Origin of the sequence: Burkholderia sp. BCC0044, assembly GCF_902832955.1 — a bacterium.
Lineage (GTDB): Bacteria > Pseudomonadota > Gammaproteobacteria > Burkholderiales > Burkholderiaceae > Burkholderia.
Map to the genome: position 1 here is coordinate 1,835,235 of NZ_CADFDO010000002.1, position 51,516 is coordinate 1,886,750.

Consider the following 51,516-nt stretch of genomic DNA (forward strand, 5'->3'; position numbering starts at 1 on the left):
GCCGAAGCTGAATTTCAGCAACGACCCGAAACTCGCGCACATCCTTACGGAGGCGAAGCAGCACCTCGCCGCGCACAACGGCGCCGAGCTCAAGGAGTCCAGCGTCCTGCGTTCGCAGGTGGCCACCAAGGCGACCGAAATCGAGGGACTGATGGCGGCTTTCATGGGCGGAGCGCCGTCGGTGCCGCTGACCGACCAGGTCTCGGCTCTGTCCCCGACTGGTCTGTCGTTCCTCGCCGCTGCATGAGGTCGCCATGGACGCACGCATCGCGAAGCAGCGCACCGCGCTGGTACTCGACCACCCGTTCATCGGCGCCCTGGCGCTTCGGCTCAAAGTCCGCGAGGATCCGAGCTGCAGGACGTTTTGGACGGACGGCGAATCGCTGGGCTATAACCCGGCGTATGCGGCGGACCTGACCGACCTGGAGATCCGTGGCGTGCTCGCCCATGAGGTGTGGCACGTCGCGAACGGGCATTGTTGGCGGCAGGGATATCGCGATCCGGCAGGTTGGAACGAGGCGGCCGACTACGCGATCAACCCGATCGTATTGGATGCCGGCATGCAGCTTCCACGTGGTGCGCTCGTCGACCCGTGCTTCAAGGGGATGTCCGCGGAGGAAATCTACGGCAAGCGCCTGAACGATTCTCGGCAAACGGCGAAGCGACAGGGCGGCAGCCAGCCGTCCCCTCCGCAGTCGGGAGGCAAGCCGGGAAAATCCGCTGGCTCGCCGGGCGCTGAACCGTTGGATCCGGCGGATGATCGGTCGGCCTGGCCTGCCAATTCTTGCGGGGAAGTTCGGCAGTACGCCGGGCCCGATAAGGCGGCCAAGGAAGCCGAGTGGAAGCTGGCTGTGCTGCAGGCGGCCAAGGCGGCGCAGGTCTGCGGGAAGCTCGGAGGCGCGTTACAGGCCGCGGTCGAGCAATCCGTGGCACCGGTGGTCGACTGGCGGTCGCTCCTGCATCGATTCGCGCAGGATGCGGTGCCGACGGACTACACGTGGGCGCAGCCGAATCGGCGCTACCTGCACCTCGGCATGTATTTGCCGTCGCTGAACGAGCCGCAGGTGGGTGATGCGGTGTTCGTCCGCGACGCCAGCGGCTCGGTCTGGGACGAAACGCAGGCGCAGTTCGCGGCCGAGATTCTGGCGGTTGCCGGTGCGATCCGCCCGCGTCGCTTGATCGTGATCGATTGCGACGAGCGTGTGACGCAGGTTCAGGTCTTCGAGTTGGGAGATCCGGTCGACCTCGCGCCGCTGAAAGGCGGCGGTGGCACCTCGTTTGTCGATCCGTTCCGCCGGATAAAGGGTGAGGACATCCGCCCCGCGTTCCTGGTGTACCTGACCGACATGGAGGGGATGTTTCCCACCGAAGAGCCGGCATACCCGGTCCTTTGGGCGTCGACGACACCGCTGAAGCGCGCCCGGCGCGCGCCGTTCGGCGAGACGATCGAAGTCGTCTGTTGAGCGGCTGCAATGGCTCGCTATTTCCTGAAACACACCCGGTCCACGTGACCGGGTTTTTTTTGGTCCCTCGCAAACGCCTGCCACCAGTCCAGAGGTAAGAGCGGGGAGAAAGCTATACGTTTTTCTGGAGCATTTCGGTTTTACCCCCTCAACCAGTTGCGCGCGATGCCGTGCTTTGTGCGTACCGCGGCGCACTTCGCCAGCCGCGGAAAAGCTGCTCAATTTAGCCATTCTTTCAGGCGATTGGCGGATGTGCCAGCTTGAACAATAGCTGCATGTCTGAAATTGCCGAAAGTCCCTTCCTGAAGGTCGCACGACTCGAAGAGAACGCTGTGAAGCTGTTCTTCGAGTCGTTGAAGTTGATCGAAGAACCGCTACACAACCCGAACGTCGCCGAAGTGTTGATCAACAACGCGGGCAACATCTGGGTCGAAGAGCGGGGCGTGATGCATCGCCTGGACGCCCAGTTCAATCCGATGACATTGACCGGTGCTATCCATTCGCTCGCAGCCTCCGTCGAGAAGTCGGCGCTGCGGGGAACCGCGCAAGGGATCATCAACGCGGGGCACGACAACCTCCGGATCGCCGCGGTCATGAAACCGACCGCCATCGACGGTGATGCGCTCGCGATACGTCGACATCGTGAAACGAATCTGGCATTGGGGGACTACACCCGGCTGGGGGCGTTCTCTCGTGTGCACGCGAAGCGCGACGCCGAGCGGGCAATTTTCCCCCGGGGCGCCGAGAACGAGGTGCTGGAAGAAGCTTTCGCCGAAATGGTGAGGAGCCGGGCCAACGTCCTGGTAGCGGGCGGAACCTCTACCGGCAAAACGACCTTCCTCAACGCGCTCAATGGCGCGATCCCGGACGACGAGCGTGTCATCACGATCGAAGACACGAAGGAACTGAAGCTGACGGTTCCGAATCTCGTCCGCTTGCTCTCGAATCTGGATAAGGGGGTGACTGCGCAAGTGCTCGTTGCACTTTGCCTGCGGTTCCGACCTGACCGAATCATCGTCGGCGAAGTGCGCGGCGGGGAAGCGTACGACTTCATCCAGGCGCTCAGCACCGGCCACGACGGCGGAATGGGTTCAATTCACTCGAACGATGCGCGCGGCGGCTTGAGCCGCCTCGAGAGCCTTGCAATGTTAGGCATCCCGCCGGGCAGCCGTTGGGAGCTGGCCGACATGCGCAAGGCAATCGCCGACTGCTTCCACTACGTCATCCACCTTCGTCGCACGGGCGAGCTGCGCCACGTGTCCGAAGTGCTGGCCATCAAGGGTTTCAAAGACGGGGACTACGTCCTCGAACGCGTTTTCTAACCACACGGGGTTTTCGATGAAGAAGCACATCCAAACGTTGTTTTCGCTGATCAAGAAAAAGGCGCTGGACACCGCCCGCTATTTGTTCGGGCGGGGACAACGGCTCTCGACACTGATCGCACTGATCCTCTCGTTTGCCGCGCTACCCGCAAAAGCGGTTGACCTGGGCGATCTGGGCAATGCCGCCAACTTCATCTGCCTGATTCAAGCGTACGTCAGTGGGCCGTGGCTGTTCGGGATCGGCATCGTGCTGATCATCGTCGGTGGCGTACTGATCGCCAACTCTGAGAGCAACTTCGGGAAGCTGCTTTCGACGGTGATCGTGGGTCTCGGCTTTGCGTCCTGCGCGACCGCGCTCGTGAAGAACCAGCTGAAGATCAACTACACCTGTGCGTGAACCGAAAAAAGTCAGCCGGTCGCTTTCGCTGCCGCGCCAGATGGGTGGCGCCGATCGCGGACTCGCAATCGCCAACGGCACGCTGACGGCGCTGCTCTGCTACAGCAGCATGTCGCCGATCTATCTTGTCATCGGCATCGTCGTGCACTGGGTGCTTCGTTGGCTTTCGTCGAGCGATCCGTGGTGGAAAGAGGTACTGGTCGTCTACAACCGGTACCCCGATGTGCACGAGCCGTTGCCTACCGCCGATGTCGCCGCCCGATTCCGGCGACCGTATGGATTTGATCAGGAGCTGCCGCTGTGAGCGCGAACCCGAAGCGTCGTGCGATTCAGGAAATCGCCCCGTGGGCAACGATGGTGACCCCCGAAGTCGTTCTCGACAAGGACGGGTCACTGTTGACGCTTTACACGTTCGAAGGCGTGGATGCGGACAGCCCGAACACTGACGAGATCTCGGCGGCCCGCGACAACCTCGACCACGCCTGCAAGAACTTCGATCATCGGATCACTGCGTGGTGGCGTATGTCGCATCGTCGCGTCCGGGGCGAGATCAGTGGACGCTTCGCATCGGTGATGGATCAGCACGTCGACGCAATCAACCAGAAGAGTGTAGGGAGCGGAAAATACTTCCGCAATACCCACTCGCTCGCGCTGGCGTATACGCCCGAGACGGGTATCAACAAGCTTTTCGAGAAGATCGCCTATCACATCACGGTGGGCGGCAAGTCGGTACCGATCGCCTTGCTTGAGACTGTGAAGGATATGGTGTTCACGCGTAGTGCATTCGTGTTCGACATGGAAAGGATCACGTCGGATATCAAGCGCTTCGAAGGCATCCTGGACGCGTTCAAGGGGGGCGTAGCCCGCCTCAAGATGAAGCGCCTTCAACTGCAGAACGCGCTCGCCTTTCTGCACCAGACCGCCAATCCGTCGGTTCCGCCGCGGCGGGTACGTTATCCCGTGACGATGCTCGACACGCACCTGACAGAGAGCTTCGTGACGTACGGCGCAGAACACATCATGTTCGAATCCGCCTACGGCACGCGGTACGCGAAGATCATCGCCGTGAAAGAGTGGATGGGGTTCCAGGAGGCCGCGCTCGACGTCCTCGCCGACGTCGACGCCGAGTTCGATGTGTGCGTGATGTTTCGATTCCTGTCGACCAGCAAGGCGCAGGCGTACATCGAGAAGATGCGCAAGTTCTACAAGGTCGCTGCATTCAGCCCGGTCAAGGTACTGAAGAGCTTTTTCTCGAAGGATGAGAAAAAGGAAAGTATGGAGAACGAGAAAGGGCGTGAAATCCTCGCCGAAGAGGCGGAGAACGCACTGGCGCGCCTGATCGCCGACGGCCAGCAGTACGGCTTCGCGAATATCTCGGTAGTCGTCTATGGGGAGACGATCGATGAGTGCGACGACAACGCGCGCGAAATCGTTGGCCGCATCGGTAACGCCGGCTTCGGTGTGCTCGTCGAGAAGCGGAACCTCGCCGCGGCATGGGCATCGACGCTGCCGGGCAGGTGGGACCAGCAGAAGCGGCTGCAGTTTGTCGAAACGCCGGTGGTGTCCGACATTGCACCCGTGCGCGGTGTTGCGGAAGGGAGCGACGTCAACCAGTGGCTCACGCAGCAGCTCGGACAGAAGGTCGGCCCGCTGACGCTTCTTCCGACGCGTCATCGTACCCTGCAGCGCGTCACGTTGCACGATCCGAGCGGGAAGTCTCACACGCTGATTGTGGGCCCGATCGGTGCCGGCAAGACCATTTTCCTCAACTTTCTCGTCTCGCAAACGGGGCGCTTTCAACCGCGCCGCATCAAGTTTGACAAGAACCGGTCGACGCGCATCCCGACCGTGTTTGCCGACGGCAAATTCGTCGATGCAACCGGCAAGTTTGCGGCCGCGACACAGGTCAACCCGCTATCCCTGCTGGCCGATCCGCGGCACTACACGTACGTGTCGGACTGGGTCCAGATGGCAATTGAGGGCGACGGTGAGGACTTCACGTGCAGCCCGCAACAGCAACGGACGATTTACGAGCGGGTCGTCACGCTGGCGCAGGGCTATGGCCGGGAGTACTGGACGCTTTCGTTCCTGACCACGTTGTTGCCCGTCGAGTTGCGCGAGCGCCTGCAGATCTGGACGAAGGGGGAAAAGAACGGTCGTTTCTTCGATCACGTCGAAGACGCGTTCTCTCTTTCGGACGATCTGGCGATCGAGATGGGCGAGCTGTTCGAAAGCTACCCGGTCGCAGCGGCGCTGTTCATGGACTATGCCTTCTACCGCATCTCGCAATGGCTGGATGGCAAGCGCGTCACGATCATCGAGGTCGAGGAGTGCGGCTTCTTCTTCCGGTACCCGCGCTTCTATGCACGGCTGGAAATGTGGGCGGTCACGATCCGCGGCCTGAACGGCACGCTCGTCATGGCGACGCAGTCGCTGAGCCAGCTTGAGCGCGTCCCGAACTTCGAAATCTTGAAGGAGAACATCCAGAACTTCTTCTTCCTGCCGAACCGTGACGCCCGGAACAACAAGCGCCTCTATCGCGACGTGTTTGGGCTGACCGACGACCAGATCGACATGATCAGCGAGGGCATTCCCAACCGCGACTACCTATGGGTCACGCCGGATCACTCCCGGATGTTGCAGGCGAAATTCCCGAAGGAAGCGCTCGCGATCTTGCGCGCAGACGGCGCGGCTCAGCGCACGCTCGACAAGCATTTGGCCACCGGCTCGCCGACGTGGCGTGAAGATTATCTCGAAGAAATGGCCACCGTTGACTGAGAGGGACCCAATGAAGCTCAATCCGACTCCCAACCTGCAGTCTCTGTACCGCGACCTCTTCGCGCTCACCGCAGACGAAATTGACCAGATCGCCATCGGGACGCCCGTTCGCGTCCTTCTGATTGCGCCGCCGGGCGGCCCGCTTCGGTCGCTTCAGGAACAGCCGCACGACGTACCTACGACGCCGTGCGCCGCTCGTACGGCGGCATTTCGATTCCTCGACTGAAAGGCCCCACGATGAAACTCTTGCCGTCACTTCGCGCCGCGGCGTTCGCGGCCTCCCTCTTCGTCGCCCAGCACGCGTCGGCGCTCGAAGTGTTCGACCCGATCAACTACGTGCAGAACGTGATATCGGCGGCCAAGGCCGTCAAGGGCGAGATCTACCAGAACACCAACATACTCTACCAGTACCAGATGATGGTGAACGATCTGCTGCAGGCGCAGAACCTGAACCCCGCGGCGTGGAAAGCCGCGTACGACCAGATCACGGGCGACATCAACAAGGTCAAGGGGCTGGTGGGAACGCTTCAGGGGCTGTACGGGGACCTGCAGAAGGGTGGTGAATGGGTCACGCAGGTGCAGGGGTTGATCAGCCGTTCCGGCAAGTCGAACGCACAGTGGTTCTCCGATATGAACACGTTGTTCCAGCAGAACGACAAGGTCGCGCGGAACCTGTTTCAGATGGGCTCGAACATCATGCAGCACACAACCGAGATGGCGCAACGGCGACAGGAGTTGCAATCCCAGCTGTCGATGTCGCCGACGCAGCAGGCGACGGCCGAGATCACGACGCACTACCTCGACATCGTGACGAGCCAGAACGCGGACATACTCCAGCTCAACGCGGCGAAAGCCCAGAAGGATGCGCAGAAGGACGCGCAGCAGGCGGAAGACGATAAGGAAAAGGCTGCGGACGCGGAGAAGTTCATTTCCAAGCAACAGGCTGAACGGGCCGCCTACGGGATTACCTCGCAATGAAGCGCAGCATGATCCGTCAGTGGCTGCTGAGTGGCGTGCTACTCGTCGCGCTCGTGCTGCCCGCGGTAGCCCGGGCATCGTTGCAGGATACGTTGACCCAGTTGGGAACAACTGGATGGAGTTCGAGCTACGTGGTGGGCGAGGTGGCGAAGGGCGCGACGGCCGCCATCGAAGAGATCACGAAGATCATGAAGGATCTGATCGATCTCGCCGTAACGGTTAGCAAGTCGCTCGACAAAGATTCGGACAAGATGGCGGGAGGCCTTGCGGTCATCACCATTATCGTGGCGTTTATCCGATTCGCAGCAACGAAGGACCCGGTCGCGGCCTGGGGCAGCGTGTTCGAAGACCTTGCCATTCTCGGGATCTTCGCGTCCGTCTATCTCGCCTACGGTACGTGGGCGCCCGGATTCTATAAATGGTTTAACGACATGGCGATTGCGGTGTCAGGGACCGACGCACAATCTCTGCCTTTGGCGATGGTGAAGTCGGCGGGGGCGATATTCGATGCGGTCAACGAAGCACTGAAGGCAGAGCACTGGTGGACGTACATCGCACTGTTGATCAACCTTCTACCGCTGCTGTTCGCATGGGTCTTCCTTGAGGTTGCAGCGTTGGTTTTTCTCTTTTACGTGTCACTCGGAACCATTCAGATGGCCGTCGCGATCGTGGTCGGAAAGATCGCATTTGCTCTTGGCATGTCGGAGTTCACGCGAGGATGGTTCAAGAGTTGGCTCGATTTTACGATCGGCGCGGGCATGTACATGGTCGTTGCCGCGATTCTTCAACGATTGATGACCGCCACGCTTGCGACGTCATTCGGGAACACGATCTCGAAGGGGCTGACGACACCCTACGCGGGCTCGTTGACGCTTGACCTTTCGATCTTTGTGTTGATCCTCGCTTTCGAAATTCCGAAGTTCGCATCGATGTTCGGTGGCGGCGCCAACGCAAGCGGCGGGGCGTTCAAGAGCCTGACGAAGCTTGCGACGAAGGGCATGCTTTGATGATCGACGCACGCCTTTTTGTACCGGCAGACACACCAGAGCTCGTGATCCGTAACGAACGCCGTATCGACCTGATTGCTCAATGTGCGAATGAATCGTCGCGCGAGGAGTTCGACCGGAAATGGATGGTACTGATCCGGCGGTGTGCAGGCTGGTTTTCGTCTGTACCGTTCAGCCCGGAGTTGTACCGGGAGCCGGCCGGCGCTTTCCGATGGACAGTCGAAACGGCGTTCTACGCAATGCGGCTGTCGGGTGGGTTGAAGTTTGGCACGAACCTGTCGTCCGAGCGCCGTCGAAGGATTGAGCCGCAATACAACTACGGCGTGTTTCTCGCGGCGATCTGCTCCGGCCTGGACGAACCGTATCGTCATTTCGACGTAGAGCGCGCAACGGACCGGCAGGTCTGGAACCCGTCCGTCCATGGTGCACTCGGGCCGTGGCTCGCCGACGCGAGCTATCGAGTGACGCGTCGCGCTACGCCGCTTCCGGTCGAACGGATGCGAACCGGCATGCTGGCGCATGCGCTGGTCGGCACCGAACTGCTCGGCGGGCTCGATTCCGAAGTGCAGGCCGAGATATTTGGGGCCATCAACCCGACGCAGAGCCCGATGGGAGTCGAGTCGCTGACCCACAAGGTCGTGCGGCAGGCGGTTGCGACGGCTGCGGACTTCGATCGGAAAGCGCAGCGGGCGGTTTTCGAGCCGGTGACGTTCGCCGTTCCCTCTGCTATCCATGTCGCGGCGGAACTGGAGCCGAAGGTCGAAGTGTCGCCGACGGCGGCCACGCCGACGCCCACGGCTGCACCTGCACCTGCGCCGGCGCAGCCTGCGACAGATGTCCTTGCGCCGGCGTCCGTCGCAGCCGGCGGCGGCGAGCAGTCCGGTCCAGGTTCGCGGCCGGCTGCTGCCCCGGAAGGTACGACGACGGCCGCGACGCCAGCGGCGCCGGCTGAGCACGTGGCGCCGAAAGGCCCGGACACGCGGCAGATGGCGCTTGAGCTTCCGCCACCGGCCGGGGCCGTCAATCCGGTTGAGATTCGGCGCGAGCCAGCCGTCGCCGCGCCAAACGGCAATCAGTTCGATGAGGTGCTGAAGGGTGCACCACGCATGATCGTGGATTTCTTTTCGGCGCTGCAGCAGGACGTCGCGACGGCGAAGGCGAAGGTGCGCTGGACCGACCAGGGGCTCGTCCTGTCGAAGCGGACCATCGGCAGCTACGGCGTCGCGAGCGATACCCTGATCGAGCACATGCGGCGCCGGAGCCTGCTGCTCGCCAACGAGCCAGTGGAAGTCACGTTGGCGCCGCGTATCGGTGAGCTGATTCAGGAGCGTGGAGCGTGAGAGGCTATATCAATCACTTTCGGCCGATCTACGAGGTCAGGGCTGCGTTTGGGTGGCTGGTAGCGCTGCTCTTTCTTCCGTTTTCGGGCATGCCTTACGGCTGGGCGTTTGCGCTCGTGGCGCTGGCATTGTGGACGTTCCGCTCGGGTCAGGTCTGGCGCGCGCTGAAGTTCCGGATGGGGCTGTCGACAAAATGGCTGACGACCCTTGCGGTGCCCGCGTTGCTGGTCATTCAAGAGCGCATGCGGGTCCAGGCCAATGCAATGTATCTCGGCACCGGCTTCGAGTGGACGCAGAAGCATTGCCAGATGGCCCATGACATCCTGCGGATGCCGACCACCGAGATCCCGGGTCTGCCGAAGTGGTTACCGAAGACCAAGGCGGGCCGTGCCTTCGAGGAGATGATCGAGAAGCTTTTTGCGCCGAAGGACAGTATTCGGGATCGAACGCCGCAAGGCGCGTCATGGATTCACGGTCTCGAGGCGAACAAGGGCTACGTACCGTTCCACTATAAGGCGATGGGCGGTCATACGGCTGTGGGTGGCACGACCGGTTCAGGGAAGACGCGCACGTACGAAGTTATTACGACACAGGTCATTCAATGCGGTGACGTATTGATCGACATCGATCCGAAGAACGACGAAGAATGGAAGGAGCGTGCGAAGCGAGAGGCGCACCGCAACGGCCGGAAGTTCCTCTACTTCAACCAGGCCAAGCCGTCCGAGTCGATTCGTCTCGAGCCGCTCGACAGCTGGTCGCAGCCTTCGGAGATTCCGAGCCGCATTGCGCAGCTGATGGAGGAGGGACCGTTCCGCGACTTCGCCTACCTGTTCATCAGCCGCTCGGTGAATGGCGAACTGTACATCGGCGACAAGCCGAACCTGCGATCCATCCTCAAATACGCGCAACTTGGCATCGATCCGCTGCTGGAGAAGGCGCTCAAGCGATTCTTTATCGAAAGCGGGCTGGCCGATTGGGAGGAGCTGGTTACGGCGGACACCGTCAAGATCGCGAACAAGCCAGGTTCCACGCGTGTCGACGCGATGATCTCGCTGTATCAGGCCCGCTTTGGCGCGAACGATCGTGGCCACGAGGCGATCGACGGCCTGATCGCGACGCACGTGCATGACCGCGAGCACTACATGCGGATCATCGCGTCGGCACTCCCGCTGCTGCAGATGCTTGCAACAGGCGAAACGGGCCTGATGCTCGCGCCGAAGGTAGATGACTTCGAGGACGAACGTGAGATCTGGACGATCGAGAAGGTCATTCGTCAGAAGGCGGTGCTCCATATCGGCCTCGACTCGCTGTCCAACAGCATCGTCGCGAAGGCGATCGCGTCGATGATCCTGGCGGACGTGTCAGCCGTGTGCGGCTCAATCTACAACTTCTACGACAAGCCGCCTGAGGTGGTGCTGATCATCGACGAGATCGCCGAGGCGATAAACGAGCAGGTGATCCAGATCCTGAACAAGGGCCGTGGCGCCGGCTTCAAGGCGTTCGTGGCGTTCCAGACGCGCGCCGACCTCGAGGCGAAGTTGGGGAATGCCGCAAAAATGCTGCAGGTTTTGGGGAACCTGAACAATCAGATCATCTTACGCTTGGAAGATACCGACACGGCTGAGTGGTTCTCGAAAAAGGTGGGGGATACCGCGATCCGCAACCTTATCGTCTCCAGCAGCACGAGCAAGGCAAGCGAGGGCCATGTCGGCGAGTTCACCGGGTCGGTGACGCGGTCGCATCAGTTGGAAGCAGTGCCGTTGATCCCGACTCGCCTGATCCAGAGCCTGCCGAACCTGCAGTATTTCATGCGGATCTCAGGCGGCGCGGTGTACCAAGGACGTATTCCAATTCTTACAGGCTAAACAACCAAGCATGTCTGCCGTATTCAAAAAAATCATTCGCGAGCACAAACTTTCGGCCCACCTGACCCCGGTGTTCATCCTTGCGCCCGAGCTCGAGCTTGTGTGCACGCGTGTCGCAGAGTTCGTCGGTGAGCACTTCATCGGGAAGGCGGAGCCGCTCGTCAAGGAGATGTTCGTGGACGGCCTTGCTGCGTTCAAGCGCGTGCGCAAGACCGGCGACCCCCACGTCGCGTTCATGCAAGGCCTGTTCGGGTCCGCCCATATGCTGTACGCGCGGCGCTTTGTCGTGCGCGACGGCGAGCGCTGCCACGTCTGGTCGCCTATGTTCGAGCCGGTGACCGTGTTCGAGTCGCGCCACAAGCATGTACCAGAAATGATCGACGAGCGCTGCCCGGAGAACATCAGCCAACGATCGGCGGCGTTCCAGCTTGCGGCACGCGCGCTGACGGGTGAAACCTTCCGACTGTACTTCGAGGAATACGATGTCGCTCACGCATATTCTGATTCGGACACTGACGCGGGTCGATGACCATACCGTGCATCGCGCGATCACGACTGCAGCGGCGCAGGACGACCCGGCGGCGCGGCCGCCGAAGGAGTTCCAGCAAGGACGGAACGCGATGGCGTATGCGCTGGCGATGTTCATCGATCGCCGGCCGGCGCGATTCTATGTCGGCCTGGCGGGCCTGATCGTCCTGCCGATCTATCTCCTCGGCGGCCTCTTGGGAGAAGTGTATGGCTGGTAGCCGTTTTGTCGGCCACATCAAGATGTGGTTCTTCTTTGTGCCGCTGCTTTCGGTTGCACTCATGCCGGCGCTTCCTGACCCGACGCTTTTCGCGATCCCGGATGCCGAGGCCGAATCGGTTGCGGCCAGCCTCGGAGAGGCGCGAACCGCTGATGCAATCGACGCGACGAATCGCGCGTTCAAGCGCTACTTCGTCGAGACGGGGTTGGTGCAGGCCTCCATGGAGTCGACGAACGATTCGCAGATCGAGGACGGCGGGGTGGCGAACTTCGCCAGTCGGTGGGTCCACAATTTCTGGCGACTGGTGTACCGGATGGTCTATCGGCTCACCGTGATGAAGTACTGGCTGCTCGGCGCGCTCGTGTTCGGCATCGCGATGTTCATCGACGGGACGGTTCGACGCAAGGTGAGGGCCGCTGCGGCCGGCTACGTCAGTCCGCTGTCGTTCCATCTCGCCGGGCACGGAATCTTGCTGGTGTTCGGTGTCACGTTCACGGTGTTGATCGCGCCTGTGCCGCTTCTGGCACCGTACTGGCTGGCGATTGCCGGATGCCTCGGCGCGTTGCTCTGGAAAGCGGCGTCTTCATACCAGTAGCCCAGGAAAGCTCCAGATTTTCGTACAGCTTTGTGCCGAAAGGCCCGCAACCGGTTGCGCGCCAGGTACCGGGGAAAGGCTGTCGAAATACCTGACGATTTGCCCCGAACGGGACCGCCCGGCCGCGCCACAATAAGTCATGGTCTACGGTCCTCAGAAGGCTCGACTCCCCGTAGAGCTTTCAGCCTTGCCCCCTCTCCCCCGGAGGGGGCTTTTTTTCGTCCAGCGTGCCGTGGCGCTCCCGAAAGCCGCGCGAAATCGTTCAGGTTTTGGACGTCTGTCGCAGCATAGGCCCGCAAGAATAGACGCAAGCCGCACGTGCGGTTAGTCAACCATATAGGATCCATATGAGCACGATCAACGAAGAAGCGCACGTCGGTACCGATACTGCGGACGTGGCACCTGACCACGTAGCCGTTCTCCCGCCGGCGGGCGACGGTGCATCAGCAACCGAGGATAGCCTGGTTGTGGGCGACTCCCGGCAGACGACCGACGGCGCGGACGATGGTGAAGTCGAGCGCGAACTCGACGAGATGGAGAATTCGGCCAACGTGTTGCAGCGTGAAGGGCTGATCAGCAGCGATGAGGCGAAGCTCAAGCTCGAGGAGGTGGCGCGCACTCGCACGCTGTTCCGCGACCTGTCGCCCGCAGAGCGCGCGCGAATCATCCAGCGCCGCCGCGAGATCGGTCGCGAACTGATGAACAAGCAATTGTCGGGCGCCGCGGTCGTGACCGCGCGGGTCACGATGAAACACACGCGTCTTCGGCCGTTGTTCGAGCAGTGGTGGCCGTACCTGAATCGGATGACGATCAACATGCAGCGCTTCGGTCGCGCGACTTATGGCGCGAATGAGCAAGGAGTCGTGAGCACGTGGTTCGAGAAGCAACTCGACCAGCTCGAAGCCTACGTGAACGAACAGCTCGAGGTCGCGCAGGGCTTCCGCGAGAAGACCGAAACCGAAATGCGAGGTCGCGGCGAGACGGTATTCGCGCCGACCGTAACGAAGCCGTCGCTCGATATCGAAGTCGAGGCGTACTCGCGGTTCTCGATGCGCCTGCTTTCCGTGATCCTGAAGTTCGACCAGGTGATGGATCACTTCGATTTCCTCGTCTGGAACGGTATTCGTGACCAGTCCGACGTTGACGACGAGACTGTGCGCTTCCTGCGTAAGTTCCACCCGATCGGCCTGCGCGGCTACACGACCCACCTGAAGCTGATGAACACCGTTCGCGGTAATTGATCGGGAAGACCGGTGCCATGCTCGACGAGTTGAATCCCCAACAGCGCGAGGTGGCACTTCTGCGCCGCCACTGCCTCGCTATCGCGTGCCCCGGCGCGGGCAAGACCAAGATGAGCGCGACGAAGGCCGCGTTCTTGCTGCAGGATCCGACAGCGGTCGTGGGCGCCGTTACCTTCAGTAAGGATGCTGCGGTCGAGCTGCGCGAGCGCATTCTCGCGCTGGCGCCGCAGGATGCGAAACGCCGACTGATCGCCGGCACTTTCCACTCGCTCGCGTACAAGCAACTGCAACGGCCCGGCCGCGGCCGGCCGGATATCGCATCGGAAGGGGATCGCCTTGGGATGCTTGGGCGCGTGCTGGCCGAGCTCGGGTACGACTGGAAGGTTGAAGAGGCTGTTCCGGTCATCGAGCGGATCAAGACGAACTTCGGGCGAGCCGATGAGGGTTCGGCCGAGGCCGCGCTCTACGCCGCCTACCAGGACGCGCTCGAACGAAACGGCAAGATCGACTTCCAGGATATGTTGCGCCTCGCCGTCGAGCGGATGCAGAGCGGTGACATAAAACCCTATCGGTTCACCGACCTGCTCGTCGACGAGTTCCAGGATACCGATCCCCTGCAGTTCCGGTGGGTCGAGCTGCACGCGCGCGCCGGCACGCATGTCACGGTGGTCGGTGACGACGATCAGAGCATTTACGGATTCCGCGCCGCTCTGGGTTTCCGGGGGATGGAGAGCTTCGCGAGCACGTTCGAGGCGCAACGCGTAGTGCTCGGGAGCAACTATCGTTGTCGCGCTGAGATCCTTGCGGCTGCCGATCGGGTGATCCAGAACAATGTCGATCGGATGCCGAAGATCCTTCATGCCGCGCGGGGCGCCGGCGGCGCGATTGCGGCACGTCGGTTCGACGACGAGTATGGCGACGCGGTGGCCGCTGTCGAAGCGCTTCAACCGAAACTAGCTGCCGGCGCGAGCTGCGCGATTCTCGCGCGGACCAACCGGATCCTCGATCCGATCGAATCCGTATGTCGATCACACGGCGTGCCGTACTACCGGGCGTCGGGCGGGTCCGTGCTCAACAAGCCGCAGGCCGCGCTGATGTGCAATCTGCTGCAGGTGGTCGAAGGCCACAAGCAGAACGGTATCGACGCCGTCTTGGGGTACATGGGGATGAGTTCCTACGACCTCGGTGCGTTGCACAAACGCATGGGCACGGCCTTCGTCCAGCTGCAAAAGCAGGAGCTGGTCGGCATTGGGCTGCGCGAGGAGACCGCGACCGCATACCGTGCCTTCATGAAGCGGCTGGGCGAGTGGCAAGCGCTTTGTCAGCGATCGTTCCATTCGCTCGCGCTCGAGGGGGTGTACGAGTGGATGATGACGTATGCCAAGGGCGACGTCGCGATCCGGGCGATCCAGTGCATCTACGACGTGGTCGGCCGGCTGAATGGCTCGTTTACTGAGCGCATTGAGTTTCTGAAGCGGGACAACAACAAGCCGGGCGACGGCGTCCTGGTTTTGACGACGATGCACAGCTCAAAAGGGCTCGAGTACGACCACGTCTGGATCAGCCGATCGGAGGAGGGCGTGGTGCCCGATGAAAAAAGCCCGGAATCGGAGGAGCGGCGCCTTTTCTACGTCGCGATGACGCGGGCTCGCGACAGCCTCACCATTTCGTCGATCAAGAAGAACGCGGTGTCGCGGTTTGTGATCGAGTCTGGGATTGAACAAAAATCGGCCGCGTGAAGCGGCCGGAGACTGGGCGGGCGAGGAGCAATCACCCGTCTCTGTTAGCCTCAAGGAAGAAGCACATCAGCGCACCTGCCAACGCGATGCAAGCCCAGGTATAGAACAAGCTGGCGGGCAAGCGTGATGCCAACTGAAACTCCCCTCGGCTGATTGCGAGCCCTGTAATTCCTAGTCCTACGGCACCTGCTAGAAGCAGCAATGCGACGAGATGCAATTGTTTCATTTGAGTTACCTTCTGGTTTGGGAACGCAGGACTCGAACCGCCACAACGAAGGCGCAGTGATTGAGGTAAAGGGTTGTCACTAACCCTAGTTGAAGGACCAGGGACGCCAGCACGAGATCGATAACCACTCCCCAGAAGTAGAGCAACGCCCACTCGGTGAGATCGAATTGATCGAACCTGATCGGGAAAAAGTCCCATTGTCCGACCCATACGCCGGTGAACGCTCGAACGCAAAAGTACGCGGCGGTCCGTATGCCCCAGACGATTTGGGAGCTCGCGTCGTCTTGGAAGAAGGGTACGAGACTCCAGACTATGTATCCCGTGAAGATGATCAAGGGGATCGTCCAAATACATGCAACGGCGAAATCAGTAGCGCAATGAAGTCGGCGGAACGTCGTCATTGAGCGGCACCGTGCGATTCGAGACGCTCTTGTCCAGCCTCGCGATCGGTGGGCGCGTTTTCGATCACGAGTTCTCGAGACACGCGACGGAGTTGCCCATTGAGTGCTGCTTGCTGGCCGAGCCGGATCGTGCCGCAATAGAACACATTGCCGAGCACACGGCCGTTGATTTCGAGCATGTCGCGCGCGTGGACATCGCCCTCCACGAGCCCATCGATCCGGACGATTTCGCCCTGAACCTTGCCCTTGACGATACCGCCGGCCCCGACGTGCAGCAGCCCTTCGGTGGAAATGATGTCGCCGTTTGCGAGCGCGAATACGCTCAGGCCGTGGTCGAGGATCATGTTGCCTTCGACGACCAGGCCGGGCATGAGGACCGTCACGTTGTTCGGTTTCGCTTTCATGGTGTGCCTCTTTCAGAAGAGTGGAACGTCGCCGGTCTTTCCAGGCGTCGAAGGTTTCGGGGAGTGTTCGGTCTTCGTGGCTTCGTTGTGCTGCGTCGATGCTGGTGTCTCGGTATTGACGGACTCCTGTCGCTGACGACTAGGGGCGCGGTGGATTCGGTGGAGCGCACGTTTCGCTTGTTCTGCTGGCTGGACCGTGGGTTGTGCTGTGACGGGCGTTGACAACGTCGTGGGTGGCGGTGGCGACGCAGATTGGAGGGCAGTAGCTTGTTGCTGGCCGGCGACTTGGCTCGGAGCTGCGCGCGCGGCTCGGATCGGTGACGCGGCCGCTTTTTCCAGGTCGGTTGCGGCCGCAGGCTTCGCGGCGTTTGCCGGCGCAGTCGATTCACTGGACTCGCCGATCTGCCGCGCTTGTCCGTTGTCGCGTGACGTGGCCGTCGGCGCGCGATCAGATGAATCGTCGAAGTCAGCGCCGGTGAGCTGCCGTCTGGATCCGGGTGAGGTCGAGGCGGCTGCAGGCGTCGCAGGAGTAGTCGCATAATGCATCGTCGTCCGCTCAGCGTGTGCAATAGCCTGGGGCGGATGGAGTGCGTGCCAAAGCTTAGCCGCGCTGATTCCCGTGAGTCCTGCCCCCGCTACAACAGCAAGGACGATGGCGGCCGGCCGGCCGAATTTCCGACTGGCAGAAGAGAGTCGAGCCGTGACGCGCTTGCGCGCCGATTCCTGTCGGTCAGGAGCGGGGAGCGCCCGCACGTGGCTGTTGATGTCGATGACGACGGGTTGCGACGAGTATTGGGCGTGTAGCGCCTGGATCTCTCGAATGTCCAAGACTTCCTCCGTGGATGATCGGCATACCGCGACGGCGTTTGAAGTCGCGGCAGGCTCAAGGCGAGCTTATTCACCGGATTCCAATGTCAAGCCGGTGGGGGCGTGCTGCTGGCGCGGTCGCGTCAGTCGCGCGCGGTGCCGTCGGCGTCGTATCGGTCGTTGTCCGGGATGCACACGGTTCTCACGTGCAGGATCCGGCCTTCGGCGTTCTTGAGAATGTTGGCCCGGTCCTGCGGCGTGATCTTCTCCGCGAGCTGGGCTTCCATCGACGCGACGAACAGGCGGTCGTACTGGGTCAGGCACCTGACCAGCAAGCCCGCGAGCGGCCGAGTCACCTTCAGTTCGATCTGTTCGTACGGGAACGTTAACGAGCGCGCGTTGTGCCGCTCGACCCATGCAGTGGCCTTGCGCATCCAGTCGGCGGTATCGCGCAGGGCGGTCTGGACCGCCAGTACCTTGCCGCCGCGGGCAACGGCGATCTTGGCCGCGCAAAAGTTGTAGTCGCTCCGGATGAACGTGCGTGCGAAGACAGAGCTGTAGTGGAGGATCGTGACCGCATCGGAATCCGGCACGATCTTGTCGATGCGGCTGTCGCTCGTCAGGCGCTGGATCGGCTTCAACCCTGTCGATGTGGCGGGGCGAACCGCCGGGTCGGCGGCGGGTGTGTCGTTTTGCGTGGGCGTGTCAGGTTGCCCGCGCCCTTCGTGCGGTGGTTCGAGAACGGCAGACATGATTTTTTCGGGTGGTCTCTCTCATTGACAATTCTGAGCGAGCCGCTCCAGGCGCGTACCGGCAAAAGCGTGGCTGTTTTCGTGAGCTTTCCGGGGATCACGCGCCGATATAATCGCGATACTGACTCTACTTCTCGCGTCCCTGACGCATCGACCTTGACTTCGCTGGCCGAAGTCCATCTTTTGTACAAGCCGTGCCAATGGGCATGCTCCGACTGGTTGGCAACCAGTGTGGAATTCCTTTCTGATGAGCGCCTCGCCCGCGCTCCCCATTTCAGTCATAAAACTCGTTGCTGGCCGCATTCATTTGCGCCGCGACGTCGTTCGAGCCCGGACAACGGGTGTCTCTCTCCAGGCCTCTGTCTGGGTAGAACGACTGTAGTCGACTGAGCCGTGAACCTGCGTCGGAATGGCACTTCCGAAAATGGGCTGTAGCGCAGCGTGACCATGCTGTGCGAGGACGACCTAACGTCCTCTATATGAGCCGACCGGCTCCCTGAGCACCACGTCCCCGGAAGGGACGTGGTGCTTGGGTCATTTATCCGAATCCACGAAGCGCGTTCCTCTGCCGAGGAACGCGCTTTTATTTCGTCGTTTTTCTGTCCCGGAGGTCCCTGTGCTTCCCAATCGTCTCAATTCCCGGATTGCCGACGTGATCAGCCAAACGATCGCGGAGGAAAGGTCGGCTACCGACACGACGTCACCCGCCTGGCGGGAGCGTTGCGAGGTAGCGCAAGTCGCGATGTTCACCGACTCCGACCGCCGGATTTTTCTGTCCAGTATCGCCCACCGCCGCGGAGAGGCGGCTGCCAACGCGCTCGAGCGATCGGCGGACGCGTTGCGCACCCAGGCGATCTTCAAACTCGCGAGGAAACTTTCATGAATGCAGTTGTCAGTATGGTCGGCGGCCCCGTGCGGAGCGTCGTCGAAGAGCGGGCGATGCGCCCGCCCGTGATCGGGAAGATCCGGCCCGGCATCAAGGTCCTGACGTCGGCTGCCCGGGGGAATCCGGACGCGGTCGCGCTGTACGACGAGATGGTGGCCGCCGGCGACTCCTTCGAGACGATCGGAAAGGCTATCGAATCTCGCTGCCGGCTCCGGAACGCGCTGGCGCCGCGCAATACCGACTACTTCACCTGCCGCCGCTCGGACTTCAACAATCCGGACGTGGCCGACGAGATTCTCCGGCTCTACGGTGAGGATCGCGGGCAGGGCGTCCGGCTCTATCGCTTCCCGGTGCTGTTCGCCTTCAACGACTGGATGCAAAACATCCCGAACGAGATGGCGGCGTGGGGCGCCAGCGGTCGCAAGTACTTCTCGCAGTACGGGCCGGACGGTCTGCGGTACTGCAAGACGTACGCGAAGGTCGAGCGCGATCCGCGGGCGCAACGGGCGGCTCGCCATTTCGGTGGTCGCGACGTGATTTTCCGTCAGGATGACGCGATCCCCGATGGCATCTGCAACCCCGAGCAATGCCCGCAGTACCAGAGCCGCCAATGCAACCTCGGTGCCCAGTTCATCTTCGCCATTCCCGATATCAAGGGACTGGGTTTGATTGAACTCCCAACGAACTCGATCTACGTCCTGCAGAAGGCATACGCGGCGATGAAGACGGTTCAGCTGGCCCGAGGGAAGCTGACGGGCACCCGGTTCTGGATCTCGAAGCGGGAATTCGACATCACGCGGATCAACGAGGCGGGCGAGGCGGTGCGTCAACCGCAGATGCTGACCGTGCTCGACGCCGATATCGACATCGGCGCCCTGCTCGACGGCGCGGAAGAAGTGCCGTTGGCGATCGAGGTCGCTGGAACGCCGACGCCGGCAGATACGGGCAGCACCGTGATTCAGCTTCACCCGGCAGAGGGCGAAACCCACGCCAGGCGCGCTGATCAGGTTGAACCCGGCGACGGCCCGCCCGAGTCGATCGAAGAGAAGCGTCACCGCATGCAGGACCTGCTGCAGCGGCTCCGTTTCGATGACGACGAGCAGCGCAAGGCGTTTCGTGTCTACGGTCACTTTCGATTCGGCCGAGGCTGGGCCGAACGCCCTGCCGACGTCGACAAGATGGTCGCGCGGCTGACGACGGCATTGGAGGATCCGACTTCGCTTCAACGCGAAATCGGTGCGGCTGTCGAATCGTTTCACAACGGCTAAATGACACCCCTTTTCGCCGGCCCTTCGGGGCCGGTGTCTCCTTCCTCACGTCGCGAATCCGAGAGTCCTTCAGCAAAGTGATTTGCTCAAGTGCTTTCGACAGCGTGGCTCACGCATCGAAATCGTCCGCGCAAGCGGCCATATCTTGACCTTCCAACTTGGAGCAAACCATGCGCCGAATTGGCAATTTCACGGCGTTTTTCGGTGCTGAGGACGTTTTGAGTAATTGGCACCCGAGCCGCTTTACCTATCACGACGTCGAATTCAACTGCGTCGAGCAGTTCATGATGTACGCGAAAGCTATGCTGTTCGATGACCACGAAACCGGGTCGAAGATTCTGGAGAGCCAATCTCCGAAGAGGCAGAAGGAGCTCGGTCGCGACGTGTCTGGCTTCGACGAGGACACGTGGCTGAGAAGCCGCGAATCGATCGTGTTTGTGGGCTGCAGGGAGAAGTTCCGGCAGAACCCAGACCAAGGACGTGTGTTAGGCGGAACGGGCACGACAATTCTTGTCGAGGCCAGCCGGTCCGACAAAATCTGGGGAGCTGGGATTGGTCAATTCGATCCTCGAATCACCGACCCCACGAAGTGGCCTGGGCTCAACCTTCTTGGCTACACCCTAATGCGAGTACGTGAGCTCCTGCTCCGGCAGTAATTTCCATTTTTGCCGCTCGTCGGCGATCGACAATTCTTGGCTGCCCTGGGGCGGCCATTTCTTTTTCTGGAGGCGTTGATGAAGATCGCGCATTTTTCTGACCTGCATTACTCGCCGGGAAACCTCGACGAGGCGGACCGGTGCTTCTCGCATGCGGTGGGTGACGCAATTGCGCGCGACGCCGCTGCAGCGGTGATCAGCGGCGACTCGACTGACCATCGTCTCGACGCGCACTCGCCGGCGCTGAATGCGCTCGCCAGGCAGGTCCACCGACTCGCGCAAGCGATGCCGGTGCTTATGCTGCAGGGCACGTTCTCGCACGAGCCGCCGGGCACGCTGGACAACTTCGCGCTGATGGGAGCACGTTATCCGGTTGCCATAGCGGATCGGGTATGTCAGGTGGCGCTCTACGACGGTAACTTCTGGTTCTCGCGTGGGGCGGTTTTCGATGACGAGGAGATTCGGCATCATCTGGAATGCGAGCCGGAGGTGATCTTCACCTGCCTCCCGACGATGAACAAAGCGGATCTGGCACTGCGCGTCGGTGCGCTGGCGGCGTCGACGGATCTTGCGGATACGCTCGCGGGGTTCTTGACCGCTGCCGGGCGGATTAACGCGGCGTTTCGGGCGGCGGGTGTCCCGACCGTCGGTGTGTCGCATGGCACCGTGAACGGCTGTCAAACGGAGCATGGCGTCACGATGGCGGGGTTCGATCACGAATTCAGCCTCGGAGCGCTGTTTGCGGCGGAATGCTCTGCGTTCATGCTTGGCCATATCCACAAGTATCAGACGTGGGAGCGTGAGGGGCGCTTGGTGGGTTATCCCGGTTCCATCGGTCGTTTCCACTACGGCGAGCTCGGCGACAAGGGCTATCTGTCGTGGGATGTGTCGAACGTTGATGCTCGGGCCCTGCTGATTCCGACGCCGTCTCGTGAAATGGTCTCCGTCGCGTTTGACGGGCCTCCTGACACGGACGCGCTGCAAGCGCTCGCAGCAGCATCGGCCGGCAAGTTCGTGCGCATTCGCTGGCAAATCGACGAAGAGCATAAGCAGTTGGTCGACCGCAAGGCGATCGAAGCGATGTTCTCGACGGCCGCCGGCGTGAAGCTTGAGCCGCGGGTACTTCCCGTGATGCGCAGCCGGGCAGAAGGCATCAGCACTGCGCCGACGGTTGAAGCGAAGCTGAGCCGTTGGTGTGAGCTGGCCGAAGTCAACGCTTCACCGTTGGCTGATCGGTTGCAATTGCTCGAGACCGGAGATCCGAATGCAATCGCCGATTCGATCCTGGCGCGGTTAGCTGGCGACAGCGCGTCAACAACCGATCAGCCGTGCCCGTCGGGTGCTGCGTCGGTCATGTTGCCCACGACGGCCGCCGCGAGCTCCGATGCAGTGGCAGCCGCTGACGAACCGTCTTGGCTCACTGATGACCTGTTCGCGGCGTAGTGCCGCTCATCGACGGCTCTCCGTCCCTTTCGAACACTAGCCGTGTTCCGATAGCCCGTGTGGCTATCGAAACGAGGTTCACCCCGCGCCTGTTCGCGCATCGAAGGCAGCGTCGCTGCATCCATTTCTTTCTACCCTGACGGGGCGTGTCCCCGGCAAGGGCGCACTCCGTCTCAAATCCGGAGTGTGCTCATGTTTGGTCTCTATCCTGCTGGCGTCCGTTGGGCCCAGTCCTTCACTGCGTCTACCGACGCCAAATCGCTGCAGAAGCTTCTCGTCGATCACGGCGGGTGCACGGCAGCACTCTTTCACCAACCGTTCGGCACCCAACGGGGCGCGGTCATTGCTCAACGCGACGGCATGTTGGTGTTGGCCCACGTGGTTGACGCCGACGAGGCCGAGATCGTGGTCACGCCAGGCGTCGAGCTGCAAAACCTCCTGTGGTCCTTCGACGCTGGGTACTCGGGCCAGTGGTCCGGCCGCGAGCTGCAGATTCTCACCGGTTGTTCCAACTGGGATTCGATGCTCAAGCAGACGTCGGACGCGTTCAGCCGTCTCTGTGGAACGGTGCAGGCCGCCGTTGACGGTACGTTGGCGAAGCCGGCATCCCGGCCCGAACCGACGCTTCCGGTCGATGACGACGATGTCCCGTTCTTCCTGCCGGACGAGTATCTGCAGCCCATCTCTCTTTCGGAGATCCAGTCATGCGACCACTGAGACTGTTGCTTGAAGGGTTCTATGGCGTCCGGGACGGGATGAAGCGCGACAGCGTGGAACTCGATCTGGAGTCGTTGCCGACCGGGTTGATCGCGTTGACCGGGCCGAATGGCGCGGGCAAGACGACGATCATGGACAACCTGCACCCATACCGGATCATGCCGTCGCGCGCGTCGAAGCTCTCGGTCGATGCGTTCTCGTACTGGGATCACGTCTGCGGGGTGCAGGCACGCAAGGAGTTCGAATGGGAGCACGATGGCTTGCGCTATCGGTCGACCTTTGTGTTTCGCAAGCCAGGCAAGACCGGCAAGGCGGACTACTTCCTGTTCTATCGCTCGATGGACGGCGAGTGGCGTCCGGTATCGCTGCCGGATGGCACGGTGTCGGACGGCAAGGGTGAGACCTACGACCGCTGCGTTGACGCGATCTGCGGCTCCCTCGAGTCGTTCTTCACGAGCGTGTTCTCGGCGCAGAACCGTCGGCCACTCGCGTCCTACGGTGCGACCGAGATCAAGGGGCTCCTCGCGGAGCTGCTGAAGATCGATCACCTCCGCGCACTGTCGACCAAGGCTGCTGATGTCGCGAAGGAGCTTTCGCGGAAACTCGGTGTCGTGCAACAGGAGCTCGCTGCATTCTCCGGGAAGCGCGAGCGTGTTGACGAGACGCGCAAGGCGCTCGCGACGGCTGCGGCAGATATCGCGGCGGCGCGCGAGAAGCGTACGGCTGCGCAAGCGGAGATTGCCACGCTGACGCAACAGCACGCGGTGCTCGTTGCCAAGCAGGGCGAGAACGCGAGCACTGTGGCGCGCATAGGTGAACTCGGTGTGCGGCGTAGCCAGCTGCAGGCATCGCTCCAGACGTTGGAGCGTGACAAGCAGGCCGACGACAAGCGCTTCGACCAACGCGCTTCGGCGCTAAGGGAGACGATCGCGGGTCATGTAGCGGTTGTCCGGCAGGCAGAGCAGATCCGTGGCGCTGCGGCCGCTCGAGATGAAGCCCAACTTCGTGTCGCGAAGGCCGAGGCATTGATCGAACCGTTGCAGCGTGCAATCGAACAGCTTGATGCGAAGCGATTGCGGGTTGCCTCGGTCGAGTCGACGCTCTCCGGGTTGGAATCGCAGGGTACGGCGAAATCTGACCTGATTCGAACCTTGACCGAACAATCATCAGTGATCGGATCGGTGCCGTGTGCAGGGATGGATATCCATGCGATGTGCCCCTTGCTCGCGCAAGCGAGGAATGCGGCCCAACAAGTCGACGTCCAGACCGCCTCGCTTAAAGACTTGCGCGCGCGCTATCGGCAACACCAGACGGAGTTGAAGGAACTCGCACCGTCGGTAGAAGCGCTGTTGGCCAAGCGGACCGAGCTCCAGCAGGTGAACACGGAACTCACGGGCGCGCGTCAGGCCCTTCAACGTGCGACCGATCTTGCTGCGCGAAAGCGATTGCTCGACGCGGCGGAGGCCGGGCTGACGAAGGCCCAAGGCGAACTCGAATCGCTCGATGTTGAGCGAAGCGAGGCGTCAAAACGTCGGGAGACGGAATCGACGCGGCTCACTGGGTTGTTGCGTGACGTCGACGCGGAGGTCTCGCGCCTGGCTGCTGTCGATGTGACGCAGGCGATTGTGGAGGTCGATCGACAGCTGGTTGCCCGTCGTGACGTCTGTACCGCGATGGACGCTCGGATCGAAGCTTTGATCCGCACACAGGCCACCTGCGAAACGACGTTGGCGGCACTCGAGCGCGAGCTAGAGGGCTTCTCGGCGACGCAAGCATTCGCTGAGCGCATCTCGGACGAGGTCGCGCAGTGGAAGTTGCTCGCGAAGGGCCTCGGCAATGACGGCGTGATCGCGCTGACGATCGACGACGCTGGGCCGGCACTCACGCAGACGGTGAATGACCTGCTGCTCGCGTGCTATGGCACGCGGTTCACGGTCGAGATCCAGACGCAGCGGACGTTGGCCAATGGTGAAACGCGCGAGGGATTTGAAATCCTCGTGCACGACGCCGATAGCGACAGCAGCAAGGCAGTCGGCGTGATGTCCGGCGGTCAGAAGGTCTGGATCAACGAGTGCCTGACCCGCGGCGTTGCCCTGTATATCGCGGGTAACGCGGGCCAGCCGTACGAGTCACTGTTCAGCGACGAGTCGGATGGTCCACTTGACCCTGATCGGAAGGTGCAATTCATGCGCATGAAACGCGAGGTTCTGCGTCAGGGCGGGTATGCACGGGAGTTTTTCATTTCGCAAACGCCGGACTTGATTGCCGAGGCTGATGCGGTCATCGACGTGGCCGCACTCGCGAGGTAGTGCGGCACACATTTTTTAACCCTGGCGGGGAACGTTCCCCGCAGGGGCGTTCCTCGCCCTTTTTCTTTACGAGGAACGCAATGAAACTGAAGTCCAGATCTGCTGAGCTGGTCCGAACCTTGACGGTCTCGATCCGGCCGAAACCCATTCGCATCGGTACGGAGCACGTGTACGAGCTGAACGGCTCGCGACTGCGCGACGTGCTGGTGAACGGGCGCTGGGTGACGGTGGCCACGACTGCCGTCGTCGTGTCCTGATTCGCCGACGGAGGAGCGTTTGATGAACGGGATGACGAACCTGGTGATGCTGTTGATCGCGATGCACGGCGGTGCGCAGCAGTCGGCGCCTATGTACCGCTATGCGGTCTCCACGCAGGCCGCCGTAGCTAAGCGGCCGCACATGAGAACGGATGCGGTCATCTGCAAGGATGGCCAAGTCCATACCTTTCCTGCAGGGCAGCATAAGCCCTGCATCTAAACCCCTGAACGTCGGCCCGCTCTCGGAAGAGACCGGGGCTTTTCCGTATCCACTATTGGAGGCTCCGATGAAGAAGCAAATTTCTTGGGCAGTACTCGTGGCATCGCTGTGCTGTTGTGTTGCGATCGCGTTTGCCGGGCGCGCGCAAGCGGAGACGCTGCCGACGGTCGAAGTAGCGTTCTCGCCGGATGGCGGAGCCGAAAGCCTTGTGCTTCGCACCATCGGGCATGCGCGCCAATCGATTCGCGTGCTGGCGTACTCGTTCACCGCTCCGGCGGTGACGCGCGCGCTCATCACCGCGAAGCACCGCGGCGTTGACGTGGCGGTCACCGTCGACGCGCGCAGCAACTTCGAAGAGGACCGTAGCGGCCGCGCTCGCGCTGCGCTCGGTGCTCTCGCTTACGCCGGCATTCCGGTACGACTTGTGAGCGTCTTTCCAGCACAGCACTCGAAGTACCTCATTGTCGACGGCGAGACCGTCGAGACGGGCAGCTACAACTACTCGCAGCAGGCGGCGCGGTACAACGCAGAGAACGTCATCGTGTTGCGCGGCGATACGCGTGTCGCCGATGCGTATCTGAAAAACTGGGAAGTGGTGTCGGCGCGCGGCGAAGTGTATCGCGCACCCTGATTGTTTCTTTTCTCTCAACCCGCGCGGGAACGGCTCCCGCGTGGGGCTGTTCCTGCGCCATAGGAGCAGTATATGTTCTCGGAAATTTTGGTGAAGATGGAGTCGGCAATCGACGCGCTCGTCGCGCTGATTCAACAGGGATTCACGCTCTCGAACGCGCTGAGCGGCGGCAAGGACTCGACCTGCACGGCGATCCTTATGCTGGAGGCGGTGCGGCGCGCTGGTGCGGAGGTGTCGCGCGAGCACTTTGTGACGAGCGCCGACACGACGATCGAAAATCCCAGCATGCACTGGCACCTTCAGGCCATGCTGGATGAGATCCGCGACGCCTTTGCGGCCGCTGGCACGTCGGTATCGGTGCACGTAGCGAAGCCATCATTGGCGTCGCAATTTGTCGTCGCAACGATCGGGCGTGGCACGCTTCCCCGTACCCCGGAAAATGGGGTGAAGAACGGAAAGCGGATACGTGCCTGTGCGGCGGATTGGAAGGTCGACCCGCAGAACCGCCTGCGCGTCACGCTCGAACGTTCTGCGGCCGCCGGCGGAAGTAGCGAAGTCGTTACCATCCTCGGCAACCGGTTCGGAGAGAGCGGCAGTCGCGCGGCGGCCATGGCCGCTCGCAACGAGAATGCGCGAAGACCCGTCAGGAACGCGGACGGATTTCTTACTTTTTCTCCGATCGCCGAGTGGTCCACGGACTGCGTATGGACGATGCTCTCGCTATTCGCGGAGGATTCAGACCGCCCCTTTCCGTCACCCGTGTCCAGCCAGTCAATCCGGCGTCTGTCGGATCTATACCGAGCTGGGAACGAGGGGACATGTGGTGTGATTCTGGGAGAGGGCGGCGCGCGTGCCGCGTGCGGTTCGCGATTCGGGTGCGCGTTTTGTTGCGTGACCGGCGAGCGCGATCGCTCGATGGAGTCGATGGTGAAGGAAGCTGGCCACCGTCATCTGGAGGGCTTGAATCGGTTCCGCAACTACCTGATGGCCGTGCAATGGGATCTTGGCCGTCGCGAACTTGTAGGCCGGAAGCTGAGTGACGCCGGGTATCTGGCGGTCAAGCCGGACGTTCTGTCGTACTTGGAGCGCGTTCGGTTGCTGCAGTACCTGCTAACGCTTGACGCGCTTGAGGTCGAGCGCGCTGAGCGGCATGAGGGCGCACTGGCCATGGGCGAAATACCTGACACTCCGGAAAATCGCGCGCTTTGCGACGTGCAGTTCGAGATGATCACGCCGGCGCAGCTGGTGGCGATCGACTTCTATCTCTCGATGCACCACTACGCGCCGCATGCGTTTCCGGCGCTGTCGGTCTGGTTCGACGTCCATCGGCTCGGACGGCGCTACTACGTGCCGGTGGTGGACCCACTGCCGAAGATCGACATCCCGCATCATGGGTGGTTCTTTGTCGGCGCGTACGATGCCGAGGTGCCCACAGACGGACTTCGCGACTATGCCGCGGAACAGTGGAATCGCTACCTCCATCCGGAGCGAGCGAGCCGATATGCGCGCACGAGGTCCGGTGAGCAGATCGTCTATTTCGAAGAGAGCGACCAGTTCGAAGTGCACGTCGAGGCAGCGTGTGCGTTCGTCACCTGCAGCTTCGACGCTTGCTGGTCCGTGAAGGCGCAGCAACACTCGGGGATGGAGTCGGCACGGTTCTGGCTCAACGAAGGCATTCTGAGGCTTCCGGCCGGTATGGCGGGCCGGTATCAGGAGATGGCCAAGCGTGGCCAGTACTTCGCGCATCTCGCCGAACGGCACAACCTGACGCCGGCTGAGCTCGATCGGTTTCTCGTCGACCGCGCGATATCGAACACGGAGCACCTCACGATGCTGAACCTGGCGCCTGTCGATCTGTTTTCGCAGGCGGCTTGAAGTCCGGAATTTTGGAACCAAACCCGGTGCGTCTGCACCGGGTTTGTTTTTGCCCGTTGCTCCCGTTGTTGTTGTCGATCGGACCCAGGATGTGATGGCCAGACGAGCTTACTCGTCGGCGTATTGGCGGTTTACGCGGACGTCGGCCGGTCGAGGATGGCCGCTAGACTGTCTGCTGCGAGCGTAGGAGTCGCATGCGCGGTCTGCAGGCGGGCCCGGCCGACCACCAGGTCACGGGAATTGATCGAGATGCGCTCGATATGTCGGCCACGTGCGGCCGGCTGAGCGGATCGCTCATACGGATACCCGCGATGAATGTAGTCCTCGAGATCGGCCTCGACGAAGACGATGTGATGTTGGCCGGCCTCGGTCAACGCGACGCAAAGCATGTCGAACGGAACCCCCGTTAAGTCGCGATCGGCGATTCGGTTGAGGACTCCGTCGCGCACGATGTGATCGGTGATCAGGATGTCCTTGTGGCCGCCGTGGTTCTCGACCTGAATGACGAGCCGCTTCGGTTCCGACGCGAGCGCGAGCATCCGGTAGCGGCAGACGGAAATGCCACCGCTGGCGAAGTAGACGAGGTCCGTGTAATGCGATACGTAGTCCATATTGAATGCTCCAATAGCAAGAAAGCCAGCGACCTTGCTGGCTTTTTCAGGCTATCGAGGCGGGGAGGAAGTCAAGTCTGAGGTGTAGCTTGAGGCCCGCTCGGGATCGTCGCCCGAATGCGGATCACAGTGCGCTGGCTTGTCAGGCCCAAGAGATGCATGACGTCGTCGTTGCTTCTGCCGGCGAGGAGCAGGCGCCTCGCGAACGTGTTTCGCAGGGTACGTGGGCTCATATCAGGGAGTCGAACGTCGATCGCGAGGAGCTCGTCTCGAACGATGCGGCCGAGCATTTCGTCGGTCATTGGGCCGCCTGCACGGGGGGACGGGAACAGCAGAGGGCTGTCTGCAGCCGCAGCCAGATTTCGCCATCGCGCGAGCGCGGGTTCCGCAAACTCGTCAACGTTGATGCGACGTGCCTCGCGCGGGCCGCGCTTCGGTACAAGGAGGTACGGCCGCGCCGGCGACAGGTCGAGGTCGACGGCGCTCGCCTGTCGAAATTCCTGCGCGGTGATGCCGGTCGAGAGCAACAAGCCAACGATGGCTCGGTTGCGCAACGCGCGGTCGTCGAGCCCGTCGATGGCCCGGATCGACGCCTGCAGTCGATGATCATCGGCTTCCAGAAGGTACACCGGGACGGGCTCGTCCTCCGGCCACGTCTGCATCAGCGTGTATGCGGCAGCTGGATTGGTCTTGCGCACGCCGACGTCGACGAGGTGCCGCCCGAGCCGGTCGAGGAGCTTCTGGTACCGCAGACGTGTCGTGGTGCCGGGCTTGCACCGGCGATCTAGGTCAGCGAAGAACGATTCGAGGTGGTCGGGCCCGAAGTTGGCCAGCGACAGGTGAGCGGCGGCGAGGTGGCGCATGAAGCGTTCGAACATCGCTTCGTGTTGGACGATCGACCGCGGCGAGAACGCGCGCCGATCGGCGCCGGCGGCTTCCGTGCGTTGCCACTGCTGATAGGCCTCGGTCGGTGCCGACAGCCAGAGAGTCGGTTCGTCCATTCGATCTTATATACTGAATATTGGCTACCCCAAGCATGGCGCGAATCTACGATTCGCGTCCTGTGCCTGCAGAAGGGTGGGGCGCCCCTTCATCCGGTTTCGGACGTGGGCATCGGCACGCCGCTCGTCGAGCCCACGGGTTACGTCGCTCACGCAGCTTCCTCACTGCGCTCGAACTTGGGGGCATCGACCAGAAGCTCGCGGACGCACTGATAGACGATTGGCAGCGATGGATAGGACTGGCTCCAGTCGATGAGACCGCTGAAATCGACGCCCGGCAGCGTCGCCGGCCCGATGCGCGGCAGTGCGCCGACGATCGCTGGATCGTTGCGGCTCTGAAAGGCCAAATCGGAGAATGCCTGCTCTTCGATCTCGAGCAATAGCGGCCAGCTCAAAGCGTGCGCAAGGCCGGCGCTGATGTAGCGAGCTGCGAGCGACGTCGCAATGCGTCGCAGATCTTGCGTTGCGGACTCGAGCGCATACCCGTACCGAATCGGATCGAGCTCGGCATCGTGGCAATCAACAGTCGGGGCGAGGTTCATAGTAGTCGGCGAGACAAGGGAGCAGCAGCCAGCCACTTGGCAAATTGCGAGTGGCTGCTGCGCCTGGCACACTGTAAATGTATCCAGTGTTCTGCGAGATTTCAAGACTAGGCGGCGCTGTGCTGGATTTCGAAGGGCGTGCGGTCTTTGCCGTCAATCCATGCCGGCGGGCGGCCCCGACCGCTCCAGGTCGCGCCGGTGTCGGGATGGCGATACTTCGCTTCGACGCGGCCGCGCTTGCGGGTTGCGCGCGCCCCGTAGACCTCCCGGGCGCTGAGATCGAATTCGCTCACGAGTTGGCGCACCTCTTTCAAAGCTGTCTCCCGCGCAGCCCCTTTTGCGGCGTCGATTTCCGCTTCGAGTGCCGCGCGCTTTGCGAGAAGTTCGTGGTATGTCGACATGCTTTCTCCATTCGTGGTTGAGAAATTGGTATCGACTACCTTACCGACTTCGAACGAAAGTCAAGTCCGCGTCGACAGAACACAACACGCTCCCTCGTAAAAATCGCAGGTGGCTTGTGAGCCAGCTGGTGTCGTTTGACCGCGTTATGTCTCGTTGCGACCGGCTATTCCCTCCCGATCGGGAGGTATTCATCGATCGGATTTAAGTTTTTAAGAAACGATTTTTGACATTTCTATTCGACCCTGGTGCACACGTGTAGTTGATGCGCCCGTCGCCACCCTCGGAGCCAAAGCCCTATCAGGCATGACTCTGCGGTCTGTCGACCGGGAACGGGGGTCTTTTTGATTAAATAAATCTCAAAAACATTTATTTATTTTTATATTGGTCACAGTAAGCCATCGTTGATATTTTGATATTCGAATCAGCATGAAGGCTGTTTGTAACCGTGTTCCCGACAGCAAGACGGGGCATGACAATTGTTGACCATCTTTCGGTTTCGGCTGTGCGAACATCCGCTGAAAATTCCGAGTGAGACCAACCATGCGCCGACTGATGCGCGAAATAGAAGCTCGGCACGTTCAACGGGGAACGGCCAAACAGAAAATTGTCTTCGGTCAACCTTCGCTGAACAGCGAAGAGCACGCCCTTTGGATCAAGGCGACCGCATGGGTCATGTCGGTCGTGATGTATCTCAGCCCCGCGATGCTTTTGGTCGACCAAACAGCACATGCTGCGCCGATCATCGATCCGCGGGCGCCGATTCCGTTTCAGCCAACGGTCACCGCGACTAGCGCGGGTGTCCCTGCTATCAATATCCCTGCGCCGAATTCCAACGGCGTGAGTCTCGGACAGTATCAGTCGTTCAATGTGGGACCTGAAGGCCTCGTGCTGAACAACAGCACGATTGCAGGGACTCCGCTGCTCGGCGGCTCGCTTGGCGCGAATCCGAATCTGAACGGCCGGCCAGCGTCGTTGATTATCAACCAGGTCACGTCGAACAATATTGCGGTCTTGAACGGGCCGCTCGAGACCTTCGGCGCTGCTGCACCGATCGTGATCGCGGCTCCGGGCGGGATATCCGCAAACGGACTGTCGCTCACGAACATCCCGAATCTCACGCTGACCACGGGCACGCCGCAGTTCATCACGGGCGTCGGTGGTGCTCCAACCGATTTCGCGCACGCCGGCGCGGTCGCGTACGACGTTCGATCAGGCAACATTTCGATCAACGGGCCGGCAGGGGTGAACGGTCCGGGAGCCGGGATCGAAGGGACCGTCGGGAATATTGACCTCATCGGGCAAACCGTCACGCTGGCGGCGCCGATCCGTGCGGATCAGCGCATCAACGTCGTGACGGGCAACCAGCTCGTCACGCCGACCACGACGGGCAATACCGGCACTGCATACGGTACCGCAGCCAACGGTCTGCCGAACAATGTCACGGCAATCCAAACTGCAAACGGTTTGGCGATCGATGCAAGCCAGTTCGGATCGGTCACCGCTGGCCAGGTCTACATCGTCCAGACAGCAGCCGGCCTTGGCGCGAACATGCAAGGCTCGTTGACCGCGACGGCAGGGAACGTGGTCGTGAATTCAAACGGCGACGTCACGGTCGGTCAAACGTTTGCCAGTCAGAACGTCAATTTGACGAGCGCGGACAACACGACGATCAGCGGTACCGGCCTCGCGAACCAAAACTATACGGTTGCGGCGAACGGCGACATCACTGCGCCGGGGGCCGTGTCGGCCGGACAAAGCGTGTCGATGACCGCCGGTCGGAACCTGACTGCTGCGTCGGTTGCCGCAAATGGCTCGGCCAATCTTACGGCCGGCGAGTCGATGGCGATCGACTCCCTGTCGGCTCACGATATTGCGCTGCAGACGACGAACGGAGGTCTGACGGTCGGCGGGCTGAGCGCGCCGGGTACGATCTCGGCGCGGGCTGGACGTGATCTGACTGTGAAAGGGGCGGTACAGGGCGGCAGCACGGTCGCGCTGGCGGGGGCGCGCAATGCGACCGTGAACGGCGCGGTCACGTCCGTCGGCGATACGAATCTCACCGCGATGACAGGGTCGGCCGCCGTGAGCGGCAATCTGCAATCGAACGGAGCGGCGACCGTGACGGCCGGTCAAGACGCGACGATTGACGGTACGACGCAGGCGCAAGGCGCAGTGTCGATCGCCGCGCAAGCTGGCTCGATCTCCGGGCAAGGCAAGGTTTCGTCGTCGCAAGGCGCGGTCACACTGAACGCCGGGCAGGCGATCGGCCTGAACGGCGCCGTGCAAAGCGGCACCACGATCGCCGCGAAGGCGGGTACGAACGCTGAATTCGGCGGGACAGTGACGGCACCGGGTGCGGTAACGATTCAATCGGGACAGAATTCGACGTTGGGTGGCGACGTCACGAGCGGCGACAAGCTGAGCGTGACGTCGGGCGGCAACACGCAAGTGAACGGCAACGCCGCGTCTGTCGGCGACATGACGCTCACCGCGAATGGCGGGACCCTGAGTACGACCGGCAATGTCGTGTCGCTCGGTGGATTGAACGCGACCGGGCAGCAGAGCGTCAATCTGGGCGGTACGGTCTATAGCGGTGGAAACGCGTCGATCGGCTCGAGCGCGGGCAGCGTCTCGGTCGCCGGGGCAGTATCGACGCCGGGCACGGTGAACATCGCCGCAGCGCAGGACGCGACCGTCGCGGGCACGGTGCAGACGGGCCAAAGCACGACGATCTCGGCGGGTCGCGATGCGAATCTGAACGGCGGTCTGTCGGTGAACAACACCGGCAATGCAACCGTTTCGGCCGGCCGCGATATCAACGGTACGGGCGCGGTCAATGTCGCGAATGACACAACGTTGAATGCAGGAAACAACGTCGGCATCAGCGGTGCGATTCGGACGGGGAACAATCTCAACGCTACGGCTGCGAATAATCTGAGCGTCGGCGCGACAACGGCGGTCGGTACGACCACGCTGACGGCGACAAACGGAAGCGCGACGCTCGCGGGTAACGCGCTGTCCGGCGGCGCGACAACCATTACCACGGGTACCGACGTTACGACGCAAGGCAGTGTAACGAGCCTCGGCGACCTGAGCGTGAACGCCAAGGGCGGCAATGTGACGGCCTCCGGACCCATCTCGACAGCCGGGAACGCGAGCCTGAATGCGGGCCAAAACCTGACGCTGAACGGCCAGACGACCGTCTCGAAGGATGGGACGCTGACGGCGGCGAACATCACGACGCAAGGCGTGTCGATCGGCGGCAATCTGACAGCCACGGCGACGAGCAATCTTGATACGTCGGCGGGCCAGCTCAACGCAGCATTCGACGCGCAAGCACCGGCCCTGTCGGTGAACGGCAACGCGACCCTGAGCGGGGCGAACGTCACGACCGCGAACGCAGTGGTCGGCGGCACCACGCAAATCACGGGTTCACAGAGCGTCACGACAGGCGGCACGGCCGCGTTCAAGGGCGACACGAGCCTGAATGGCGGCACCGTATCGAACGTCGGCACGCAGATGGCCGGAGGCAACCTGAACGTGTCGGGCTCGACGGTCACGAACTCAGGGAGCTTGTCATCGCTGAAGTCGGCGACCTTCAACGCCGCGGATCTGAGCAACGGCGGTTCGATCTACGCGCCGACGGCGAATTTCAACGTCAGCAACGCGACGACTAATACCGGCGCCTTGATGGCGACGAACGCGCTGAACCTGACGACGAGTAGTCTGAGCAACGCGGGTCTCATCTTCGCGGGCGACGTCAATAATTCGACCGCGGCGACTGGCAATACCACCGTGACGGTCACGGGCGGCAACGGATCCTTCGACAATACGAACGGCAAAATTCTGGCGCAGAACATCGCGACGCTCGCTTTGCCGAATCAAGCGCTTGATCCGTCGGCCGCCAGTTACGGGACGATCAATGGCGGCTACGGCCTGAACCTGTCCGCGCAATCGGTCAACAATTCGGGCACCTGGACTCTGCCGGGTACGACTGTAACGGTATCGGCTGCGCAGGGAATCAATAACGCCGGCACGATCAACCAGGGCGCGGGCTCGTTGACGCTGAATGGTGCCGTGGGCAACACCGGCGCCATCAACGGCAACGACCTGACGATCAACGGGTCGCTGGCGAATGCAGCCACAGGCACGGTGACCGCCAACAATGCCTTGACGCTGAACGGCTCGGGATCGAACGCGGGTACGGTTCAGGCCGCCAATACGCTCGCGATCACCGGGGCAAGCTACGACAACTCTGGCGGTACGACCCGCGCCGGAAATACAAACAGCCCTGCAGGCAGCGGCAACGCGACGATCAACCTGTCGGGGGATCTCGGGAATGCCGGCGGCACGCTGACGGCGACCAACGACCTGTCGCTGACCGCCAACAACGTCAATAACTCCGCAGCGTCCGTTGTCACGACGACCACGACCACGAAGACGGTCGACAATCCGGGCCTGCTAATGGCCACGCCGATCGGCTCTGAACTGGTCTATGCAATCTACAACGTCGGCAAGGATGGTGGGACGTTCATGCTCGGGCAGGCGAATCTGCCGGCAACACTGGGCGGGCTCCTTTCACCCGGCGGCGAGCAGCCGACCAAACAGACCGTATGGTCGCTATCCAGCGTCCGGCTGATCTATCAGGGATGGGGCGATCCGTCGTCGCCGGTCGCGAGCTCGGGTCCGATCCAGTTCGCTCTGGTGCCGACGAGTAATGCGCCCAAAGGCGCCATCTGGGTCGTCGTGCCGCCCTCGACACCGATCTCGGGCGCAACGACAGTACAGACGCTGACCTTGCCGACTGTTACCGAGACCACGACGTCGACCGGTGCAACGGTAACGCCATCGACTATCGCGGCTGGCCACGATCTCACCTTGACCGCCAATACGCTCAACAACCAAAGCGGCGTCGTCAGCGCGGGCCATGACGCCAACGTGAACGTGCAGCAACTCCAGAACGGGGGTTCGAGCTTCACCTCGACGGTCACGGATTCCGTCGATTCGGCATCGCTGAACGCATTCCTGACATCGTTGCAGGCTTTGCAGAAGACCGCACCGATTGGCGTAGCGGGCACGGCCAATCCGAGTGGCACTTACCAGTGCGAGGGTGGATATTGCGCGGTTGGTCCGCCGACGCCGCCTGCCACGTACACCATCAGCGCGCCCGGCACCGTGCAGTTGGAAACCGTCACCTCCAGCGTGACCAAACAAGGCGCCGTCGGGCAGGTCATCGCCGGCAACAACCTGAATCTGTCGGGCGGCAATCTGACCAACACCGGCACCTTGGCGGCGGGCAACGACGTCAACATTCAGGCGGCAAGCTTTACGAACCAAGGCTCTAATGTAGGATCGAAGGCCGTGACGGCGGGATGTGCGTCGGGAGTCTCGAACGCGGGTTGCAGTTCGCTGAACACGACCAACCCGAACTCGGAAACGTACAGCTATCAGCAAACCAACAGCAACGTCACCGCCGGCCACGACATCGTGATTGCCGCGAACCAGGTCGCCAATACTTACGGCAATCTGGTCGCGAGAAACGATGTCGTGATCGGCGGCGCAGGTACGACCGCAGCCAATCCGACGCAGGCTACGAGCGTGACGAACACGTCGGCCGCGATCGAGGCTGGCAACAACGTGCAGATCAATGCGGCGAGCGTGACTAACACGATCGCCGCACCGGTCGCGGTTCACCAGAACTATGGGACTGCGTCTCCGTATACGGGCTGCGGACAGAACTGCGAAGCCTATATCCAGGTGCAAGCGGCCAATCCATCGACGATCACGGCCAACAACAATCTTTCGATCTCGGCAGGGACGTTCAGCAATACGGGCAGTCTGGTAACTGCATTGAACAACGCGACGATCAATGCATCGACGAGCGCGTCGAGCGACAACCAATACCTGCACGCATTCTGGACCGGCAATCCGGGCGCGACCCGCACGTGGGGTTGTCTCGGCATGGCCGCGGACTGCCAGAATCTGTACGGCAGCGCGTTCAGTCAGGGCGATACGCAAACGGCGTCGGGACTTCCATCGAACGTCGGCATGAAGGATTTCGTGCCGGGAACGATTCAGGCGGGCAACCTGAGCGTCCACTCGCCGACGCTGACCAATACCGGTAACGTGATCGGTCAATCGATCACGCTGACGGGTTCGACGCTCGTCAACGGGATCACGAACCCGAACGTGTTTACGCCGCCGCCTGTCGTGTCGGGGCAGGTGATTTCGCTGGCTCCGCCGACGCTGCCGCCTTCGATGACGGCCGCCGTGAACCAGGCCGGACTGGTGACGAATCAGGACGGGCGGCCGACGTCGGTCACCGGCATGGCGGCTCTGCCGCCCAATACGCCGATCGGCGCACAAACGGTGGGCAAGCCGACGGCGCCGATTGTGACGGGCGTGAATACGCCGACCGCCACGACCGTCAAGACGGTGTCCGGTCAAACCGTGACGGTGTCGTACTTGACGAGCAATCCGGCCGCCCAGGTAGTCGACTCGCTCTCGTCTGCATCGCTGATTGCGAACCTGCCGGCTAACCTGCAGCCCGGCAGCGTGCCGTTCTACTACGACCCGTATACGGAGAACCAGCAGATCCAGCAGGCCGCGCTGCAAGCGACCGGCAAGAGCAGCTTCTACAGCACCCCGAGCGCGACCGACAGCACGAGCCAGGCGTCGATCAACAATCAGGACAAGGCAGCGCTGTATGGCGCGGCGCTTGAGTACGCGAAGCAGAACAATATCGCGCTCGGCACGCAACTGAGCGACGCCCAGCTCGCGCAGATCAATGCGCCGATGCTCTGGTATGTCCAGCAGGCGGTGCCGGAACCGGGGTGTCAGGCATCGGGTGGCGCCGCCTGCCCGACGGTGCAGGCATTGATGCCCGAGGTTCTGCTGCCGAAAAACTACGCGGTCGTGAACGCGGACGGCGAAATCACGGGGACGAATGTCGCACTGAACTACGCGAACAGCATCCTCAATACCGGTTCCGTGACGGCGCAAAACCTGACGGTCAACACCGGCAGTCTCACGAACGAACAGCGTTCGACGAATATCGGAGAGATCTACCAGTTCGGGGACGAAGGCGTGTTCCTGCGCACGACTGGCACTGTCGCGCAACAGGGCGGATTCATGTCGGCCGCGAACTACGACCTGAACGTGCAGAGCCTGAACCAGATCGGCGGGGCATTGCAGCAGACCAGTGCCGACGGCAGCGTGAATCAGGCGGCGACGCAGCAGATGCTGTCCAACCTGAAGGCGCAGCTTGGCGGGCAGTTCAGCCAGTCGACCGTGACCGATCACCTGAATACCGAGGCAGTCGACGGCGATTCATGGTTCGACCAGATCTTCATGACCGGCGTGATCGTTGGATTGTCGATCATGGGCGGGATGGCTGCATCCGGGGCGATTGGTGCAGCAGCAGGGGCGTCGGCCGGATCGGGTTCGGCGTTTGCGGCGGCCGGAACGACCGCGGGCTCCCTGGGCGCCGGTACGGCAAACGCGGCACTGTCGGCGGGCTTCGCCGGCATGATGAACAGCACGATGAGCCAACTGAACAGTGGCGGCTCGTTCAACCTCGGATCACTGCTCACGACGGCCGGTGCGGCGGCGCTGACGGCAGGGCTGACGAACGGCATCACGTTCAGCAATGGCGCGGCGGGGTGGTCGTGGGCGGCGTCGAACAACAGTCTTGCTGCTTTGGCTGGCGTCCAGACGGTGGGGAATACGCTGGTGCCGCAGGCGGGCGCGGCGACCGGCTCGCTTCCAACGACGATTACCGCGATCGCCGCGGAGTCGGTGCTTCAAGCGACGGTCCAGACGGCCTTGCAGGGTGGGAGCTTCCTGACGAACCTGCGCAACAGCGCAGCGACCAATGCTGCGGCGTCCATTGCCTACACGATCGGCAACCTGAATCAGGATGGCACGCTGACTGGTGCGGCGTACGTGGCCGCGCATGCCGCGCTCGGCTGCGCGGCCGGTGCTGCAACTGGTCAAGGGTGTGGTGGCGGTGCGATTGGTGGGGCTACGAGCGCAGTGTTGTCGCAGCAGGTCATCGGGATGCTCGATCCGAGCGGTGTGCCGCTGGATCAGGGCCAGATGGCAATGTTGGCGGCAATTTCGACGTGGACCGGTGGCGGGCTCGCGGGACTGTCCGGTCAGAACGCAATGGCCGGTGCGACGGCTGCGCAGAATGAGGCACTAAACAACGCTGCAGGGCACATTAAGACACCATCCAGTTTTGACACGAACGGCGGCGAGCCCGGCATGCACGTCGACGCTGGAAAAGAGACGGTCAGCATCCTTCCGCCTAACCCGGCCGAGGCCGCCGGTCCACAACCGGGCGCTGGACCAGAAGCAATCACGACCGGTAACGGTCCGATAGCTGCGGGTACAGCCGGTGGCAGAATGTCCCTTTCGGATGCACAAGCGTACGCTGCTGGCCGCGCTGCGCAGCTGCAGTCACAATTGCCCGCGGGCTCCCAAGGTCGCGTAACAATGGGTGTAGGCGTCGTGTTAGATCCGAGCGGCAACCAGGTAATTGTCGTTTCAACCAGCGAACCCAACGGATATCTTCGTCCGGGCGTTAGCCTGAAGCCTGGTGAAGTCATCATTAAGGGAACAGGCCATGCAGAAGCTGACATCACCTCTTGGGCTGCTCAGAATGGATATACGGTTCAAACCGTAGGAGCAGGTCGTCCGATATGTACAAACTGCGCCGCAGCGATCAATGGTGCAAACGCCGTTCCAGCAACACCTTTGAAGGGTCCAAAATGACTTCATGCGAAAGATTGAACTCAGTAGCGCCGGACCTTGTTGTCCTCGCCAAGACCCTGTCTTCCGTACAGCAGAAGGCAATGGCTTGTCGTGCAGCAGAGTGGGCATGCCGCTCTGCCGGTATCACAGACTCTATGAGTGGAGGCTGGTTGCGATTTCTTTCCGATCCGTCGTATCAGGCGACAACGAACGAGCTGCAAGCAATTGCCGACGACGCGTCCTATTTCGATGAAAAGTATTTTGAAATTGTCGAGCAACATGATGGATTAGATGACGCGGGAGAGGCCATGTCGTGGTTTCGCAAAGCGCGAGCGGCCTCGGCAGTCTCATACGCGCTTGGTGCATCAAGCATCGGCGGTTTTTGCGAGGCGCTCTATGAGGCCCATGCCGCGACCGACGATCTTTTAACACTTCGGAAGTTGTGCTCAGTCGAACATTGACAAGTTCGGAAATACCAATAGGCGAGTATGGAGAGCAATTATTTCGTCATCCAGCTGAACATGATCGTCTCACGGAGACTGATCGGGCAAGAGTCCAGCTATTAAAAGATACAAGAACGATTCGGGGGATCGATGCTAACTGGCATACTGCGGCGCAGTCTATTTTTAGCGTGGGCAACGGTTCCATACTGCGCCCATGCTGGCGGAATCACCGCCGACGGCGGTACCGCGACAGCTGTCCTTAACGGGGCAAATGGTCGACAGACCGTCAACATCGCACCTGCAATCGGCGGCGTTTCGAACAACACCTATTCGTCCTTCAGCATCTCGAGAGCTGGCGCGGACCTCAACAACGTCGGCATCAATGCACGCACGATCGTCAACCAAGTCACGAGCACAAACCCGTCACTGATCCAAGGCAACATCAACGTCCTTGGTCCACGCGCAAACGTCATCCTGGCGAATCCGAACGGGGTGACCGTAGACGGCGGAAGCTTCACGAACACCGGTCATGTCGTGTTGTCGACCGGTCAAGTGAGTTTCACCGACGTAACGCTTGCACCGGGCACGGTGCAGCGCAACATCGTACTGAACACGGACCGCGGCGCGGTCACGATCGGTGCCGGCGGCCTGACAGGCGACCTGATTGGCCTCGACCTTGTCGCCAAGCAACTGGCTGTGAACGGGCCGGTCACGAATACCTACGACAACAAAACTGGCGTGCCGAGTTTTATCCGTGGCACGGTTGGCAGCAGTACGACGAGTTGGAACGGCGGGATGTCGCCCACGGACAACGGACACGACTGGCGTATCGGTGCATCGTCTGCCGGCGCGACGAGCAAAGCGCTCGCCGTCGATATCACGGCCGCCGGCGGACTGACGGCCGGACGGGTTGAACTCGTCATCACCGACCAGGGCGCGGGCGTCCGAAGCCTCGGGAAGCTCTACGCGAACGCGGGCGATGCCGTGGTCACGTCGACCGGCGACGTCACGATCGCCGACAACCAGTTCTTCGGCGCGCATGACGCCTCGATTTCGACGACAGGCGCGGTTACCCTACAGGGCGCCCAACTGAACGCCGGGAACAACGCGACAGTTCATGCCAGCTCGATCTCGCTCTCGGACGATGCAGCCGGCCCGTCGACGCTCAGTGCAACCAATGCTGTCAACTTGACGAGCAGCGGTGCCATTACGAACGTCGGCAGCGTGATTCAGGCGGGTACGACGACAAACGGCACGCCTTCCGGCGGCGACCTGACGCTGATCGCTGCCGGCGATATTCGCAACGGATCGAGCGCGAACAATCAAGGCATCATTTTTTCGGCCAACGGCAAGACATCGCTGACTGCGGGCGGCAATATTATCAACGATAACGCGCGCGTCGCATCGAACGGCGGCATGAGCCTGACCGCGGCAGGCGACGTGCTGAACGTCATCGACCATTCGGGTGGCACGAATGGCGGCCAGCCGACCGCGTACACGGATCGAGGCGGCAGCTTCCTGTTCTTCACGCATTCGACGACGGGCGTGAATATCGACTACGGCACCGTCAACCGGCCCGACCAAATTGCCTACCTCGCGACGACCAGCGGGCCGTTGACGATCACCGGGCGGAACGTGACGAACTCGGGCGGTGTCATTCAAGCGACTACCGGTGATATCACCATTGCGGCACAGAATGCGTTCACGAATGCGGCCGTGTTCTCGGGGAAGGCGAACTATTCGCGCAGCTGCTGGATCTTCTGTCACGCCAACGCGTCGAGCAACGTCACGCCCTACGGCGGCACGATCCAGGCGAGCGGCGGTTCGCAATCCGGCGCGGGCGGCAGCATCTCGATCAAGAGCGGCACCGTCGCACGCAACGTCGGCGGCAATGTCTTCGCAACGGGCGACATCAAGGTAGACGCGCCCGTCACCTATGCGCAGGGCGTGACCGGTTACTCAGCGATCAATCAGGATCGTGGTTTCAAGGCGTTCTTCGGTAGCACGTGGGCGCAGCTGATCGCGATGGATATCGGTGGCGGCTTTGCCGCGAACGGACAGGTCTTTCTGACCGGAGACGGTGTGATCGACGGCGGTTCGTTCAGCGGCGGGAAGGGCGTGACGGCTGCAGGCGGTATCACTACCGTGCGTGCGCCGTCGCGAACGCCGGTTTCCATCGATCAGCATTTGGGCCTGACGACGTGGTGGTGGCGTTAAGCGAATGAACTATCGAACGAAAAATCGCCCCGGCATAGTCGTCGTCTCTTTTCTGACTATCGCGGTCGTCTTCGCCGCATCGATGAGTGGCGCGACCCGCAACGCCACGTCGGCTCACGGGTTTCTGCACGCACAACAACGATGAAAGCACCCGTCTACCCCCGATACAAGCTACCGCTGCTGGTCGCGAGCCTCGCAGCGTGGTACATGCCGGCGCATGCGCAAACGGTGCCTCCGGCGGTCCGGCCGGTGCAGGACCCCGCTCAACTGATCATCGAGCAGCAGCGCGAACAGGCGCGCCAGCGTCAGCTCGAGCAGCCGCCGCCTTCGGTGACTGTCCCACCGCCAGCCGATACGACGCTCGACGTTCCGCCCGGCACGCCGGTCGACGCGATTGTCGAAAGTGGTCCAACGTTTCGCGTCGGACAGATCTTGCTGCAATCGGCCGACGGTAAGCCGTTCGCCTCGCCCAGCGGTGTATCGCGAACGAAACTTGATTCGATCGTCGGGGAGTTTGCGAATCACGAACTCGGCTCGCATCGGATTAATGTGCTGCTGAAACGTCTCACGGATACCTTCGTTTCGGCGGGTTACGTGACGACTCGCGCACTGCTTGGCAAACAGAACCTCTCGTCCGGCACGCTCACGGTCACGATTCAAGTCGGTCACGTCTCGGCTTTTGTCGTCAACGGGCAACCGATCCATCGCCTCAAACCTGGTGAAGCTTCGGCAGGTGGCGGTTGGTTCACCGACGTCGGCTATGCGAATGCATTCCCAGTCTCGCCCGGTGACCCGCTTCGTCTGCCGGACATCGATCAAGGCGTCGCGCAGATCAACCGACTGCGCCGCAATCAGGCCGCGGTGCAAATCCTGCCGGGCCAGAACGCCGGTGACTCGATCGTCGCCATCGACAACAAGCCTGGCGACCGGCTGTATTTCAACCTCGGCGTCGACAACTACGGCAGCTCGGCAACGGGCGTGACGCGATATCGGGCCGGTGTCGAAGCGAACAATCTGCTTGGTTTGCAAGAGTCGTTTAGCGTCAACTTCCTCGACAGTCAGGACAGCAACGCGCTGGTCGGTTCTTTTGCCGTGCCGTTCGGGCGCAGTACGTTCAGCTACACGATCGCGGACTCCGAGTATCAGCAGCTGATCGGCTCGACGGCGCTGCTCTATGGCCGCACGCTCTCGCACATTTGCGGCTGGAATTATCTGGTCGGCAGGACCGTGAGCGACATCACCAGCATCGATACGACGCTCTCGTGGCGTCGCACCGATCGGACGATCAACGGAGCAGACCTCGATCCGCAGCGCGTTGCCGTGCTACGAATCGGCGGCAACTGGCTGCACAAGTTTGCGATGAACGACGCGCAAGGGAATTTCACCCTCAACGGCGGGGTGTCGCAGGGACTGCCGTGGTTTGGCGCGAATCACGATGAACACGGCATTGCGCGCGACGCGGCGCATAGCCAGTTCACCAAGCTCGATGCGACGGCGACGGTGACGTTGCCACTACCCAGGCTGAACGGGGCCGTGCTGGTGTACCGTGGCGTTTTGGGTGGCCAGTACACGAATACAGCGCTGTACGGCTCGGAGCAGCTCTATCTCGGAGGCATGGATACGATCCGCGGCTTTCGGTCGGGCGAGATCGCAGGGGACCGCGGCCTCTATGCGCGAAACGAATTCGCGTGGGTTAACGTGCCGATGTGGAAGGAAGGTCGTATCGAGCCGTATGTATTTCTCGACGCCGGCAAGACGAGCCTGATCGGTGCGTCGGGCTTTCCGACGCTCGCCGGCATCGGCGCCGGTCTGCGGGCGCAATGGCAGTGGCGCAAGCAATCGTTGTCGGGCGAGGTGCTGGTCGGTCGCGCGTTGACACAGCCGGCCGCACTTGGCAACAAGGCGACACTGGTGCTCGGCACCTTGAACTGGTTTTACTAGAGCGAGTTTGGTCGTGTCCGGTTCGCCCTGAGTTTCGGATACTTTGTGCAGCAACCGCGGTTGCTGTGCTTTTTCATACAGGCAGGAGCATCAAGTATGCAGACGACGTTCAACCGAATTCTGATCGCGACGGCGATTGCCTGGCAATTGGCGTTGCCTGTCCAGGCTCACGCACAGTCCTCGACGTTGGCGGCCGGTGTTGTCGCAACGGTGAACGGTACGCCGATCAGCCAGGCAGAAGTCGACGCGGTGTTGCAGGCGTCCCACCAGCCCGATACGCCGCAGTTTCGCCAGGCGATCAAGAATCAACTGATCGCGCGCGTGCTGATTCAGCAAGCGGCGGACAAGGCGAGCTACGGCAGCAAGCCCGAAGTGCAGGCGGCCATGCAGCTTGCGAAATCGACTGCCGAGACGCAACTTTTCGTACGCGATAACGTGAAGCCCGAGCCTGTCTCGGATGCACAGGTCAAGGCGCGTTACGACGAGATCGTCGCATCGCTCGGAAAGGAAGAGATCAAGCCGCGCATCATCGTGACGAAAGATGCGGCTACCGCTGCGACGGTGATGGCCGGCCTGAAAGCGGGTCAGTCGTTTGACGCACTGGCTCGGCAGTACAGCCAGGCGCCGACCGCTGCTGCCGGCGGTGAACTGCCGTGGGTGAGCTTCAAGACGCCGGTGACAGACGGGAATACGCAAGGGTTGCCGCTCACGGTTGCGCAGGCGATTACGCGATTGCCTGCAGGCGGTGTGACGCCACAGTCGATCGCGCTCGGCAATGACGCCAATGGCCCACGCGCGATCGTAAAGGTCGACGCGAAGCGACCGACGCAGGTCCCATCGTTTGACATAGCGAAGGCGACGATTCAGCAGCAACTTCAGGCGTTGGCGCTCGAGAAGGCGACGGCGATTTTCGTTGGTGGACTGATGAAGAATGCAACGATTCAACAGTAAGCGCCGTCCTCAGAATGTCGCAAAAACGCCCGAATCGACGACCACGTAGCAAGGCTGAGCTATTGCCTCTACCGGCGACTCATGTCCGCGCCATCTCACTCGAAAACCACCTGGCACTTGCGGCTATCCGAAGTGGAAAGGGCACTCATGAGACGTTGATTGCGTTACTCAGGGTGCTCTATCTAGGGTACTTTCTTGTCGAGCCTGACGTGTCCGACAGTGACTTGGCGCTCTTCCTTGGAGCCGAGACCGTGCTGCAAGACAGCATCGATTCTGCTGCTGACGGACGAGAGTGGCATGTGCCCACCAACCGCCTGCCAGAGATCGAGCAGTTGCTTTTAAGAATGGACGCACTCGTTGCCACCGTTCCGAAGTACCGCTACCTTCAAGCATGGGACAGGCTCGGTCGTTTTGCCACGTCCGCCAACTGCTCTCCTTTACCGGGGAGTCGACTAAATGGCGGCCGGTAGCAACCGAAAGCAGTCGTGCGTCAAAGTCAGCAAAACTCCCGTGACGTCGTCGGCAGTGCACCGAGCAAGTCGCTGCGGTCGACGAGCTTGCTAGCGATCAGGTGTCGCACTTTACCTTCGGCTTGCCACACGCCGTAGACCGCGAGCAACGCAGCGCCGAGCGCTTCCTTCCGAAACTTCTCCAACAGACCGGGCCAGAGGATCACGTTCACCGTGCCTGTCTCGTCCTCGAGCGTCATGAACAGCACGCCGTTCGCCGTGCCCGGCCGTTGCCGAACCGTGACCAGGCCGCACGCGCGCGCGAGCTGGCCGCTGCGCAACGTCGCCAGCTGCTCGGCCGACTGCAGGTGATCCAACGCGAGGCGATCGCGCAGCAGCGCCAGTGGATGCCGGCCGAGCGTGAAGCCCATCGCGCGATAGTCCGTCACGATCTCGTGGCCCTCCGACGCTTGAGGCAACGCCGGCACCGCGTCGTCGCGTTCGGTGCCGCGCAGCAGGTCGCGATCAGGCACGGCAGCGGCCGCGAGCCAAAGCGCCGCGCGTCGGGTGCCGCCGGCGAACGATTGAAGTGCGTTTGCGCGCGCGAGCACCTGCAGGTCGTGGCGATCCAGCTGCGCGCGGCGCGCGAGGTCCGCGACGTCGACGAATGGCCGCGCTGCGCGTGCGAGCTCGATGCGGCCGGCGACGTCCTCGCGCATGCCGCGCAACAGCGAGAAGCCGAGGCGCACGGGTGCCGACGTCGTCGGCCCTTCGATCGTTGAATCCCATGTGCTCACGTTGACGTCGACAGGCAGCACCTCAACGCCGCGGCGTCGCGCGTCCTGCAGCAGCTGCGAGGGCGTGTAGAAGCCCATCGGCTGGCTGTTGAGCAGGGCGGCCAGGAACACAGCAGGTTCGTGTCGACGCAGCCAGGCGCTCGAGTAGACGAGCAGCGCGAAGCTGGCCGCGTGGCTCTCCGGGAAGCCGTATTCGCCGAAGCCTTTGATCTGCGCGAAGATCGACTCGGCGAACTCGCGATCGTAGCCGCGCTCCAGCATGCCGCTCACGAGACGTTCGTGGTACGGCTCGAGCCCACCCTTGCGCTTCCATGCCGCCATCGCGCGGCGCAACTGGTCGGCTTCGCCGGCGGAGAAGCCGGCCGCCAGCATCGCGACCTGCATCACCTGCTCCTGGAAGATCGGCACGCCGAGCGTGCGCGCCAGTGCCTTCTCCATGCCTTCTGACGGAAATGTGACGGGCTCCAGTCCTTGGCGCCGGCGGAGAAACGGATGCACCATCCCGCCTTGCACCGGGCCCGGCCGCACGATCGCGACTTCGATCACCAGATCGTAGAAGCACTGCGGCCGCAGGCGCGGCAGCATCGACATCTGCGCGCGCGATTCCACCTGGAACACGCCCATGCTGTCACCGTCGCACAACATGTCGTAGGTCGCCTTGTCCTCGGCCGGGATGTCCTGCAGTTCGAATGTCTCGCCGCGTTTCTCCGAGATCATGTCGAGCGCGCGGCGCACCATCGACAGCATGCCGAGCGCCAGGACGTCGATCTTCAAGATCCCGAGCGCTTCCAGGTCATCCTTATCAAATTGGACTATCGACCTATTCTCCATCGCCGCATTCTCGACCGGCACGAGTCGCGTGAGCTTGCCGCGGCTGATCACGAAGCCGCCTGAGTGCTGCGACAGGTGCCGTGGGTAGCCGAGCAGCTGCGCGGCAAATCCGGCCCACTGCTGGTTCAGCGGCGCTTCGGGATCGAGGCCGGCCTCGGCAAACCGCTGCAGCAGATCGGCGCGCGAGTCGAACCAGTGATGCTGCTTTGCCACGCGCTCGACGATCGCCGGATCCACGCCGAGCGCCTTGCCGGCTTCCCGTAACGCGCTGCGCGGCCGGTACGTCGTGACGGCGGCCGTCAGCGCTGCGCGATCGCGGCCGTACTTGCGGTAGATGTACTGCATGACCTCTTCGCGGCGCTGATGCTCGAAATCGACGTCGATGTCCGGCGGCTCGTTGCGCTCCTTGCTGATGAACCGTTCGAACAGCATCGATTGCCGCGACGGGTCGACCTCGGTCACGCCGAGGCAGTAGCAAACGGACGAGTTCGCGGCCGAGCCACGTCCCTGGCACACGATGCCTTGCTCGCGCGCGAACTGCACGATGTCGTAGACGGTCAGGAAATACGCCTCGTATTTCAGGTCGGCGATCAGCTGCAGCTCGTGCTCGATCTGCGCCTGGACGTCGACCGGGATGCCATCCGGGAAACGCCGTCGCGCGCCGATGTAGGTTTGCTCGCGCAGGTACGTCGCCGGGTCGGTGCCGGCGGGTACCAGTTCGTCGGGATACTCGTATTTGAGGTCGTCGAGCGAGAACGTGCAGCGCCGTGCGACGCGTACGGTTTCCTCGAGCGCGCCGGCGGGATAGAGGTTGGCGAGCCGCAGACGCGATCGCAGGTGACGCTCCGCGTTCGGCGCGAGCTCGTACCCGCACTCCGTTACCGGTCGGCCGACGCGAATTCCCGTCAGCACGTCCTGCAGCGGCTTGCGCGACCGAACGTGCATCAGCGGCCAGCTGGTGGCCACCACCGGCACGCCGTGGCGCGCGGCGACGCGCTCCACCACGCCGCGATGGATGTCGTCCATCGCGCGTGCGTGCAACGTCAGCGCGACCCATGCGCGATCGCCGAACACGCGCGCGAACCATTCGACCTGCGCGTCGAAGCGCTGCTCGTTGGCCGGGAAGTCGGGCGACAGGATCGCGATGCAGTCGGGCAGGCTCCGGAGGTGGCTGTACGGAGTTTCCGGGTGCTCGAGATCGAGCGGCGCTAGGCGGTACGTGCCTTTCTTGCTGCGCATGCGACCGAGCGAAATGAATTCGCAGAGGTTGCCGTAACCATCGCGATTCATCGCCAGCGCGGTGAAGGCGAGCGCGGGCGAGCCGTCGGCGGCCGTCAGCCGGAAGTGCGAGCCGATGATCAGCGGCATGTTCGCCGCCTTCGCTTCGACGTGCGCACGCACGACGCCGGCGAGCGAGCATTCGTCGGTGATCGCGATCGCGCTGTAGCCGAGCTGCGCCGCGCGTGCCACGTATTCCTCCGCGCGCGACGCGCCGTGCAGGAACGAGAAATCGGAGGCGACCTGAAGTTCCGCGTATGCGGGCAGGGCGCCGAAACTGCCGGCGTCCATGACGATCAGCCGAAGAGGCCGTGCAGGAAAAAGCGGGATTCGCTTTCGTCACTGGCCGTCGGCCGCTCCTTGTAGATCCAGTAGCAGACTCCGTGGTCGTCCTCGGCAACGAAGTAGTCGCGCGTCACGGTCTGCCCGTCCTGCCATCCGCCTTCGATGCGCTCGCCGGGCGACACCATGCGCAGCGGCGTGCCGTAGAACGGGCGATGCTGGCGCGTGAGCAGCGGCACCGGCTTGGCAAGCAGCCACGCCGGGCGTGGCAGATCCGCCGGCAGCGGCGCCGGCTTCGGCGCGTCGCGCATCGGCACCCATCGGGCGGCCGGCTCCGGACGGTAGTCAGCCATGGGAGCCGGGACGAGCACGTTCTCGGCGCCGAGCCGCGCGGTCAGCAGTTCGAGCAGCCGCGCGTGATCCTGCGGCTTGCCGCCGGGTTCCGGGAACAGCGAGTCGCTCGGCGCGGCCGCTTCCTGCACGCGACGGGCGACCAGGCGCACCGCAATCACGGGCCCGACGAGCTCGACGTGGCCGAGCCGCTCCTTGACCAGTCGCGTCAGGTGTTCCTCGAAGCGGGTAGGGGCGCCCAACGAAATTTCGATCTCGGTCGGGGCGATCGCGTCCCGCCCGCGCTCGTGCTCGAGCAGCAGTGCGAACGCGGCGACGTCCAGCTGCTTCGCGGTGAGCCAGCCGGTCAGCTGCAGGATCAGCCGGCGCGCGACGAACAGCAGCGCCTCGGCGTGCTCGACGCGATCCATCAGTTCAACGCGCGTGTTGAAAGACGGCGGCATTTCGAGCCAGTCGTAGGCGGCCGGCGCGGCGCCGGCGACCTGGTCGAGCCAGTCGAGCAGCTGCGTGCCGCAGCGCTTTTTCAGCCCGGCGCGCGGCAAGCGCTGCAGATCGGCCAGCGTTTCGCAGCCGAGATCCTCAAACCAGTTCGCGTAGCGCCGGGCGTCCGGCGCCACGACGAGCGGCACGCGCGCGAGCGCGCGGCGCAGCGATCGCGCAGACAGCGCGAGGCCGCCGCGCAGGCCGCGGGCGACCATCCACGCGGCCGGGCCCGACGACGCGACGGATATCGCCGCCGTGACGCCGAACGACGCGACAACGTCGCGCACGCGCTGGCGCAGCGCGCGGATGCCGTGGAACAGGCGCAGGCTCGCCGTCACGTCGAGCAACACCACGGCTTCGTCGGCGTCGACGACGCTTGGCGTGAACTGCAAAAGCGAATATGCAACGCCAAGCACGAGCTCGCGCTCACGCGCGGCGTCGCGCTCGCGTATCTGCGCGTCCGGCGCGAGGGATAGCACGCCACCGCGGCGCATGCCGGCGACCACGCCGAGCGCGCGTGCGGCGCGATCGAGCGCCACGACGCGGCCGCCCTCGAGCACGACGAGCCCGCGCGCATCGTCAGGCGACGGCGCCGGCGATCGCGGCCGGAACACTTCTATGTTGACGTGGGGCAGCAGCACGCCGATCCAGACTTGCATGGCGGTTCAACAAAATCGGCGAGGGGGACAGGGGAACGAACAGCGGCGTGTCGCGTGCCGGCCCGCGGCGCTTCACGAACGTGACGTCGATGCCGTCGCGCTTGGGCGCCAGCGCGAGCCGCAAGGGTGCCGGCGACGCATCGCGCGCGGCGGCCGCAGACCGGAAGAGGTAGAACAGCGCCTGGCCGCTCTGCGCGGCCAGATTGAGCCGCCGCAATGCGTCAGCACGGACGTGCGACTGCCAGAGCAGCACGGCAGCGCACGTGCCGGCACGCAGCGCCTGTTCGGCTGCCCACAGCGCGTCGGCCGTGCGCGGCGCCGGCAGCGTTACGAAGCCGGCCGGATCGATACCCCAATACGCGAGCGCCAACGGTTGCAGCGCGTGTGGCGGCTGGATCAGCATGACCGGCTTGCCGGCCGCACGCGTGAGCACCGGCGCCAGCAGCCGAAGCTCGCCGATACCAGGCTGCGTTGCGAGCAGCTCGATCAGCGCGCCGGCCGGCCAGCCGCCGCCGGGCAGTTCGGGCGTCAAGTCCGGATGGCCCGTGTCGACGCCGCGCACGCTTGAGCGCGCCAGTTGGCTGGCGCGCCATAAACTGGGATGGATTGCTTCTGGATGGGCGAGGGCGGGATGCATGGGGTCGGTTACGCAAAACACTGTATGTTTGTACAGTATATGACAGAGATAACCGGCCCACCAACCCCCGCGTTTACGCTGCGAGTTGGTGCTCGTAGTACGGCCGCTCGCGGTCGGCGAGGATCTCGCGCAGTTGCGCGCGCCGGCTTGGATCCGGCGCGAGCCAGGCGTCGACGTTCGAGGATTTAATGGGGACAATACACCTGTCGTGTCCGGCAGCCGCCACTTCCGGGGGTGGGTCGTCGGTGATCGCCGCGAAGGACCATAAATCGTCGGCGCCAGGGATCTCGGTGCGGGTCCACAGGCAGGCGACCTGCATGTGTTGCGGAGGCGTTGGGTCGAAGCGAAGCACGACATTCTGGCCGTCGCGCTTCACGTTTTCGAAAAAAGCGTCGACGAGCAAGAGGCCATGCGTGAAGCCAAACACCTTCCGCCAGGCGGTACTGAGCGAATCGGTCCTGGCGTTATTCAGGAACCTTGCAAGGGTTAGGAAAATTATCTAGATTTATCAGACACTTACAAGTAAGTGGCGGATGGATATCTTGAGGAAGGGCGAATGATACA

Annotated in this window: 41 protein-coding genes and 1 pseudogene (1 of these 42 cut by a window edge); 32 read left to right on the top strand and 10 right to left on the bottom strand. The window is 62.4% G+C overall.

Annotated elements, in window-relative coordinates:
* The 16 genes from HWX14_RS16710 to HWX14_RS16785 all read left to right on the top strand — a co-directional run.
* A protein-coding gene (locus tag HWX14_RS16710; RefSeq protein WP_151062610.1) for a hypothetical protein crosses the window boundary here: on the top strand, positions 1-247 show its 3' portion. The gene continues 683 nt to the left of window position 1, outside the view; 247 of the gene's 930 nt are visible here — the last part of the coding sequence; its start codon lies beyond the left edge, outside the window; the stop codon is at positions 245-247.
* Positions 248-254: 7 nt separating this feature from the next.
* Positions 255-1,463, top strand: coding sequence for a VWA-like domain-containing protein (locus tag HWX14_RS16715; RefSeq protein ID WP_151062609.1), 1,209 nt, complete (start codon positions 255-257; stop codon positions 1,461-1,463).
* Positions 1,464-1,738: 275 nt separating this feature from the next.
* Positions 1,739-2,785: an ATPase, T2SS/T4P/T4SS family gene (locus HWX14_RS16720; protein WP_062911845.1), complete on the top strand. Its 1,047-nt coding sequence runs from the start codon at positions 1,739-1,741 to the stop codon at positions 2,783-2,785.
* Between the two features lie 16 nt (positions 2,786-2,801).
* Positions 2,802-3,182, top strand: a complete 381-nt coding sequence (locus tag HWX14_RS16725) for a TrbC/VirB2 family protein (RefSeq protein ID WP_151062608.1) — start codon at positions 2,802-2,804, stop codon at positions 3,180-3,182.
* Positions 3,175-3,486: a VirB3 family type IV secretion system protein gene (locus HWX14_RS16730; protein WP_076889324.1), complete on the top strand. Its 312-nt coding sequence runs from the start codon at positions 3,175-3,177 to the stop codon at positions 3,484-3,486. Before HWX14_RS16725 ends, HWX14_RS16730 begins: the two co-directional genes overlap by 8 nt.
* Positions 3,483-5,960, top strand: a complete 2,478-nt coding sequence (locus HWX14_RS16735; protein WP_151062607.1) for a VirB4 family type IV secretion system protein — start codon at positions 3,483-3,485, stop codon at positions 5,958-5,960. Before HWX14_RS16730 ends, HWX14_RS16735 begins: the two co-directional genes overlap by 4 nt.
* Positions 5,961-5,970: 10 nt before the next feature.
* Positions 5,971-6,186 (top strand): hypothetical protein, encoded by a 216-nt coding sequence (locus HWX14_RS16740; protein WP_062911848.1) that lies wholly within the window; start codon positions 5,971-5,973, stop codon positions 6,184-6,186.
* A gap of 11 nt (positions 6,187-6,197) precedes the next feature.
* Positions 6,198-6,938, top strand: a complete 741-nt coding sequence (locus HWX14_RS16745; RefSeq protein ID WP_062911849.1) for a hypothetical protein — start codon at positions 6,198-6,200, stop codon at positions 6,936-6,938.
* On the top strand, positions 6,935-7,945 hold the full coding sequence (locus tag HWX14_RS16750) for a type IV secretion system protein (RefSeq protein WP_062911850.1): 1,011 nt from the start codon (positions 6,935-6,937) through the stop codon (positions 7,943-7,945). The genes HWX14_RS16745 and HWX14_RS16750 overlap by 4 nt, the downstream gene beginning before the upstream one ends.
* Positions 7,945-9,285: a TraI domain-containing protein gene (locus HWX14_RS16755; protein ID WP_151062606.1), complete on the top strand. Its 1,341-nt coding sequence runs from the start codon at positions 7,945-7,947 to the stop codon at positions 9,283-9,285. The genes HWX14_RS16750 and HWX14_RS16755 overlap by 1 nt, the downstream gene beginning before the upstream one ends.
* Entirely contained in the window at positions 9,282-11,150 is a 1,869-nt protein-coding gene (gene traD / locus HWX14_RS16760) for a conjugative transfer system coupling protein TraD (protein ID WP_151062605.1), read from the top strand. The genes HWX14_RS16755 and traD overlap by 4 nt, the downstream gene beginning before the upstream one ends.
* A 10-nt stretch (positions 11,151-11,160) precedes the next feature.
* A complete protein-coding gene (locus HWX14_RS16765) occupies positions 11,161-11,679 on the top strand; it encodes a hypothetical protein (RefSeq protein ID WP_062883856.1) in 519 nt (172 codons plus the stop codon).
* A complete protein-coding gene (locus HWX14_RS16770) occupies positions 11,633-11,896 on the top strand; it encodes a hypothetical protein (RefSeq protein WP_062911852.1) in 264 nt (87 codons plus the stop codon). The genes HWX14_RS16765 and HWX14_RS16770 overlap by 47 nt, the downstream gene beginning before the upstream one ends.
* Positions 11,886-12,491 carry a DUF4400 domain-containing protein gene (locus tag HWX14_RS16775; RefSeq protein WP_006757252.1) on the top strand — a complete coding sequence of 202 codons (606 nt, stop codon included), beginning with the start codon at positions 11,886-11,888 and terminating at the stop codon, positions 12,489-12,491. Before HWX14_RS16770 ends, HWX14_RS16775 begins: the two co-directional genes overlap by 11 nt.
* A 347-nt stretch (positions 12,492-12,838) precedes the next feature.
* Positions 12,839-13,732 carry a hypothetical protein gene (locus HWX14_RS16780; protein WP_062911853.1) on the top strand — a complete coding sequence of 298 codons (894 nt, stop codon included), beginning with the start codon at positions 12,839-12,841 and terminating at the stop codon, positions 13,730-13,732.
* Between the two features lie 17 nt (positions 13,733-13,749).
* Positions 13,750-15,471 (top strand): ATP-dependent helicase, encoded by a 1,722-nt coding sequence (locus HWX14_RS16785; RefSeq protein WP_151062604.1) that lies wholly within the window; start codon positions 13,750-13,752, stop codon positions 15,469-15,471.
* A gap of 623 nt (positions 15,472-16,094) precedes the next feature.
* Here HWX14_RS16785 and HWX14_RS16790 read toward each other — a convergent pair.
* Positions 16,095-16,502, bottom strand: coding sequence for a polymer-forming cytoskeletal protein (locus HWX14_RS16790; RefSeq protein ID WP_151062603.1), 408 nt, complete (start codon positions 16,500-16,502; stop codon positions 16,095-16,097).
* 950 nt (positions 16,503-17,452) lie between these two features.
* Entirely contained in the window at positions 17,453-18,061 is a 609-nt protein-coding gene (locus tag HWX14_RS16795; RefSeq protein ID WP_151062601.1) for an AcaB family transcriptional regulator, read from the bottom strand.
* 616 nt (positions 18,062-18,677) lie between these two features.
* On the opposite strand from HWX14_RS16795, the gene HWX14_RS16800 reads away from it, so the two are divergent.
* The 10 genes from HWX14_RS16800 to HWX14_RS16845 all read left to right on the top strand — a co-directional run bounded on the left by HWX14_RS16800 (position 18,678) and on the right by HWX14_RS16845 (position 28,323).
* Entirely contained in the window at positions 18,678-18,944 is a 267-nt protein-coding gene (locus HWX14_RS16800) for a hypothetical protein (RefSeq protein ID WP_062911857.1), read from the top strand.
* Complete coding sequence (locus tag HWX14_RS16805; RefSeq protein ID WP_151062600.1) at positions 18,941-20,215, top strand: hypothetical protein; 1,275 nt, start codon at positions 18,941-18,943, stop codon at positions 20,213-20,215. The genes HWX14_RS16800 and HWX14_RS16805 overlap by 4 nt, the downstream gene beginning before the upstream one ends.
* Positions 20,216-20,385: 170 nt before the next feature.
* Entirely contained in the window at positions 20,386-20,871 is a 486-nt protein-coding gene (locus HWX14_RS16810) for an NADAR family protein (RefSeq protein WP_062911882.1), read from the top strand.
* Between the two features lie 78 nt (positions 20,872-20,949).
* A complete protein-coding gene (locus HWX14_RS16815; protein WP_151062599.1) occupies positions 20,950-22,314 on the top strand; it encodes a metallophosphoesterase in 1,365 nt (454 codons plus the stop codon).
* A 192-nt stretch (positions 22,315-22,506) separates the two neighbouring features.
* A complete protein-coding gene (locus HWX14_RS16820; RefSeq protein ID WP_151062598.1) occupies positions 22,507-23,031 on the top strand; it encodes a hypothetical protein in 525 nt (174 codons plus the stop codon).
* Positions 23,019-25,340 (top strand): SMC family ATPase, encoded by a 2,322-nt coding sequence (locus tag HWX14_RS16825; RefSeq protein ID WP_151062597.1) that lies wholly within the window; start codon positions 23,019-23,021, stop codon positions 25,338-25,340. Before HWX14_RS16820 ends, HWX14_RS16825 begins: the two co-directional genes overlap by 13 nt.
* Positions 25,341-25,420: 80 nt before the next feature.
* The gene (locus tag HWX14_RS16830) at positions 25,421-25,597 is read left to right on the top strand and encodes a hypothetical protein (protein WP_170297403.1); all 177 of its coding nucleotides are present in this window, start codon (positions 25,421-25,423) and stop codon (positions 25,595-25,597) included.
* A 22-nt stretch (positions 25,598-25,619) separates the two neighbouring features.
* Entirely contained in the window at positions 25,620-25,817 is a 198-nt protein-coding gene (locus tag HWX14_RS16835) for a hypothetical protein (protein ID WP_151062596.1), read from the top strand.
* A 67-nt stretch (positions 25,818-25,884) separates the two neighbouring features.
* Entirely contained in the window at positions 25,885-26,448 is a 564-nt protein-coding gene (locus tag HWX14_RS16840; RefSeq protein WP_151062595.1) for a phospholipase D family protein, read from the top strand.
* 72 nt (positions 26,449-26,520) lie between these two features.
* Positions 26,521-28,323, top strand: a complete 1,803-nt coding sequence (locus HWX14_RS16845; RefSeq protein ID WP_151062594.1) for a phosphoadenosine phosphosulfate reductase family protein — start codon at positions 26,521-26,523, stop codon at positions 28,321-28,323.
* 131 nt (positions 28,324-28,454) lie between these two features.
* Here HWX14_RS16845 and HWX14_RS16850 read toward each other — a convergent pair whose 3' ends face one another.
* The 4 genes from HWX14_RS16850 to HWX14_RS16865 form a co-directional block, all read right to left on the bottom strand.
* Positions 28,455-28,934: a hypothetical protein gene (locus HWX14_RS16850; protein ID WP_151062593.1), complete on the bottom strand. Its 480-nt coding sequence runs from the start codon at positions 28,932-28,934 to the stop codon at positions 28,455-28,457.
* A gap of 71 nt (positions 28,935-29,005) precedes the next feature.
* Positions 29,006-29,935 (bottom strand): tyrosine-type recombinase/integrase, encoded by a 930-nt coding sequence (locus HWX14_RS16855; protein WP_151062592.1) that lies wholly within the window; start codon positions 29,933-29,935, stop codon positions 29,006-29,008.
* Between the two features lie 149 nt (positions 29,936-30,084).
* Positions 30,085-30,477 (bottom strand): DUF2471 family protein, encoded by a 393-nt coding sequence (locus HWX14_RS16860; RefSeq protein ID WP_151062591.1) that lies wholly within the window; start codon positions 30,475-30,477, stop codon positions 30,085-30,087.
* A 107-nt stretch (positions 30,478-30,584) separates the two neighbouring features.
* Positions 30,585-30,878, bottom strand: a complete 294-nt coding sequence (locus HWX14_RS16865; protein WP_151062590.1) for an H-NS histone family protein — start codon at positions 30,876-30,878, stop codon at positions 30,585-30,587.
* A gap of 541 nt (positions 30,879-31,419) precedes the next feature.
* On the opposite strand from HWX14_RS16865, the gene HWX14_RS16870 reads away from it, so the two are divergent.
* The 6 genes from HWX14_RS16870 (at position 31,420) to HWX14_RS36545 (ending at position 45,655) form a co-directional block, all read left to right on the top strand.
* Entirely contained in the window at positions 31,420-39,654 is an 8,235-nt protein-coding gene (locus tag HWX14_RS16870; RefSeq protein ID WP_151062589.1) for a filamentous hemagglutinin N-terminal domain-containing protein, read from the top strand.
* A complete protein-coding gene (locus tag HWX14_RS16875; RefSeq protein ID WP_151062588.1) occupies positions 39,582-40,094 on the top strand; it encodes a replication initiation protein in 513 nt (170 codons plus the stop codon). The genes HWX14_RS16870 and HWX14_RS16875 overlap by 73 nt, the downstream gene beginning before the upstream one ends.
* Positions 40,095-40,226: 132 nt before the next feature.
* Positions 40,227-42,293, top strand: a complete 2,067-nt coding sequence (locus HWX14_RS16880) for a filamentous hemagglutinin N-terminal domain-containing protein (protein ID WP_151062587.1) — start codon at positions 40,227-40,229, stop codon at positions 42,291-42,293.
* Between the two features lie 141 nt (positions 42,294-42,434).
* Complete coding sequence (locus HWX14_RS16885) at positions 42,435-44,234, top strand: ShlB/FhaC/HecB family hemolysin secretion/activation protein (RefSeq protein ID WP_174904697.1); 1,800 nt, start codon at positions 42,435-42,437, stop codon at positions 44,232-44,234.
* A 96-nt stretch (positions 44,235-44,330) separates the two neighbouring features.
* The gene (locus tag HWX14_RS16890; RefSeq protein ID WP_151062586.1) at positions 44,331-45,185 is read left to right on the top strand and encodes a peptidyl-prolyl cis-trans isomerase; all 855 of its coding nucleotides are present in this window, start codon (positions 44,331-44,333) and stop codon (positions 45,183-45,185) included.
* A gap of 209 nt (positions 45,186-45,394) precedes the next feature.
* Entirely contained in the window at positions 45,395-45,655 is a 261-nt protein-coding gene (locus HWX14_RS36545) for a hypothetical protein (protein WP_233629096.1), read from the top strand.
* 26 nt (positions 45,656-45,681) lie between these two features.
* Here HWX14_RS36545 and HWX14_RS16900 read toward each other — a convergent pair whose 3' ends face one another.
* The 4 genes and pseudogenes from HWX14_RS16900 to HWX14_RS16915 all read right to left on the bottom strand — a co-directional run.
* Complete coding sequence (locus tag HWX14_RS16900) at positions 45,682-48,831, bottom strand: error-prone DNA polymerase (RefSeq protein ID WP_151062585.1); 3,150 nt, start codon at positions 48,829-48,831, stop codon at positions 45,682-45,684.
* Between the two features lie 5 nt (positions 48,832-48,836).
* Positions 48,837-50,315, bottom strand: coding sequence for a DNA polymerase Y family protein (locus HWX14_RS16905; protein ID WP_170297401.1), 1,479 nt, complete (start codon positions 50,313-50,315; stop codon positions 48,837-48,839).
* Complete coding sequence (gene imuA / locus HWX14_RS16910; RefSeq protein ID WP_151062584.1) at positions 50,236-50,952, bottom strand: translesion DNA synthesis-associated protein ImuA; 717 nt, start codon at positions 50,950-50,952, stop codon at positions 50,236-50,238. Before imuA ends, HWX14_RS16905 begins: the two co-directional genes overlap by 80 nt.
* 73 nt (positions 50,953-51,025) lie before the next feature.
* A pseudogene (locus HWX14_RS16915) lies at positions 51,026-51,418 on the bottom strand (SOS response-associated peptidase family protein); the annotation flags it as partial.
* Between the last annotated feature and the right edge of the window lie 98 nt (positions 51,419-51,516).

What these genes read in the sequence shown, in the direction of transcription:
- HWX14_RS16745 (WP_062911849.1), top strand. Translation starts at nt 6,198, where the DNA reads ATGAAACTCTTGCCGTCACTTCGCGCCGCGGCGTTCGCGGCCTCCCTC.
- HWX14_RS16790 (WP_151062603.1), bottom strand. Translation starts at nt 16,502, where the DNA reads ATGAAAGCGAAACCGAACAACGTGACGGTCCTCATGCCCGGCCTGGTC.
- HWX14_RS16850 (WP_151062593.1), bottom strand. Translation starts at nt 28,934, where the DNA reads ATGGACTACGTATCGCATTACACGGACCTCGTCTACTTCGCCAGCGGT.
- HWX14_RS16785 (WP_151062604.1), top strand. Translation starts at nt 13,750, where the DNA reads ATGCTCGACGAGTTGAATCCCCAACAGCGCGAGGTGGCACTTCTGCGC.
- HWX14_RS16810 (WP_062911882.1), top strand. Translation starts at nt 20,386, where the DNA reads ATGCGCCGAATTGGCAATTTCACGGCGTTTTTCGGTGCTGAGGACGTT.
- HWX14_RS16795 (WP_151062601.1), bottom strand. Translation starts at nt 18,061, where the DNA reads ATGTCTGCCGTTCTCGAACCACCGCACGAAGGGCGCGGGCAACCTGAC.
- imuA (WP_151062584.1), bottom strand. Translation starts at nt 50,952, where the DNA reads ATGCATCCCGCCCTCGCCCATCCAGAAGCAATCCATCCCAGTTTATGG.
- HWX14_RS16845 (WP_151062594.1), top strand. Translation starts at nt 26,521, where the DNA reads ATGTTCTCGGAAATTTTGGTGAAGATGGAGTCGGCAATCGACGCGCTC.
- HWX14_RS16780 (WP_062911853.1), top strand. Translation starts at nt 12,839, where the DNA reads ATGAGCACGATCAACGAAGAAGCGCACGTCGGTACCGATACTGCGGAC.
- HWX14_RS16855 (WP_151062592.1), bottom strand. Translation starts at nt 29,935, where the DNA reads ATGGACGAACCGACTCTCTGGCTGTCGGCACCGACCGAGGCCTATCAG.
- HWX14_RS16900 (WP_151062585.1), bottom strand. Translation starts at nt 48,831, where the DNA reads ATGGACGCCGGCAGTTTCGGCGCCCTGCCCGCATACGCGGAACTTCAG.
- HWX14_RS16880 (WP_151062587.1), top strand. Translation starts at nt 40,227, where the DNA reads ATGCTAACTGGCATACTGCGGCGCAGTCTATTTTTAGCGTGGGCAACG.
- HWX14_RS16755 (WP_151062606.1), top strand. Translation starts at nt 7,945, where the DNA reads ATGATCGACGCACGCCTTTTTGTACCGGCAGACACACCAGAGCTCGTG.
- HWX14_RS16860 (WP_151062591.1), bottom strand. Translation starts at nt 30,477, where the DNA reads ATGAACCTCGCCCCGACTGTTGATTGCCACGATGCCGAGCTCGATCCG.
- HWX14_RS16770 (WP_062911852.1), top strand. Translation starts at nt 11,633, where the DNA reads ATGTCGCTCACGCATATTCTGATTCGGACACTGACGCGGGTCGATGAC.
- HWX14_RS16875 (WP_151062588.1), top strand. Translation starts at nt 39,582, where the DNA reads ATGTACAAACTGCGCCGCAGCGATCAATGGTGCAAACGCCGTTCCAGC.
- HWX14_RS16715 (WP_151062609.1), top strand. Translation starts at nt 255, where the DNA reads ATGGACGCACGCATCGCGAAGCAGCGCACCGCGCTGGTACTCGACCAC.
- HWX14_RS16840 (WP_151062595.1), top strand. Translation starts at nt 25,885, where the DNA reads ATGAAGAAGCAAATTTCTTGGGCAGTACTCGTGGCATCGCTGTGCTGT.
- HWX14_RS16740 (WP_062911848.1), top strand. Translation starts at nt 5,971, where the DNA reads ATGAAGCTCAATCCGACTCCCAACCTGCAGTCTCTGTACCGCGACCTC.
- HWX14_RS16825 (WP_151062597.1), top strand. Translation starts at nt 23,019, where the DNA reads ATGCGACCACTGAGACTGTTGCTTGAAGGGTTCTATGGCGTCCGGGAC.
- HWX14_RS16750 (WP_062911850.1), top strand. Translation starts at nt 6,935, where the DNA reads ATGAAGCGCAGCATGATCCGTCAGTGGCTGCTGAGTGGCGTGCTACTC.
- HWX14_RS16885 (WP_174904697.1), top strand. Translation starts at nt 42,435, where the DNA reads ATGAAAGCACCCGTCTACCCCCGATACAAGCTACCGCTGCTGGTCGCG.
- HWX14_RS16815 (WP_151062599.1), top strand. Translation starts at nt 20,950, where the DNA reads ATGAAGATCGCGCATTTTTCTGACCTGCATTACTCGCCGGGAAACCTC.
- HWX14_RS16775 (WP_006757252.1), top strand. Translation starts at nt 11,886, where the DNA reads ATGGCTGGTAGCCGTTTTGTCGGCCACATCAAGATGTGGTTCTTCTTT.
- HWX14_RS16720 (WP_062911845.1), top strand. Translation starts at nt 1,739, where the DNA reads ATGTCTGAAATTGCCGAAAGTCCCTTCCTGAAGGTCGCACGACTCGAA.
- HWX14_RS16820 (WP_151062598.1), top strand. Translation starts at nt 22,507, where the DNA reads ATGTTTGGTCTCTATCCTGCTGGCGTCCGTTGGGCCCAGTCCTTCACT.
- HWX14_RS16835 (WP_151062596.1), top strand. Translation starts at nt 25,620, where the DNA reads ATGAACGGGATGACGAACCTGGTGATGCTGTTGATCGCGATGCACGGC.
- HWX14_RS16890 (WP_151062586.1), top strand. Translation starts at nt 44,331, where the DNA reads ATGCAGACGACGTTCAACCGAATTCTGATCGCGACGGCGATTGCCTGG.
- HWX14_RS16830 (WP_170297403.1), top strand. Translation starts at nt 25,421, where the DNA reads ATGAAACTGAAGTCCAGATCTGCTGAGCTGGTCCGAACCTTGACGGTC.
- HWX14_RS16865 (WP_151062590.1), bottom strand. Translation starts at nt 30,878, where the DNA reads ATGTCGACATACCACGAACTTCTCGCAAAGCGCGCGGCACTCGAAGCG.
- HWX14_RS16905 (WP_170297401.1), bottom strand. Translation starts at nt 50,315, where the DNA reads ATGCAAGTCTGGATCGGCGTGCTGCTGCCCCACGTCAACATAGAAGTG.
- HWX14_RS16805 (WP_151062600.1), top strand. Translation starts at nt 18,941, where the DNA reads ATGAATGCAGTTGTCAGTATGGTCGGCGGCCCCGTGCGGAGCGTCGTC.
- HWX14_RS16725 (WP_151062608.1), top strand. Translation starts at nt 2,802, where the DNA reads ATGAAGAAGCACATCCAAACGTTGTTTTCGCTGATCAAGAAAAAGGCG.
- HWX14_RS16870 (WP_151062589.1), top strand. Translation starts at nt 31,420, where the DNA reads ATGCGCCGACTGATGCGCGAAATAGAAGCTCGGCACGTTCAACGGGGA.
- HWX14_RS16765 (WP_062883856.1), top strand. Translation starts at nt 11,161, where the DNA reads ATGTCTGCCGTATTCAAAAAAATCATTCGCGAGCACAAACTTTCGGCC.